57 protein-coding genes, 6 tRNA genes and 2 rRNA genes (2 of these 65 cut by a window edge) are annotated in these 57,671 nt (G+C 30.5%); 5 read left to right on the forward strand and 60 right to left on the reverse strand.

The genetic code is table 4. The features are described 5' to 3' along the window. The 12 genes from AACK87_RS02605 to rdgB all read right to left on the reverse strand — a co-directional run. Positions 1–863 (reverse strand): 23S ribosomal RNA (locus tag AACK87_RS02605) (it extends 2,051 nt beyond the left edge of the window). Positions 864–1,135: 272 nt separating this feature from the next. Then, a 16S ribosomal RNA gene (locus tag AACK87_RS02610) occupies positions 1,136–2,656 on the reverse strand. The 16S and 23S rRNA genes sit together here, the layout of an rRNA operon. A 281-nt stretch (positions 2,657–2,937) precedes the next feature. Then, a complete protein-coding gene (locus AACK87_RS02615; RefSeq protein ID WP_338971212.1) occupies positions 2,938–5,130 on the reverse strand; it encodes a cation-translocating P-type ATPase in 2,193 nt (730 codons plus the stop codon). Continuing rightward, complete coding sequence (locus AACK87_RS02620; protein ID WP_338971214.1) at positions 5,120–5,338, reverse strand: cation transporter; 219 nt, start codon at positions 5,336–5,338, stop codon at positions 5,120–5,122. Before AACK87_RS02620 ends, AACK87_RS02615 begins: the two co-directional genes overlap by 11 nt. Before the next feature lie 9 nt (positions 5,339–5,347). Next, a complete protein-coding gene (locus AACK87_RS02625) occupies positions 5,348–5,623 on the reverse strand; it encodes a metal-sensing transcriptional repressor (RefSeq protein ID WP_338971217.1) in 276 nt (91 codons plus the stop codon). Between the two features lie 135 nt (positions 5,624–5,758). After that, a complete protein-coding gene (locus tag AACK87_RS02630; protein ID WP_338971220.1) occupies positions 5,759–6,769 on the reverse strand; it encodes a hypothetical protein in 1,011 nt (336 codons plus the stop codon). Positions 6,770–6,792: 23 nt separating this feature from the next. After that, positions 6,793–7,413 carry a deoxynucleoside kinase gene (locus tag AACK87_RS02635; RefSeq protein ID WP_338971223.1) on the reverse strand — a complete coding sequence of 207 codons (621 nt, stop codon included), beginning with the start codon at positions 7,411–7,413 and terminating at the stop codon, positions 6,793–6,795. A 21-nt stretch (positions 7,414–7,434) separates the two neighbouring features. Beyond that, positions 7,435–8,097 (reverse strand): 5'-methylthioadenosine/S-adenosylhomocysteine nucleosidase, encoded by a 663-nt coding sequence (gene mtnN / locus AACK87_RS02640; protein ID WP_338971225.1) that lies wholly within the window; start codon positions 8,095–8,097, stop codon positions 7,435–7,437. Positions 8,098–8,100: 3 nt separating this feature from the next. Then, positions 8,101–9,204: a nicotinate-nucleotide adenylyltransferase gene (locus AACK87_RS02645; RefSeq protein ID WP_338971227.1), complete on the reverse strand. Its 1,104-nt coding sequence runs from the start codon at positions 9,202–9,204 to the stop codon at positions 8,101–8,103. A gap of 14 nt (positions 9,205–9,218) precedes the next feature. Further along, positions 9,219–9,740 (reverse strand): tRNA (cytidine(34)-2'-O)-methyltransferase, encoded by a 522-nt coding sequence (locus AACK87_RS02650; protein ID WP_338971229.1) that lies wholly within the window; start codon positions 9,738–9,740, stop codon positions 9,219–9,221. Positions 9,741–9,754: 14 nt separating this feature from the next. Next, positions 9,755–10,102: a hypothetical protein gene (locus AACK87_RS02655; protein ID WP_338971231.1), complete on the reverse strand. Its 348-nt coding sequence runs from the start codon at positions 10,100–10,102 to the stop codon at positions 9,755–9,757. An 11-nt stretch (positions 10,103–10,113) separates the two neighbouring features. Beyond that, positions 10,114–10,713 (reverse strand): RdgB/HAM1 family non-canonical purine NTP pyrophosphatase, encoded by a 600-nt coding sequence (gene rdgB, locus AACK87_RS02660; RefSeq protein WP_338971233.1) that lies wholly within the window; start codon positions 10,711–10,713, stop codon positions 10,114–10,116. A gap of 69 nt (positions 10,714–10,782) precedes the next feature. Between rdgB and AACK87_RS02665 the strand changes: the two genes are divergently transcribed. Next, complete coding sequence (locus AACK87_RS02665) at positions 10,783–11,577, forward strand: phosphotransferase (protein ID WP_338971235.1); 795 nt, start codon at positions 10,783–10,785, stop codon at positions 11,575–11,577. A 22-nt stretch (positions 11,578–11,599) separates the two neighbouring features. On the opposite strand, the gene AACK87_RS02670 is transcribed toward AACK87_RS02665, so the two are convergent. The 4 genes from AACK87_RS02670 to AACK87_RS02685 all read right to left on the reverse strand — a co-directional run bounded on the left by AACK87_RS02670 (position 11,600) and on the right by AACK87_RS02685 (position 14,095). Further along, positions 11,600–12,319, reverse strand: coding sequence for a DxFTY motif-containing membrane protein (locus AACK87_RS02670; RefSeq protein ID WP_338971237.1), 720 nt, complete (start codon positions 12,317–12,319; stop codon positions 11,600–11,602). 78 nt (positions 12,320–12,397) lie between these two features. Beyond that, a tRNA-Gly gene (locus tag AACK87_RS02675) sits at positions 12,398–12,471 on the reverse strand. A gap of 77 nt (positions 12,472–12,548) precedes the next feature. Continuing rightward, positions 12,549–13,493, reverse strand: coding sequence for a tRNA (adenosine(37)-N6)-dimethylallyltransferase MiaA (gene miaA, locus AACK87_RS02680; protein ID WP_338971239.1), 945 nt, complete (start codon positions 13,491–13,493; stop codon positions 12,549–12,551). Positions 13,494–13,741: 248 nt separating this feature from the next. Next, positions 13,742–14,095 (reverse strand): hypothetical protein, encoded by a 354-nt coding sequence (locus AACK87_RS02685; RefSeq protein WP_338971241.1) that lies wholly within the window; start codon positions 14,093–14,095, stop codon positions 13,742–13,744. Between the two features lie 202 nt (positions 14,096–14,297). Here AACK87_RS02685 and AACK87_RS02690 point away from each other — a divergent pair, with 202 nt between their 5' ends. Next, a complete protein-coding gene (locus AACK87_RS02690) occupies positions 14,298–15,056 on the forward strand; it encodes a hypothetical protein (RefSeq protein ID WP_338971242.1) in 759 nt (252 codons plus the stop codon). Between the two features lie 70 nt (positions 15,057–15,126). Here AACK87_RS02690 and AACK87_RS02695 read toward each other — a convergent pair whose 3' ends face one another. The 5 genes from AACK87_RS02695 to truB form a co-directional block, all read right to left on the reverse strand. Next, positions 15,127–15,396 (reverse strand): hypothetical protein, encoded by a 270-nt coding sequence (locus tag AACK87_RS02695; protein WP_338971243.1) that lies wholly within the window; start codon positions 15,394–15,396, stop codon positions 15,127–15,129. Positions 15,397–15,521: 125 nt separating this feature from the next. Further along, a complete protein-coding gene (locus AACK87_RS02700) occupies positions 15,522–16,046 on the reverse strand; it encodes a hypothetical protein (RefSeq protein WP_338971244.1) in 525 nt (174 codons plus the stop codon). 185 nt (positions 16,047–16,231) lie between these two features. Then, positions 16,232–16,498: a 30S ribosomal protein S15 gene (rpsO, locus tag AACK87_RS02705; protein WP_115558159.1), complete on the reverse strand. Its 267-nt coding sequence runs from the start codon at positions 16,496–16,498 to the stop codon at positions 16,232–16,234. Positions 16,499–16,609: 111 nt separating this feature from the next. Next, positions 16,610–17,365 carry a hypothetical protein gene (locus AACK87_RS02710; protein WP_338971245.1) on the reverse strand — a complete coding sequence of 252 codons (756 nt, stop codon included), beginning with the start codon at positions 17,363–17,365 and terminating at the stop codon, positions 16,610–16,612. After that, positions 17,365–18,285 carry a tRNA pseudouridine(55) synthase TruB gene (gene truB / locus AACK87_RS02715; protein ID WP_338971247.1) on the reverse strand — a complete coding sequence of 307 codons (921 nt, stop codon included), beginning with the start codon at positions 18,283–18,285 and terminating at the stop codon, positions 17,365–17,367. Before truB ends, AACK87_RS02710 begins: the two co-directional genes overlap by 1 nt. Positions 18,286–18,729: 444 nt before the next feature. On the opposite strand from truB, the gene AACK87_RS02720 reads away from it, so the two are divergent. Beyond that, entirely contained in the window at positions 18,730–19,269 is a 540-nt protein-coding gene (locus tag AACK87_RS02720) for a hypothetical protein (RefSeq protein ID WP_338971249.1), read from the forward strand. A gap of 57 nt (positions 19,270–19,326) precedes the next feature. Here AACK87_RS02720 and AACK87_RS02725 read toward each other — a convergent pair whose 3' ends face one another. The 18 genes from AACK87_RS02725 to rpmG form a co-directional block, all read right to left on the reverse strand. Then, positions 19,327–20,196: an ABC transporter permease gene (locus AACK87_RS02725; protein WP_338971251.1), complete on the reverse strand. Its 870-nt coding sequence runs from the start codon at positions 20,194–20,196 to the stop codon at positions 19,327–19,329. After that, complete coding sequence (locus AACK87_RS02730) at positions 20,186–20,899, reverse strand: ABC transporter ATP-binding protein (RefSeq protein WP_338971252.1); 714 nt, start codon at positions 20,897–20,899, stop codon at positions 20,186–20,188. Before AACK87_RS02730 ends, AACK87_RS02725 begins: the two co-directional genes overlap by 11 nt. 16 nt (positions 20,900–20,915) lie before the next feature. Next, positions 20,916–22,286: a hypothetical protein gene (locus tag AACK87_RS02735; protein WP_338971254.1), complete on the reverse strand. Its 1,371-nt coding sequence runs from the start codon at positions 22,284–22,286 to the stop codon at positions 20,916–20,918. Between the two features lie 10 nt (positions 22,287–22,296). After that, entirely contained in the window at positions 22,297–23,442 is a 1,146-nt protein-coding gene (locus AACK87_RS02740; protein ID WP_338971257.1) for a hypothetical protein, read from the reverse strand. A 15-nt stretch (positions 23,443–23,457) separates the two neighbouring features. Next, positions 23,458–24,177, reverse strand: a complete 720-nt coding sequence (locus AACK87_RS02745; protein WP_338971260.1) for an RsmE family RNA methyltransferase — start codon at positions 24,175–24,177, stop codon at positions 23,458–23,460. Between the two features lie 57 nt (positions 24,178–24,234). Next, a complete protein-coding gene (gene rbfA, locus AACK87_RS02750; protein WP_338971262.1) occupies positions 24,235–24,585 on the reverse strand; it encodes a 30S ribosome-binding factor RbfA in 351 nt (116 codons plus the stop codon). A 1-nt stretch (position 24,586) separates the two neighbouring features. Next, entirely contained in the window at positions 24,587–26,479 is a 1,893-nt protein-coding gene (gene infB / locus AACK87_RS02755) for a translation initiation factor IF-2 (protein ID WP_338971264.1), read from the reverse strand. 13 nt (positions 26,480–26,492) lie between these two features. Further along, positions 26,493–26,807, reverse strand: coding sequence for a L7Ae/L30e/S12e/Gadd45 family ribosomal protein (locus tag AACK87_RS02760; protein WP_338971267.1), 315 nt, complete (start codon positions 26,805–26,807; stop codon positions 26,493–26,495). Next, a complete protein-coding gene (gene rnpM / locus AACK87_RS02765) occupies positions 26,807–27,085 on the reverse strand; it encodes an RNase P modulator RnpM (protein ID WP_338971270.1) in 279 nt (92 codons plus the stop codon). Before rnpM ends, AACK87_RS02760 begins: the two co-directional genes overlap by 1 nt. An 8-nt stretch (positions 27,086–27,093) precedes the next feature. Continuing rightward, positions 27,094–28,482, reverse strand: coding sequence for a transcription termination factor NusA (nusA, locus tag AACK87_RS02770; protein WP_338971273.1), 1,389 nt, complete (start codon positions 28,480–28,482; stop codon positions 27,094–27,096). An 18-nt stretch (positions 28,483–28,500) separates the two neighbouring features. Further along, positions 28,501–28,995: a ribosome assembly cofactor RimP gene (locus AACK87_RS02775; RefSeq protein WP_338971276.1), complete on the reverse strand. Its 495-nt coding sequence runs from the start codon at positions 28,993–28,995 to the stop codon at positions 28,501–28,503. A gap of 121 nt (positions 28,996–29,116) precedes the next feature. Further along, positions 29,117–33,586: a PolC-type DNA polymerase III gene (locus AACK87_RS02780; protein ID WP_338971279.1), complete on the reverse strand. Its 4,470-nt coding sequence runs from the start codon at positions 33,584–33,586 to the stop codon at positions 29,117–29,119. A 14-nt stretch (positions 33,587–33,600) separates the two neighbouring features. Then, a complete protein-coding gene (locus AACK87_RS02785; RefSeq protein ID WP_338971282.1) occupies positions 33,601–34,971 on the reverse strand; it encodes a site-2 protease family protein in 1,371 nt (456 codons plus the stop codon). A 14-nt stretch (positions 34,972–34,985) separates the two neighbouring features. Beyond that, positions 34,986–36,119 carry a 1-deoxy-D-xylulose-5-phosphate reductoisomerase gene (dxr, locus tag AACK87_RS02790; protein WP_338971285.1) on the reverse strand — a complete coding sequence of 378 codons (1,134 nt, stop codon included), beginning with the start codon at positions 36,117–36,119 and terminating at the stop codon, positions 34,986–34,988. Position 36,120: 1 nt separating this feature from the next. Further along, positions 36,121–37,206 (reverse strand): phosphatidate cytidylyltransferase, encoded by a 1,086-nt coding sequence (locus AACK87_RS02795; RefSeq protein WP_338971286.1) that lies wholly within the window; start codon positions 37,204–37,206, stop codon positions 36,121–36,123. Further along, positions 37,199–37,912, reverse strand: a complete 714-nt coding sequence (uppS, locus tag AACK87_RS02800; protein ID WP_338971288.1) for a polyprenyl diphosphate synthase — start codon at positions 37,910–37,912, stop codon at positions 37,199–37,201. Before uppS ends, AACK87_RS02795 begins: the two co-directional genes overlap by 8 nt. A 14-nt stretch (positions 37,913–37,926) precedes the next feature. Next, positions 37,927–38,994 (reverse strand): M24 family metallopeptidase, encoded by a 1,068-nt coding sequence (locus AACK87_RS02805; protein ID WP_422397202.1) that lies wholly within the window; start codon positions 38,992–38,994, stop codon positions 37,927–37,929. Between the two features lie 56 nt (positions 38,995–39,050). Next, positions 39,051–39,194 (reverse strand): 50S ribosomal protein L33, encoded by a 144-nt coding sequence (gene rpmG, locus AACK87_RS02810; protein WP_115558179.1) that lies wholly within the window; start codon positions 39,192–39,194, stop codon positions 39,051–39,053. 156 nt (positions 39,195–39,350) lie between these two features. On the opposite strand from rpmG, the gene AACK87_RS02815 reads away from it, so the two are divergent. Beyond that, entirely contained in the window at positions 39,351–40,199 is an 849-nt protein-coding gene (locus AACK87_RS02815) for a lipoprotein (RefSeq protein ID WP_338971298.1), read from the forward strand. Positions 40,200–40,285: 86 nt separating this feature from the next. Here AACK87_RS02815 and AACK87_RS02820 read toward each other — a convergent pair. The 11 genes from AACK87_RS02820 to AACK87_RS02870 form a co-directional block, all read right to left on the reverse strand. Continuing rightward, positions 40,286–40,374, reverse strand: a tRNA-Leu gene (locus AACK87_RS02820). Between the two features lie 31 nt (positions 40,375–40,405). Beyond that, positions 40,406–40,481, reverse strand: a tRNA-Lys gene (locus AACK87_RS02825). Between the two features lie 5 nt (positions 40,482–40,486). Then, positions 40,487–40,561: transfer RNA gene (locus tag AACK87_RS02830), tRNA-Gln, on the reverse strand. 4 nt (positions 40,562–40,565) lie between these two features. Then, positions 40,566–40,649 (reverse strand) — tRNA-Tyr (locus tag AACK87_RS02835). A gap of 8 nt (positions 40,650–40,657) precedes the next feature. Next, a tRNA-Thr gene (locus AACK87_RS02840) sits at positions 40,658–40,733 on the reverse strand. Between the two features lie 257 nt (positions 40,734–40,990). Continuing rightward, a complete protein-coding gene (locus AACK87_RS02845) occupies positions 40,991–42,304 on the reverse strand; it encodes a thymidine phosphorylase (protein WP_338971301.1) in 1,314 nt (437 codons plus the stop codon). A gap of 20 nt (positions 42,305–42,324) precedes the next feature. Then, positions 42,325–43,218, reverse strand: a complete 894-nt coding sequence (locus tag AACK87_RS02850) for a lysophospholipid acyltransferase family protein (RefSeq protein ID WP_338971304.1) — start codon at positions 43,216–43,218, stop codon at positions 42,325–42,327. A 1-nt stretch (position 43,219) separates the two neighbouring features. Then, positions 43,220–43,696, reverse strand: a complete 477-nt coding sequence (locus AACK87_RS02855; RefSeq protein ID WP_338971307.1) for a dihydrofolate reductase — start codon at positions 43,694–43,696, stop codon at positions 43,220–43,222. Continuing rightward, positions 43,696–44,565 carry a thymidylate synthase gene (locus AACK87_RS02860; RefSeq protein ID WP_338971310.1) on the reverse strand — a complete coding sequence of 290 codons (870 nt, stop codon included), beginning with the start codon at positions 44,563–44,565 and terminating at the stop codon, positions 43,696–43,698. Before AACK87_RS02860 ends, AACK87_RS02855 begins: the two co-directional genes overlap by 1 nt. Positions 44,566–44,626: 61 nt before the next feature. Next, on the reverse strand, positions 44,627–44,953 hold the full coding sequence (locus AACK87_RS02865) for a holo-ACP synthase (RefSeq protein ID WP_422397203.1): 327 nt from the start codon (positions 44,951–44,953) through the stop codon (positions 44,627–44,629). Between the two features lie 6 nt (positions 44,954–44,959). Continuing rightward, positions 44,960–46,426 (reverse strand): hypothetical protein, encoded by a 1,467-nt coding sequence (locus AACK87_RS02870; RefSeq protein WP_338971316.1) that lies wholly within the window; start codon positions 46,424–46,426, stop codon positions 44,960–44,962. Between the two features lie 86 nt (positions 46,427–46,512). On the opposite strand from AACK87_RS02870, the gene rnhC reads away from it, so the two are divergent. Next, positions 46,513–47,175, forward strand: coding sequence for a ribonuclease HIII (rnhC, locus tag AACK87_RS02875; RefSeq protein ID WP_338971319.1), 663 nt, complete (start codon positions 46,513–46,515; stop codon positions 47,173–47,175). Here rnhC and AACK87_RS02880 read toward each other — a convergent pair whose 3' ends face one another. The 10 genes from AACK87_RS02880 to AACK87_RS02925 all read right to left on the reverse strand — a co-directional run. Further along, the gene (locus AACK87_RS02880; protein ID WP_338971321.1) at positions 47,176–47,655 is read right to left on the reverse strand and encodes a dCMP deaminase family protein; all 480 of its coding nucleotides are present in this window, start codon (positions 47,653–47,655) and stop codon (positions 47,176–47,178) included. It abuts the gene before it with no gap. Beyond that, positions 47,655–49,016 (reverse strand): rhomboid family intramembrane serine protease, encoded by a 1,362-nt coding sequence (locus tag AACK87_RS02885; protein ID WP_338971323.1) that lies wholly within the window; start codon positions 49,014–49,016, stop codon positions 47,655–47,657. The genes AACK87_RS02880 and AACK87_RS02885 overlap by 1 nt, the downstream gene beginning before the upstream one ends. Before the next feature lie 9 nt (positions 49,017–49,025). Beyond that, complete coding sequence (locus tag AACK87_RS02890; protein ID WP_338971326.1) at positions 49,026–49,943, reverse strand: RluA family pseudouridine synthase; 918 nt, start codon at positions 49,941–49,943, stop codon at positions 49,026–49,028. A gap of 3 nt (positions 49,944–49,946) precedes the next feature. After that, complete coding sequence (locus AACK87_RS02895) at positions 49,947–50,639, reverse strand: signal peptidase II (RefSeq protein WP_338971329.1); 693 nt, start codon at positions 50,637–50,639, stop codon at positions 49,947–49,949. 21 nt (positions 50,640–50,660) lie between these two features. Further along, positions 50,661–53,384: an isoleucine--tRNA ligase gene (gene ileS, locus AACK87_RS02900; RefSeq protein ID WP_338971332.1), complete on the reverse strand. Its 2,724-nt coding sequence runs from the start codon at positions 53,382–53,384 to the stop codon at positions 50,661–50,663. A 226-nt stretch (positions 53,385–53,610) separates the two neighbouring features. Beyond that, a complete protein-coding gene (locus tag AACK87_RS02905) occupies positions 53,611–53,997 on the reverse strand; it encodes a hypothetical protein (RefSeq protein WP_338971335.1) in 387 nt (128 codons plus the stop codon). A gap of 10 nt (positions 53,998–54,007) precedes the next feature. Next, positions 54,008–55,033: a hypothetical protein gene (locus AACK87_RS02910; protein ID WP_338971337.1), complete on the reverse strand. Its 1,026-nt coding sequence runs from the start codon at positions 55,031–55,033 to the stop codon at positions 54,008–54,010. Then, complete coding sequence (locus AACK87_RS02915) at positions 55,033–56,010, reverse strand: hypothetical protein (protein ID WP_338971340.1); 978 nt, start codon at positions 56,008–56,010, stop codon at positions 55,033–55,035. Before AACK87_RS02915 ends, AACK87_RS02910 begins: the two co-directional genes overlap by 1 nt. 15 nt (positions 56,011–56,025) lie before the next feature. Further along, positions 56,026–57,306 (reverse strand): ATP-binding cassette domain-containing protein, encoded by a 1,281-nt coding sequence (locus AACK87_RS02920; protein WP_338971342.1) that lies wholly within the window; start codon positions 57,304–57,306, stop codon positions 56,026–56,028. A gap of 21 nt (positions 57,307–57,327) precedes the next feature. Further along, positions 57,328–57,671, reverse strand: partial view of an alpha/beta hydrolase gene (locus AACK87_RS02925; RefSeq protein ID WP_338971346.1) — the 3' end only. 613 nt of this gene lie beyond the right edge of the window; 344 of the gene's 957 nt are visible here — the last part of the coding sequence; its start codon lies beyond the right edge, outside the window; it ends in the stop codon at positions 57,328–57,330.

Consider the following 57,671-nt stretch of genomic DNA (forward strand, 5'->3'; position numbering starts at 1 on the left):
CTATATCGGGGAGAACTAGCTATCTCCGGGTTCGATTGGAATTTCACCGCTAGCCACAAGTCATCCACGGTCTTTTCAACGAACGTTGGTTCGGTCCTCCATTTGGTTTTACCCAAACTTCAACCTGCTCATGGCTAGATCACCCGGTTTCGTGTCTACGACATCGTACTAAACGCCCTATTAAGGCTCGCTTTCACTACGGCTCCACGGATTCCGCTTAACCTTGCACGATATCGTAACTCGCCGGCTCTTTCTACAAAAAGCACGCCATCACCCATTAACGGGCTCTGACTTCTTGTAAGCATATGGTTTCAGGAACTATTTCACTCCCCTCTCGGGGTACTTTTCACCTTTCCCTCACGGTACTGGTTCACTATCGGTAAAATGGTAGTATTTAGGCTTACCCAGTGGTCTGGGTAGATTCCGACAGGGTTTCACGTGCCCCGCCGTACTCAGGATACCTCTTCGAGATTAATGTATTTCGCATACGGGACTATCACCCTCTGCGGTGCTGCTTCCCAACAGCTTCTGCTATACATTAATTTTGTAACTCTAACTAAGGTCCTACAACCCCGGTCCGTAGACCGGTTTGGCCTGTTCCGCTTTCGCTCGCCGCTACTGACGGAATCTCATTCGATTTCTTTTCCTCTTGGTACTAAGATGTTTCAGTTCCCAAGGTTCCCTTCTCATGACCTATGAATTCAGTCATGGATAATACGAGATGAATCGTATTGGGTTTCCCCATTCGGATATCACCGGATCAAAGCTCACTTCCAGCTCCCCGATGCTTTTCGCAGGTAGTCACGTCCTTCTTCGGCTCCATTTTCCAAGGCATTCACCATATGCCCTTACTATACTTTTTAGAGAAAAACCTATTGCAAATTTATGATTTCAATTTTAGTTTTTTTAATAACAATTGATGTCTAATTTTTTATTTATATAAAACAAATAAGAAAATTGTATTTTTTCATCTAATATTCAGTTTTCAAAGAACAATTCTTTTTTCAAAGATTATCAATAATTTGTTGCCAAATTATTCAAATAATCTCTGAAAACTAAATAGAACATAAAGGATAGTCGAAGCTGTTAATACACTTAGTCACTTTCAGCTTCATTTACTTAATTCTCTCCATAGAAAGGAGGTGATCCATCCGCACGTTCCCGTACGGATACCTTGTTACGACTTCACCCTAATCGCTAATCCTACCTTGGTAGGCTCCCTCCTTACGGTTAGGACACCTGCTTCTGGTATTACCAACTCTCATGGTGTGACGGGCGGTGTGTACAAGACCCGAGAACGTATTCACCGCGGCGTTGCTGATCCGCGATTACTAGTGATTCCGGCTTCATGAAGTCGAGTTGCAGACTTCAATCCGAACTGAGATCGGCTTTTTGAGATTAGCTCCCCCTCGCGAGATTGCGACTCTTTGTACCGACCATTGTAGCACGTGTGTAGCCCAGGACATAAGGGGCATGATGATTTGACGTCATCCCCACCTTCCTCTAGCTTACACTAGCAGTCTCATTAGAGTCCTCAACTGAATGTTAGTAACTAATAATAGGGGTTGCGTTCGTTGCGGGACTTAACCCAACACCTCACGGCACGAACTGACGACAACCATGCACCACCTGTCTCAATGTTAACCTCCACTACATCTCTGTAGTTTTGCACTGGATGTCAAGCCCTGGTAAGGTTCTTCGCGTTGCTTCGAATTAAACCACATGCTCCACCACTTGTGCGGGTCCCCGTCAATTCCTTTGAGTTTCACTCTTGCGAGCATACTACTCAGGCGGAGTACTTAATGCGTTAGCTGCAGCACCGACATATTGCCGACACTTAGTACTCAACGTTTACGGCGTGGACTACTAGGGTATCTAATCCTATTTGCTCCCCACGCTTTCGTGCCTCAGCGTCAATAACAGGCCAGTAGATCGCCTACGCCACTGGTGTTCCTCCAAATATCTACGCATTTCACCGCTACACTTGGAATTCCATCTACCTCTCCTGTATTCTAGCAAAGCAGTTTTCAAGGCGAACCGGAGTTGAGCTCCGGGCTTTAACCTCAAACTTACTAAGCCGCCTACGCACCCTATACGCCCAATAAATCCGGATAACGCTTGCCACCTATGTATTACCGCGGCTGCTGGCACATAGTTAGCCGTGGCTTTCTGGTAGGGTACCGTCAGACTAAGAGCATTTCCTCTCCTAGTTGTTCTTCTCCTACAACAGAGCTTTACGATCCGAAAACCTTCATCACTCACGCGGCATTGCTTCATCAGACTTTCGTCCATTGTGAAAAATTCCCTACTGCTGCCTCCCGTAGGAGTCTGGGCCGTATCTCAGTCCCAATGTGGCCGATCAACCTCTCAGTTCGGCTACGTATCATCGTCTAGGTGAGCCATTACCTCACCTACTAACTAATACGCCGCATCCTCATCTTTTAGCGGTCCAAACGGACCTTTCAACACCTTCTGATGCCATAGTGGTGTCATATGCGGTATTAGCAGTCGTTTCCAACTGTTATCCCCCTCTAAAAGGTAGATTAGACACGTGTTACTCACCCGTTCGCCACTGGGTGCAAGCACCCCGTTCGACTTGCATGTATTAGGCATGCCGCCAGCGTTCATCCTGAGCCAGGATCAAACTCTCATTTAAAAAAATGTGACTATATTTGATTCTGACTATCCTTTATTTTATTAAACTCAAACAAATTGATACAAGTTAAATTGTACAATTAATGATTGTTGTAAATTGTTCTATTTAGTTTTCAAAGATCATTTGTCGCATATTGCGCCACAAATGAATATATAATATTCCTGATTAAAATACAACCTTTTTTGCAAAAAAAATTAATTTTTTTTGCTTTTTATTTCGAAATCATTTTAAATAATTTAAGATTATATAAATATTAAAAAAACCGAATTAATCGGCTTTTTTTATTTAATTTTTAAGAATAGTGAATTAATAATAACTGAAATTGAAGATAGCACCATCACCAAAGCTCCTAGTTCTGGAAAAATCAGACCAAAGGCAGCTAAAGGGATTGCTAAAACATTATATAAAAAAGCTCAAAATAAATTAGTCTTAATCTTTTTATAAGTTTTCCTAGCAATTATAATGGATCTAAAAACATTCATAACATCATCTTGAAGTATTAAAACATCACTAGAACTAATAGCTATATCTGTGGCATTGGCAAAAGTAATTCCAATATCAGCTTGATTTAAAGCAACCGCATCATTAATCCCATCACCAACCATAGCCACATTTTTATACAAACTTTGTTTTTTTTCAACTTCCAATGATTTTTCAAATATCTTGACCTCGCTGATGATTTCTGGAATTTTTAAGATTTTTCCAATTGCTTGTGCAGTTTGGCGACCATCCCCTGTTAACATCGCTGAGGGTATCTTAATGTTGTTGAGTTTTTCAATCATATCAACTCCATTAGGTTTAACTTTATCACCAAGAGCTAAGTAAGCAATTAATTCATTATCAATGGCCAAGTAAATAATGGTATTTCCCAAATCCTGTCATTTTGAAATTTCACTAGCAAATTCTTTCAAATCAATTTTATTTTGATTCATAAGACTGTTGTTACCTAAATATAATTGTTTTTCATTTCATCTAGCTTGTAAACCAAGACTAGTCAAAGTTTGATAATCTTGAAATTCTCATGACACTTGATTTAAAAACTTGTCTGTCAAACTCTTGCTAATTCCATATCCAATCGGATGCTCTGATTGTTTTTCTAAATTATAAATCAATTGCTCAATTTGATCTTGAGGGTACTTTTGTGAAACTAATTTTAATTCCAAGATACTAATAGCTCCCTGGGTTAGAGTTCCGGTTTTATCAAAAATAATAAAATCGGTTTTGGCAAGTTTTTCTAAGCTATCTGCTGATTTGAAAATAATCCCTAATTTAGCAGCCTTACTAGTTCCCACTAAAATAGCAGTCGGAGTTGCTAGACCCAAAGCACAAGGACAAGCAATCACTAAAACTGTTATAGCTCTTAATAAACTCAGTTGGTTTCAACCTTGAAAATAAATAGTTCAACCAATTAAGGTAATTAAAGCTATGGTGAATATGATCGGAACAAAGTATCCCGAAATCCTATCAACCACTTTTTGAATTTGAGTTTTTTTAGTTTGAGCGGTTTTCACCATTTCAACTACTTGATAAAGCACTGATTGATTAACTAATTTTTCAACCTTAATAACCAAATACCCATTAAGGTTAATGGTTCCTGCGTTTACCAAGTCATCAACTTTTTTAAAAATTGGTCGACTTTCACCCGTTAGCATGCTCTCATCGATGCTGCCTTGACCAGAAATAATTTTGCCATCAAAAGGGATTGAAGATCCAGTTTTCACAACGATTTGATCATTAATTTTAATATAATCTAGGTTAGTTTCCACAACTTCATCACCCACAAGTAACAAAGCTTTTTGAGGTAACAGATTAACTAGTTGATTTAAAGCACTACTTGTTCTAGTTTTAGCACCCTCTTCTAGTAATTTACCTAAAAGTACAAAAGCTACAATCGTTGCACTTAATTCGAAATACAGAACTTCACCTTCCATGGTGGCTTGTCAATTATTAACTGTGGCATTATAAATACTTAAACCATACGCTGATAGAGTACCCACAACAATTAAGAATGCCATATTGGCTTGACGTGATTTTATTCCGTTATAAAATTCTTTATAAAATCGCACTCCTAAAATAAATTGTATAATTGAGGTTAAAATTAATTGAAAGATGGGATTGTGCAAAAATAAAGCAAAATCATTGTGAACCTTACTGATTGATAAAATCATCGCCAATCACATAGGCAGCGTTAACATTAAGGCCATAACTACTTTAGTAATGCTAAATACCATATTTTTATCCATTTTGGTTTCAAATTGATTATTATGAATTAACCTAGCTTTATAACCAGTTTTTTTGACAGTTTGTAAAATCAAGTTGTTGTCAACTGGGGTTTGAAAACTAATAGTCATGAGGTTTAAAGCAAGGTTAACATCGACAACTTCAACGTTCTCTAATTTTTCAACCGCTTTAGTGATTGAGATAACACAATTACTACATGTCATTCCTGAGATTTTGTAGTCGCTAGTTTTCAATCTTAATCTCCTGAATTTGATACCCTAATTCTTCAATTAAGATTTTAAGTTCTTCTAATTGCATTTGATCTTTGACCACACAATTTAAAGCCTCGGTTTCTAAGTCTAAAGCAATTTTTTTAATTTTCAAGGTCTTTTTCAAAGATTTAGTAATTTTATCAACACAATGTTGACAATTCATATTTTTAATTTTAGCTGTAATATTCATTTTGACTCCTTATTTAGCGATACGATCAATTAAATTATTAATCTCTTTAAATGCTGTTTCATGATTTTGATTGTCACCAACAATACACCCTTGAATATGTTCGTTAACCAGCTTCTTGCTAATCGAAAGTAAGGAACCTCTAATGGCGCTAATTTGGTTAATAATATCAACACAATATTCATTATTGGTAATTTGATTACCAATTCCTTCGATTTGTCCCTTAATTCGATTCAAATGCTGGTGATATGATTTTTGTAAAGCTTCATCGCGAATTGTTGTCTTCATAAATCCTCCCATATATACCCCTATGGGTATATATAGATATTAACACTATTTTGATAAAATAACAACTTAGTTTAAATAAAAAAAAACTTTGAAAACATAGTTTTCAAAGATTTTTAAAATATACAATAGTTGCTCTTATTTTTTAATAATTTTAAGTGTTACCTCAAACAATTCCTTCATTTTTAATAATTCAAAATCAATTTTGCTTGCTAATAAATTTTTAAAATTAGATTTTGAAACGTCTTTTTTAATATAATCAAGACACTGATGATTGAAGATTTCTTCATAGACTTTAAAGTTAAAACAAAAATAAATTTTATTCTCAAGAATTTGCAATGTGAGTTCACCAAATTCTTTCAAATTCAAGTCTCCTAATCATTTATCAAATTTCAAAATATCACAAATTTTTTGCACCTGTTGCGCTTCAAATTCGTTATCCTTATCAAAACCTGTTTGATTATACAAAAAATCTTCAATTTTATTATTTAAAAAAGCTATTTGCATATCTTCACTAATTTCAAGTAGCAATTCACTTTCAAACCAATTTGCTTGATCGGTTAATTCCAGACCAAAAAATTTTAAATATGTAAAGTCATTCTTATTATTTGGAAAATAAATATCTCCATATGAAATTAAATTTTTATCGTATTGAAAATTTAAGGCTCGGTGGGTTAAAAAATTTTCAGCTCCGATTAGCGAAACTATTTTTTGATTATCTTCAAAAATATAAATATGTTCATCAATATTTAATAATTTTAAATTGTTGTCAACAATTATTTTACTTCGCAATTCATAAAGAAATTCTCAATCTTCAAAATACTCAAAGCCGTTTTCCAATTCGCGACGCTTGAAAAAAGAAAATATAGCAAGAACAGCTCCAAGTGAAAATATCAAAAATGGTAAAATGTACCTACAAAAAATTCTTAAAGATTCCCCATTTTTAACATCTTTAAATGCTTTATCAAACTCTTGGTAAAAAATTGATGATATATAAAAATAAAAAAAACTAACGGCAATTAATGACATTCCATAGTAGATTAATTTCGTTGATCAGTTATTTTTTTTGAAATTAACTGTTTCAGAATAAAAACTATTTACAGAGTTTGCTAGGAGTTTTTGGTATTTTTGCTCATTTGTTAAATCCATGTCTATTCTCACCACCCTGGTAATTATTTTAGGTTATTAATTTTGCTAAAAAACATGTCTACTTTTTCATCGATGCTATCAATATTTCCATCAATAACTATGAATGGTATTTTATCAATTCATTCTAGATATCATTGTTCATATAAACTATTTAGCAACTCCCAAAAGTGCCTCTTAACTTTTAATTCATTTGGAATTGCTCTTTCATTAATTCTGTTAATTGAGGTTTCATTACTAACTCTTAGATATACAACAAGTTCATATGATTTAATATTTTCATTATTAAATATTGCAGGAATTATGTTAGTCTCAAAAAAAGTCCGATATGTATCTCAATCCCTTTTATCAAGATTACCCTCCTCATAATTTGCGTTGGCAAAAATCAAAGTATCCATAACTCCGCGGTCAAAAACAACATCTTTTAGATTTTGAGAATCTAAAAATTGTTTCATTCTTTCTGATAGCATAAATAATTCCATTTTATATGTATTGGAATTCTTATCTTGGAATTGTTCATAAAGTTGGTCAAAATAAGGATTTTTATTTAAAGGTTCTGCATAAACCTTGTAACCCATTTTTTCATTTAAAGCTTTAATGAAAGAAGTCTTCCCTGCTCCTACTGTTCCAAAAATTACTAACCTCATAAACTTGCTCCTTTTATTTAACTATTTTAATACAGGTTTTAGGATTTTGCTTATTTTTGTTGAAATTTCTTGCAGAAATTTGTCAAACTGAAATTCACTATTTTCCTTTAAAAGATTATCTGAAATGAACTTTATGATTATCATGGGTTTGTTAAATCTTTTGACTACATGAAATAGTGCTGCACCTTCCATATCAAAAACCTCAACACTTGAATCGGTTTTCTTAACAAAATTATCAAATTTACTTTGATCGTTGATAAAAATATCACTTGAACCTAAAGAACTAAATTTTGGTTCAAAATCTTTTAATATTTTTTGATATTTTTCAATCATACCTGAGTCTTGATAATATTCAAGTTCTTTAGGAATTTGACCATATTTATAGTTAAATCCTGTCAAATCAGCTGCTGAATAATATGTCTTTTGAATTAAAACTAAATCCTTGACATCCAAAATTTTAGAACAACTCCCAGCTGTTCCGATGTTAATGATTTCATTTATTTCATGATTCATTAAAAAAGCTGTTAAGTTGAAACTTGCATTGACCAAACCAATTCCTGTAATTAATAAATAACTATTTTCATTTTTATAGTAATGTAAGAATTTATGTTCAACCTTTGAATAATTTAAATTTGATATACTTTCTTGAGCTTCTTCTATCATTGCAAATACTATTAATTTCATAATTTACTCCTTTTGAACTCAATGATCATAACTAGCTTTTAGCATAGTACCAATATTTTCAACACCATTTTTGGCCAATGCAAATTCATATTGTTGCTTTAAAAGTGTTTTAAAACCAACAACTAAATCATTTTCAACTATCGCTCTAATTTCCTCGACTCCAGGATAATTTCTCTCTTCACTAATTTTATCAGCACAAAAAACCACCATATCCAATGGGCTCATTTCTAAGCTACCTACAGTATGATTAAATACAGCTTGCAAAATTTCAACATCTTTAATTTGTCAATCTTTTTGTAAATGTAAATATCCTGTAAAGCTGTGTCAAACTGGCTTTGGTTCTTTTAAAAGCGGAGGCAATCATTTTTTTAAATATGTTAAATGTTGCTCATTGGTTCACCTTTTAGTCACATCATGAAGAGTTCCAGAAATTAAGGCTTTTTGTTGATCTAAATTATGAATTTTGGCCAATCGTTTTGCCATCATTCCAACATTTAAACAGTGTTGAAATCTTTTTTCATCCATTTTACAAGCCAGACGATCATTTAAATATAAAAGATTATTATTGATATATTCGTTGACATCTTCATCTTGGAGATGAACATCAACTAAATTCCTAATTTTAGTTGAAGATAAATGATTATTATCAAATTCAAAAATCTGTAAATTATATTTATCCACAATTTCTTTATTATACTCAGGACTTCTTAAAAAAACCTTAAAATCAATTATTTTTATCAATTCTTCAAAATGATCTCATTTTTCAAAATCATCTAATTGGTCGCTGCCCATTACAAACGAAAATTGAAAACCTTGATATTCAGGTTGGGATTTTAAGTAGTTGATTGTTTCATACGTAAAACTTCGCGATTGCTTGCGAATTTCATACTCATTAATTCTTATAAAACTATATTTTTTTCGAACAATCTCGAGCATTTCTAATCGATCTTTTATTGAACTATTTATATGCTTTTTGAAAGGATTTAGATAATTTGGAATCAATCAAACTTCTTCAAAACCTAGAGCTTCAATACATGCTTTAGCAATATTGATATGGTCACTGTGAACTGGATCAAATGTTCCTCCAAACAAAGCTATTTTACGCATGACAAACCTCGGTTCTATTCTTTTGTTAAATAATCAGCACCTTTTTCAACTTCTACCTTGCTTAAATCTAAATAGTCTCATTGACGCAAAACTTCATAAGTTGATATTCCAACTGTGTTTGCTATATTTAAACTTCTACCAGTTGCAACCATCGGGATTCTAAAAACTGTTTGAATATTTTTTTGTAAAATTGATTTTGGGATTCCTGTTGATTCTTTACCAAATAACAAAAATACTTCTGAGTTAATTTTTGTAAAATCAAAATCACTAATTGGTTTTGAACCATATCGGCTTAAACAATAAAGAACAGCTTTAGGGTTTTTTTCACAAAAATCATCTCAGTTATCGTATTTAAAATAAGGAACCCCATCAAAAGTATTTGCGCTACTTCTAGCAAAATTGCGGCGGTCAAAAATAAAACCAAATGGCTCGATTAAGTGCAAAACTGAATTTGTTAAACTAGCAGTACGAAAAATAGCTCCAACATTATCGGCAATTTCTGGTTCAAACAAAACAATATTAATTTTTCTGCTCATTTTACAGCTCCCTTTTAGTTTATTTTTTTATTTACTCCCGTAAAGTTATTACGATAGTAATCGTATCATTGTTCTGGGGATTTATATTCATCTGGTGCATTTGTTACAAAATTAATGTCAAACATTGGGTCGTAACGATTTTGGTCTTCAAAATTTAAAGCTCTAAATAATAATTGTACATCTTCGATATTAATTTCGCCACGATTTTTTAAAAGTCCGTTACGATCTAACATTCCTGTATCTTTAAAAATTTTACGGTAGTCCGGAAAGTATTTAAATAGATTTTCTAAGTGTACATAAACATTAATAGAAATTATTTTGTATTTACTTTGCATTTGATAAAAGTATTGATTTTTTTTCATATTTCTCCTTGTTAATTTTTTTCTAAAAATTCTTTTAATTTTTGACAAGCAATTGCTCGATGTGAATATTGATTTTTTTCTTCTGTATTCATTTGAGCGAAGCTAATGCCCTTTTCACCTGGTGCAAAAATTGGGTCATATCCAAATCCTTGATCACCTGTTAGTTGATCTAATATCAAACCGCTGATTTCACCGCGAAAAACTTCGCAAATATTTTCTTGTTTGTTATAAATAGCTATAGCTGTAACAAAACTGGCTTGTCGTTGAGATCTGGTTGTTAAGTTTTTAGTTTTCATTTTCTCAAGCAACAATTGATTAATCTTGTTTCAATCTTTTTCTGGTTCAGCTCAGCGCGCTGATTTGACTCCAGGAAAATCATTTAAACCCTTAATACACAAACCCGAATCATCAGCAATCACTGTTTGATTAATTAAGGCATTAAGGGTTTGAGCTTTAAAAAGTGAATTTTCTTCAAACGTATTGAAATCTTCGGGTATATCTAAAACTTCATCAAAATCTAATAGCGATTTCACTTCATAATTTGGTAATAAGACTTTAAACTCTTCTACTTTATTAATGTTTGCAGTTGCCAATCAGATATTTTTTTTCATTACTACTCCTTTGAAATAATAGTATAATATAATAATAACATATTTAAAATGTATATTTTGAGGTGATTTATGAAAAATGTAACCTTTTTGGAATTAGGATTAAGTAATACAACTTATTTGGAAAATGGATTATTTTGTAAGAAAAGCAATTTTATAGTAGATGATTTTTTAATCCGTAAAAATGAGGCTCAGGTTTTAAAAGAGATTTCCCAAATCAGTAATGATTTTTTAATTAAACCTGTAAAATTTGGATTTAAAAATGGTTTGTTTATTAGTAGTTATGAGTACTTTCCTGAAAGTCCAACACTAGAAAACTTAATAATCAATAACGAAATAATTTCTCAAATTGCTATGGCCATTAAAAGCATTCATAGTATTAATATTGAAAATAGCAAGATTAAGAAATTTAATTTCAAAAAGATTTTAGATTTTTTTGAGACCCAAACCCAAGAAATTATTTTTGATTTGTCAGAATTTAGAGATAGAATTATCACTTTTTTACAAAACAACAAAATTCAAAACTATAGTTTATGTCACAATGATTTAGTACCAGGTAATTTCTTGTTCACTACCCTCGGGTTGAAAATCATTGATTATGACTTTATGCATTTAAATGATCCTTTGTTTGATTTGGCAAGTTTTGTTAGTGAAACTCTCAAAGAGGAACCGACTAATACACGTTTTTTTCTAAAGCAGTTTGATCTTAGAATTGAAGAATTTAAGAAAATAACTAACTATATTTTTTATCAAAATTACTTATGATGCTATTGGGGAATGTATATGTTTCAAAGAACTAAGTTGCAAATATACAAAAATATAGCTGAGGAAAAATTTCAGCAACTAAAAAACACCAAGTTTTTTTAAAAAAACTTGGTGTTTTTAAACGCTATTTTTTTGACTTAGAATTTTCATTCTTAGTGGTTGATTTATTCAATTCTGCTATCTTGCGTTTTTTAGCTTCTTTTTCTAAAAGTTCTTGACTAATTTTAGCTTGCAATTCTTTTTTGAAAGCCTCTAACTCTTCTTTAGTTTGTTGTTTTTGTTTTTGTTTTTCTTCATAACGACGCAGTTTTAAAATTTTATTTTCAGGGATTTGTTCATTATTTTTATACGCTTCATACATAACCGCTAAATTCTCTTGACGCTTATTGTCATAATTGCGCATTAAAGCTGTAATTAAAGCTCCTAAGATTCCTGAAGCAATTAAGATTAAAACCCCCATAAAGGCTTTTAAAACTACTCCTGATGGGGTGTTTCCCATTCATAAACCATTGTAAATAAACGATGTTAAAACCATTGAGGTAATAAAAGCAAAAGTAAAATTATCACTTTCATGTCATTTAAAACGAAATATTAGCATCGTGCTAAAAATACTTCAAGCCACTACTAATAAACAAGCTAACACAACTCATAATTCTTTTGGTTGTTTTAAATCGTTGAAGAAACTAAAACTGAAATCTTTACCCATCAATAACCAAACTAATAAAGCAGGAATAATTGCCTCGATTCACAATCACCCAAAACTAATTCAAAATGGTGTTCTTTGAGAGTTAAATTCATTTAATAATTTAGCTGGCTTTAATTTTTCTTCTTTTTCAGTCATCATTCTAAACCTCGTTAATGAAATTATACACTAATTAAAATATAAAAATCCAACCTAAGTTGGATCATTTGTTTTTTTAAATGGAGCGGGTGAAGGGAATCGAACCCTCACAGTCAGCTTGGAAGGCTGAAGTTCTACCATTAAACTACACCCGCATTAATAACCTTTGATATAATACAAGATTTTGAAATTAATGTCAATATTTTAATGAAAAATAATTTAAAAAATATGTTTAAAAGGTATTGTGAATGTATTTGATAATGGCTTGACAGGTTTTATCAAAATCAATTAAGTCATATTCAAATCATTGAACGTTTTCTAATTGATGTTTGAATCAAGTAATCTGTTTTCTAGCATATCGTCTGTTGGCTGTTTGCATGTCCAAAATTGCTTGTTCATAACTAATCTCCCCTTTTAAATATTTAACGATTTCTTTACCACCAATACATTTTAACGCTTGTGCTGCGTCATTATAATTATTGTCTTCATAAGCTTTTTGAATTTCTTCAAACAATCCTTTGGAAATTAAACGATTAACTCGGTTATTTAATGCTTCATGGAGGTTGGCTCGATTTGGGTTTAAACCAATAATAATCAACTTGTTCGGAAAGAAAGGCTCATGACCATTTTGGATTATCTCACTTTTAAGAAATTCCTTATTAAATATTAGCGAATTTGCTCTTAGCAATCTTTGGCGATTATTAACATGAATTTTTTTAGCCTCTATGGGATCAAATTCATTAATCATATTTCAAAGCTGTTGATTATTGTATTTATCCAATTCAGGGTTGTAAAGTTCACTCTTCTGCTCTTCTGGAAAATTGTATTTTTTGATTAGACCATTAATGTATAATCCAGTACCACCAACAATCACAGGGACTAAATTGTTGCTCAGTAATTTTGAAATAATATCTCTTCCTTGTTTTTGAAAGTCAGCTACAGAATAAGTTCCTGTCACAGGTATTGCTGATAACAAGTGATGCTTTACTCCTTGCATTTCCTTTTCTGTTATTTTGTTTGTGGCAATATCTGTACCTGAAAAAATCTGAGTCGAATCTGCATTAATACATTCACCGTTAAAAGTTTTTGCAACCTTAATTGATAAATCCGTTTTCCCCGAACCTGTTGGTCCGACTATTAAAATAATTGGCAGTTCGTTCATAATATTACCTTTCATTTTTCATTTTTAAAAAATCTAAAAATTAAATCGCTTAAAAATAAAAAATGCCCCCACCCGCTATAACCATGTATAAGATAAGAAGCATTAATTTATATAGCGGTTTTATAACACTTACACATACTTAAGAATAAACTTTGTATTCTTTGTGCTTTCGCACAATTAAATTATACTATAAATTAGGTTAAATCAAAAAAACAATCTAGAAGGATTGTTTTTTTGACTTTAATATTAATAAAAGCTAACTATTAATTTCAATATGATAATGGAGGTTTGATTGCTGTGATAATATTATTTGATGCTTGAGCAATAGTTCAAGCTGGTGCAAAAATTTGCATTCCTGGCAGCATTGTGTTTACAGCTCCGCCAATTTGCAAGAGATCCCCGATAAAATTTTTAGAATCTTGATTCACATTTTCTGAATCTTTATTGCCAAAAGTTATATCGTAATCTTGACCAATTTCTGATTTTAAAGAAAGAGTGTCATTCTGCTCTTTATTTTCAATATGAAGATTATTCAAACTTGTTAAGCTTTTGTCCTGAACTTCTGGACTACTTGCATTCAACATTACACTATTACATAAAACTAAAAAAATATTCATACATTTCCCCCTTCCTCTAATAATATGTGAAACTAAAATATGCGCCTGTATGTAATTAATACCATAGTTTCAAATTAATAATAACTCCTTTTTGAAAAAATGGAAGGGATAAATAAATTTAAAAATCTGCACTTTTTTCTATTTTGTAATAAAATAAACATGTAAAAATAGTAACATTAAAATTTATGGAGGGGGAAAAATTATGCAAATTTTTTACCAAAAATTATGCAATCCTATTTTGCTACTATTAACATTTGAGATCGTTTCCTTGTTTATCATAATAAGTATTAACACAAGTAGAACAATCAAGTCCAACGAATACTTCAAAAAACATTTGTCCAAATTTAATTTAGAATTAAAGTTTGTTGGAGGATTTAACTTATTTTCACACCTATTTTTATTTCTTATTTTACTAAACACTATTTTATTTGCGGAAACATTATTATTTTTACTTTTCTTATATTACGAATCTAGTGTAGACCCAAAAAAATGAATTATTCTAATATTTTGAGTTGCGCTATATATTTCAGTAATAAAAATTTATTTAAATCTTGATGAAATTTTTATTACTGAAGATAGGAAAAAAATATTAATATCTAGTATAAATTATTTGAATAACTTTCAGTATCATTTTTGTTTTAATAATAATTATGAATCAATTAAAGCCGTTAAAAATAAGTCAAAAATTTCTAAAAAACTATTAAAATACATAAACGACTTAAATGATTGCATTAATCAAGATGATAAAAACAAAAGCGAAAATTGTTTACAGTGCGAAAAGTATTATGACGACTTTATCAAGTTCTTACTTTGGAAGCAAAAAGATTTGATTAAGATAGAATATTTTTTCAATGTCAAAAACGAAAAGCAGATAAATCATTTTTTTGAAAGTGAAAAAATATCGAATATTAAAGAATCGATTTTAGAGGCAACGATAGAAAGATGATACTCAAAAAAATAATAGGATAAATTAAAAAATCACATACAAGGTGTGATTTTTCTGTATTTGAATATAATATTGATTTGATATTTTATTCTGCTTGTTGAATTTCTTCTTGTCCTTCTGAATAATTTTCTTTTTTGTTAGTTAAAATTAGTATTCCTGCAATTATTCCAAATAAAGCCATAAATAAAATTGAACAAACTCCTAAACCAGTTGCTTCACTATACTCAAATTGTAATTTTTTAGCTTTGCTGGTGATTGGGATTGATCAAATTAATGGAATTATAAAAAATGCGAAAAGAATAGTATGAATTAACAAAAGAATGTAAGCTGCTTTCATTGTGTTATTTTTTACCATCTTTATTACCTCCTTGTCTACGTTTAAATCATAAACTATTTTATCCAAAATATATAATAAAAATACATATTTTTATTATCTCTAAATTTAAAATAAAAAAACATGTTTCAAAACATGTTTTTTTATTATTTTTTGTTAGATTTTCTAATTTGTAAGTTGATGCGTTTTGGTTCAACTTTAGTATCTTGGAATAAAGTTGTTTTACGAACTTTTTGGATAACTTCTGCTGGGATTTTTACATCTCTTAATTCATTATATGTATCTTTTGTATCTCATGAACCAGTAACTGGTGCAATTCACATTTCATCTGGTTTACGTTTTACTTTTGCATTCATTCAGTGCATTGCAATGATGTTGTTTACTTCATCTGCATCTCCGTTTGGATCTGCTAAAGTTAATACTCAACCAAATTCTGATTCAAGATTTTTCTCTTGAACTTTAATAATCGCTCCACAAACGTCACGACGGTAAATAGATTGATTATGTCCTGAAACTGGTTCAGCTTTTTCTCAAATGAATTTTTCTTGAACTTCAGTTAGTTTAATACCTTCTACTACGATTTTTTTTGGTTTAGGATCACTTGCTTTTTTACGAGTTTCTAAGTGTTGGGGCTTAGATCCTTTAGATTTGTTTGTTGTTTTAGTAGCCATGTGCTCTACCCATCCTTTTCTTTTTTATTCGATTAGATTCTAGCAATAACTAATTTATAATTAATTACCAAAATACTTATATATTATATCAAAAAAATGGCTTTTTTAAAATACTATATAAAAAATTTAAAACATTATAAAAAAATTTATTTTTATAATTTTTTAAAACAAATATAGAATTTTAATTATTTTCTTAGATTTAATTTTGCGATAATTGCTTTGTAACGTTCAAAATCATTTTTGATTAAGAAGTTTAAGTGATGTTTTCTTTGAGAAACTTTTTTCAATAAACTTCTTCTTGAAGTGATATCTTTTTTATGTAACTGTAAATGTTCAGTTAAGTTTCTAATATCATCAGTTAAAAGTGCGATTTGAACTTCAGCACGTCCAGTGTCTTTGTCGTTTTGACCGAATTCTTTAATAATTTCAGCTTTTCTTGCTTTTAATACCATAATATTTTCCCCCTTGTTTTTTTCACTGGTTTTGTTTTGACAAAGTAGTAATTTTGGGATGAATTAAAACAATGACAAACTATACCTTTTGTTATTATAAATGAAAATATGCTATTTTCCTAAATATTTTAAAAATATTATTGATTTTGGTAAAATACCTTCTAAATCAATTTCATTAATTTTTAAACGATTGGCAACTACATGAAAGTAAATTTTTTTGTTCTCAATTAGCCCCAGATATTTACCATCCATTACTGTGATCGCATTATCCTCAAGTTCATATAAATTAGCCTTTATTTTTGAGATTTTAAGTTCCAATTTCTTCAGCATCATTTTATTAGCCTGAGCCACATGTCCTGTTGAAATAAGTTCTTTTAATTCACTAGAAGAAAATTCATTTACTCTGTGATAAATTACAACATTATCTGTACCAAATTTAGATAGTAAATCGTAGATATCACCTTGACCTCTGAAACCAAAGTTGACATCACTTCCGACCACGATTTTTTTAGCACATAACCTCTCCTTCATTCACTCAATAAAAATATCTTTATTGATTTTTATCATTTCCTCGTTTACCTGAATTTCGATAATATAGTCAATGTAGGTTAAATCATCAATTTCCTTGTATTTTATTTCATTATCAAGGATTTGTTCTGAATTACCAGATAAGTATGATTTAACTTTTCGTGAAAAGGTTACAACTACTGCTTTTAAATCATTTTTAGTTGCCATCTTAGCGGTTTTCTTTAGGATTTCTTGGTGAATTCGATGAATTCCATCAAAAAATCCGATTGTTACAACACTTGGTTCGTTAATTAATTGTTCGTTAATCTTTTCGCTAAGATCTATTTTAATAATTTCCATTAATAGCCCTCCATTTCGGCTTCTGTTTTTTTAATAGCTGGATCATCTTGCCAAAGTCCTCTTTGGCAAGTATAAATATGGTTAGCTACATGTTTGTAAATTCCAATTACCTCTTTTTTATCATTTACAATAAAGACAATCGGGAATGAAACTCTTGGTAGAATAATCGATTTTCCCTGACGAACATCTTGTTCAAAATGATATTGAATCAAAACTTGCTCTGATTTTGTTAAAGTGTCGTAGAGAGAAATTAAGTTATTTCAGCTTAAATCCTCAATATTTTTAGCATTACTCAATTTAAATAAGCCTGAAGCACTACGTTCTAATTTTGAAACAGTTGCAATAGTGTTTAAATCATTTGCAAAATCTGTGACAAAACTTCTCACATAAGTTCCCTTGCTAACCTTAAGTTTGAAGGAAATTTCGTGATCCTTTTTATTGTACTCAACTAGTTCACACTCTTGAATCGTGACAGTACGTGGTTTAATTTCCACTTCATCACCTTTATTCTCGCGAGCATATTCGTAAAGTTTTTTACCCTGCACTTTGATAGCCGAGTAGATCGGAGGATATTGTTCATAAATGTAACCATTGTATTTTTTGGCAACTTCTTTAATTGTTTTTTTGGCAATTTTTACAGGTTCCTCTTGGCTAATAACTTTTCCAGTAGTATCTTTAGTGTCTGTGTCGATGAACAATTTAGCGGTAACATTATATGATTTATTGGCAGAAAGTAAAAAGTCACTAACTTTGGTGGCTTGATTAACCAAAACCACCATCAATCCCGAAGCTAAGGGATCTAAAGTACCAGCATGTCCAATTTTCTTAATGTTAAGCTTTTTTTGAATTTTTTTAATCAAATCATTTGAAGTCATTCCCGATGGTTTGTTGACTAAAAAAATGCCAGATTTTTGTAACATTAATTTCACTCCTAAGTCCAATAAATTTATTTTACCTTATTTATGGTACTAAAAATTTATTTTTTTCATTAAGATATTTATTGAGTTTACGAAATTATCAAATTTAAATAAATATATATAAAAAGCACTAATTTAAGGAAATTATTGCATAAATGAAATATTACTATTAAATTTTTATCAATTATTTCATAATGCATTCTATTGAAACAACGAACATGATTTGTAATTTTTTCTTTACCACCAACTGCTTCTATAAAAAAGATTAATCTTGATAATTTATACTTTTTTTCATAAAAACTTTTACCTCAAATGCAATTATATTTAACATATCGAAACTATTCATATATATAATTATAGGTTAAACTAAGTTAAATTATATTTTATATATTTAATAAATTTAATAAATTATGTGGTATAATTATTTAAATGAAAGGTTGTGTCTAAATGATTTATAAATCAAAATTGTTTGATGAAATTGAGCAAGAATTTGAGAAAATTTCTAAAAAGGAATATTCGACTTCTGGAAACCCTTTAAGTAATCTCAAGACAAGCATTTTTTATCTTAAAAAACACCACTTCTCAAGTAAAGAAGAATTTGAGAAAACGGTAGTTAAGAGAATTGCTGATACTATTAAAACAATTGAGAAAGATATTGTAACTAAGTCAGTTGCCTTTCAGGAAATAGCGTATCAAAATTATAATCAATTGATTGATCCTGAAAAATGAGTAAATTTTAGTAAAAAAGAAGCGACAGAGCTAAGCTATAACGAATATGGTGAAGATGAGATAAAATTCCTAAGACACCTTTATATTTTGTGATTAACCTGAGTTTACTGTGATGAAGAATTAAAGAAACTGAGAATAAAAAGTAGTAAAGAACAATATAAGAATCTAGGTAAGTCTCAAAGAGAGTATATCACCAAGAGAAATGATATTTTAAAGCAACGCGTTAAAGCTTGACATGTCGAAGAAGTAGAAGAATAAAAATTTACGAAATTAAAAAAACTCTCATTTGAGAGTTTTTTTAATGTTATTTTTGGGCTATTTTTTAGCACTTCATTTAAAAGTAAATACTGTTATCAAAAACAAAGCTGCTATAATTAAAGTTGCTCCAAGAATTGGTTGTCATGTGGCTGTGAAATCTTTTCCACCAAATGCTACATGGTTATTAAAACTTGAATCTCAACCTGAATTAATTGATCCTTGAGTCGCATATAAGAATAAAAAGACTGAGTATTTATGAGGAATGAAGTACGTGAATATCATCATCCCTTTTGAAGTTTCTACAACCGAAGGATCTATCATAATTCCAGAAAAGAAGATTGAGAAAAAATATACCATCATCACAATTCCTTGCATTGCCCCTTCTGAATTGAAAAGTCCCCCAAATAATGTTGCTAAACCAATTGAGGTTAGTGAAACTAAAATTGTTGCTAAAATAAGTCATCCTCAATTTATTTGTGACAAGGTGCTCGCAAATGATTTGGTCCCTTCTGGTGATTTAATAATTTCCCCAATTATTAAGGCAACGATAAACATCACAACTAAGGCAACTAAAGAAACCAATAAGTAAAATAGTCATAATGCTCCTAGAAACATTCCCTTTTTAACACCAGTAGTATCAATTCTTTTTAAAAATACTGAGTTTTTTCACTCCACGATTGCTGGAGCAAGTGATGTTAAAATTGTTAGTGATGGTAGAAGTAAATATGGATAAAGTGATTGACCCCCCGATGATTTGTTTCCGATTACACTAAAGAACATAATCATGAAAAATATCGGAACAATAAACATAAATAAAGGTCCGCGAGCATTTCTAAAGAAAGACTTAGATATTAACAAGAAAAGATTTTTAAAAACATTTAAGCTGCGTTTTAAACCAAATTCTGATTTTTCTAAATTAGTTGTCATATTTTAAACTCCCTTCAAAATGTTTATCCATAATATTTCTAACGCTTTTAAACTCTTTAATAGCATCAGTTATTTTTCTGTCAAAACAAACTTTTCCATCATTGATAATAATCATTCGCGTACACAACAATTCTACTTCTTCGGGACTATGTGATACTAATAATAAAGTTTTGTTATCTTTTTTTAGTTTTTCTTTAAAGAATGTAATAATTGAGAATTGCAATTGCATATCCAAACCAGTTGTTAGTTCATCTAAAATTACTAATTCTGGGTCATTCATCATTGAAATCATTGCATTAAAACGTTGCTTTTGACCTCCAGATAATTTTTTGATTGGACGTTTACGAAACTCTTCAATATCAAAAACTTTATTTAATTGTTCTTCTCATTGCAAAGTAAATCTAGGATAAATTGATCGATAAAATTTCAACATGTCATCAGCACAAATTCCTGCAGGTCATTCTCCTTGTTGAAATTGTATCCCAATTTCTTTTTTTAAATCCCCTTCTAAATCAAAATGAATTGATCCAGATGTTGGTTTTGAAGTTTGAGCAATCATTTCCACTAAAGTAGTTTTACCACAACCATTAGATCCTAAAATTGCTAAACGTTCTCCTTTTTTAATATTTAAATTTAAGCCTTTTAAAACCTTTTTTTTACCAAATTCCTTTGATAAATCTTTTATCGTAATAAAATCGTTCATGTTTCTCCTTTTGTTCTTAGTTATCAAAACCTATTAAAAATTGCTGTTCAGAAATTCCATCAATTGTTTGCATCATCGTGATCAAAAGATCATCAAAGTTTTTAATTAGTTGAATTGGGTATTTTGAATCAAAATACGGTTTTGAGTATGTTATTTTAGCTCGATATGAAGATAATCAGCTATGAGCTAAAAGATTTAGAGCCTCCATCGCCTCGCGTTGTTTTAGAGACTTTATCTCTGCAATAATTTCACGCGGCAGTTTATCATATAGTTCCTTAGATTTTTTAATTAGAGCTTTTTGATATATTACTAAATTAGCAATTCCAGTCTTCATTACTGGGCTAACAACATATCTGCGGTCTGATGCCCTTGCTTGATCAAATGCAACCTTCGAATAACCATTGCTTTCACTCAATCCCGACTGAAGTTCATATTGAGACTCATAATTTTTTAAATCAAATATTTTAAAGTCTTCAAAGTAGTCGCTGGGAAGTTGAAAATTTGAATTAGTAAATACTGAGTAACGCGAAATTGAATCAAACAACTCTTCTTCAATAAAGTTGAAGTTGTTGAAGAAATAAGTATTGGTTTGAAACATTCTTTCCAAAATGTATGTAAACATCTCCTTGAAATTAATATTTTTTAAAAATCAATTTCTAATATTTTTAATTTTTAAGAAATTGTTAATATCAAAATTTTTGTACTCATCGTCATTTTTTTTAAATGTCACTTTTAAAATATATTTATCAACCTTTTTACAAAGATATTCATAGAACCAGCGCAAAATTAAAATATCAACATTATAGTTGTAATCAAAATCATCTTTTAGAGTATACTTAATTATTAATTTTAATGATACTAAATTACCTCTGGTAATTTTATTTGCTTTTTGAAAACTATCAGTTACATTAACCATTAAATCCTCTTGAACAAACTGGTTTCTTAATATGAAGTTAGTAGACTTATTCTTTGCATTTTTAAATCTAATGATCGGTTGTAAATAAAAATTAATATTCACATCTTTTGAAGATAAATTAATTTTTATGTACTCATCGTTTTTTATTTTGGTGACACTTAACTGATGACTAAGATTTTCAATTACTTGATTAATCTTTTTTTGAAGTTTTGAAAATGAAGCTTTATTAGGCTTAATTTTGGAATACGTAATTAATCCTACATCAAGATTAACCTCCTGAGAAAACTCAGTTAAGGAATTATAATCAAAATCACCAAGTTTTTTAAAATGAATTTGTGCATCTTGAAAACTTGCTTTTAAATGCGAAGTGGTCTTAGAGATTAGCTCGCGAACCTCTTTTGATATGTTGATATGTTTTTTTACAGACTGATTAAACTTACTAGAATCACTTTGAACACCTTTTTTCTTCATCCAATTTCTCCTAGTCTATTTCTACTTTATAAAATATTGAAAATAATACGAAAGTTCCAATTTCCTTGTTATCAGGATATATGTATTTTTTCAATAATTTTAAATTAGATTCTTCGTTTAAACGCTGCCAATTTCTAATCAAAACATTTTTATTTAAACCCTTACTGGTTAAATACGGGTTAAATTCATATAAAAGATAGAGCGAATCTGAATCATTAAAGTCCTTCTTATTATACTTTTCAATAAATTTTTTTGCAAATTGGGTGTAATTTTCTAAAAAATCACCAACACTAGGGTAAGTCATGTTAAAAACATAGTTTAGTCTTCTTAATTTAAAGGAATTAAAAATTTGATAAAATATCTTTGAACTTTTAAAATAGAAATCCTGAGTTTTAAATAAACTATCAACATAAACTTCATTTCTTAAAAATTTCTTAAAAACTAAACTAACCCATTCCCTCATAAACTCATTTTTATTAAGTTGTATTTGCAGATCACTTATAATAGCCAATTTTAGAATTGGAATGTTGGCTTGTTTTATTTTAAAATCCTCATTCGAGATAAGTGAGATAATTAAGTAATCCAACTTATTCAATAAAAGTTTATTCATGATTTTATATTCTTTTCGAAAATGAATGCTAAAGTCTAGGGCAAATTTCTTATTTTTTTCTGTAATCTGGTAAATCTGTTTTGAATCAATTGCAAAAGCCAAATTCATTTTGATTTTTATTCCTCTAATCTCCCAAGCCAAAACTAAGCTATTTTCACTTTTACTAAAACTAATAATTTCAATTTTTATACGTTTTAGCTCTGGGGTAATTTTTTTGTACACTAAAGTTTTAAAATCTGTTAAGATTTTTGATTCATCATCAGCTTTTAAATTTTGCTCCACTAACTTTTCATACTTTTGAAATTCTTTAAAACTCACAAATTTTAAAACCATAGCTTCAATATTCAAGTTTTTTTTATCAAAATACAGGTCATTTTTAATATCAGATGTAATGTGCATTTTGCCAAAATTTGATATTAACTGTGAAATTTGATCCAGAGTTCTTTTTAATTCAACCAAAATATTTCTTGGAGTTTTTTGAAGACTTAGTAAGTCGTTAACAAATTCATATTCTCTGGTTACATCTTTGTAACTTCTATCTTTCAAACTAAAACCTCCGTTTTATAACTCATATTCAAAGATTATGTTACTTAAAAACATTAACGGTGCTGTTTCGGCACGCAGAATTCTTTTACCAAGAGTTACAATATTATAATCATTTTCTTTAAATCAATTTATTTCTTTTTCCTCAAAGCCGCCTTCTGGTCCAACAACTAAAGTAATTTCTTTCAAGTCTTTTGATAAATACTTCTTAAAGCTTTCATCTTTTTCAGATTCATAAGCAACTAGTTTAATTTTTGAATTCACAAAATTTTTTAGATTTTCAATTTTGTCAATAATTGGTCTAATTTTTGGGGTTGAGATTTGATGAGATTGCTCTGCTGCATCTTCACAAATTCTCTTTCAGCGTTCAATTTTATTGTCTATTTTCTTAGCATCAATCTTAACAACACTGCGTTTAAACATAACAGGAATAATTTCATCAACACCAAGTTCGGTCGCTTTTTGTAAAACAAAGTCTCATTTTTGTTCGCGAATCAATCCTAAAACCAAAGTAACTCTAACATTGGATTGCTTGGCTTCTTGTTTTTTTGAAATAATTTTGGTATCAACTAAATTATCAGTTAAACCTAAAACTTCTACTAAATATTCAACTTTATCATGAACGATCATGATTTGCTCACTTGTCTTAATTTTGACTACATTCTTAAAATGGTGTAGATTTTGGGTGCTGAAGACAAAAGAGTTGTTAATCTTTTCTTCAACAAAATAACGATGCATGAATCTTCCTCCTTTGTATGAAAGGAAAACAACTGAAAAATTCAGTTGTTTTAAAATCTATTTATTTTTAATATTTTTTAAAATTTCTTCAATTTTATTGGCATTGCTTAAAGATTCATCGTAAATGAATTCCAACTCTGGAACAAATTTCATTTCAACTTTCCCTGCAAGCTTATGTCTAACCTCTTTGCTCTTAGCTTTCAATTCTTCTATCACATCTTCTTTTGAAATTGAATCTATTAAATGTGAGTAAAAAACTTTTGCGTGGCTTAAATCATTAGTTAAACGTACCTCTTTTACTGAAATTGATCTCATGATTTCATTATCATGAAATTCCTTTGAAAAAATTAAACTCAATTCTCTTAAAATACTTGAATTTAAACGTTCTACTTTAATATCGTGTCCCATACTATTTCACCTCTTCAACTTTATATACTTCTATAATATCATTTTCTTTAATATCATTAAAGTTTTTTATAGTTAATCCACAATCTTGGTCTTTTTTAGCTTCTTTGATTTCTTCTTTAACATGTTTTAGTGAAGAAAGTTCACCAGTATAAATAATTATACCTTCTCTTAAAATTCTTAATTTTGAACCTCGAGGAATAACCCCATCAATAACGTGACATCCAGCAATTGTCCCCACTTGAGAATGCTTAAAGATTTGTCTAACTTCAGCTTGACCTAAAACTTTTTCTTCCATAATTGGATCTAGCATTCCTTTAGCAGCTTCTTCTAATTCTTCAATAACTTTATAAATAATTGTGTGTAATCTAATTTCCACACCATCTTCATCAGCTTTTTGACGAACTTGAGCTGTTGGACGAACATTAAATCCATAAACAATAGCATTACTTGCTAAACCTAAGGTAATATCTGAGTTTGAAATTGCCCCAACTGTTGCTCTAATAACATCTAGTTTTACTCCAGGAATTGTTATTTTTTGCAACGAGTTACGAACCGCTTCAACCGAACCTTGAGTATCTGCTTTTAAAATTACGTTTACAGATTTCAAATTCCCTTGATCGATTTGATTTTTAATTGAATCTAAAGTGAAAGATTGAGCTTTATTTCTGCTTTCTTGAATTTGACGTTCAAGTTGAGCTTCTGCTATTTCACGAGCCATTTTTTCTTCACTTACTACCATAAACTTGTCACCAGCTCTTGGAACATCATTTAGTCCCACAAGAACAACTGGTTGAGATGGCAGTGCTGATTTAATTTTGGCACCATTTTCATTTTCCATATCTTTGATTAAACCATATGTAGCTCCAGCAACAACTAAATTTCTCATATTAAGAGTCCCTTGTTGAACCAGTACTGTAGCCATTGGTCCTCGCGACTTACTTAAGTGACCTTCGATAACTGTTCCAATTGCGAATTTTTCAGGGTTAGCTTTTAATTCTTTTAATTCTGATACTAATATTATTGTTTCAAGCAAATTATCTAAACCTTGGCGATTTTTAGCTGAACCTTCAATGAAAGGAACATCTCCACCAAATTCTTCTGCAACTATATTAAAACGCATTAACTCAGTTTTTACACGATTTGAATCTGCCCCTGGTTTATCAATTTTGTTAACAAAAACAACAATTGGTACTCCTGCAGCTTTGGCATGATCAATTGCTTCTTCAGTTTGAGGCATAACCCCATCATCTGCGGCAACAACTAAAATAACTATATCAGTAACATCAGCTCCTCTGGCACGCATTTCTGTAAAAGCCTCATGACCCGGAGTATCAATAAACGTAATTTTTTGATTTTTATCAGTCTTAATTTGATACGCTCCAATATGTTGAGTAATTCCACCAAATTCTCCATCAGTAACATTGATATTGGCGTTTCGAATTGAATCTAAAAGCGTTGTCTTTCCGTGGTCGACATGACCCATAATTGTCACAACCGCTGGACGAGCTTTTAAATCTGACTCTTTGTCGTCAACTTGAAGAGTTTCAAAGATGTTTGATTTGGTTACTTCAACCTCTTTTTTAAAGTCAAAGCCAAATTCTAATGCTAATTCTCCAATTTGTTCTTCTGTAAGAGTCGTGTTTGGTGTAACCATACCCCCACTCTTAAAGAAATACTTGACTATTTCTGCCACATTTTTATTTATTTTTTTACCAAATTCTGAAATAGTAATTGGTCCGGTAAAAATAAATACTCCATCAATCAATCCTGTAGCTTTTGTTTCCTTCAATTGACTTTTTAAAGTATTTGAGTGAGCCTTAAGTTTATTCTTGTCTGGATTTTGTTTTGATTTGACAGGATTTTGTTTATTAGATTTCACATTTTTTGTAGCCATATTTGATTCCTCCTTATTTTTCAATTATACTTCTTAATCATTTTGCATTGCTAAAATTTTTAATTCCAACCGCTCTAACATTGTCTCTGCCGATTGCTTTGGAAAGTTCACTACTTGTTATTAAATCCTTATAATAATCAATTTTATAAAAAGCGCATTTGTCTGTAATCTTTTTCTTTTGACTTAAGCCCATATCTGAGCTAATTATTACCAATTTTATTTTACTTGTTTTGATTGCGTCAAATAACATTGTTCCACTAGTTAGAGAACGGCTGGCTTGAAGCATCCCAAGCGTTTGAAGCAATTGCTTTGTGTTTTTGAATTCCATTAATCTCAATTCTCATTAATTTCTTTTGAAAGTAATTCCCAAAAATCATCATTCAATTTTATTTTTAAAACTCTTTCGATGATATTAGACTTTTTAACTTTTTCAAGAGAAGAAATTTGCGGACTTATATAAATGCCACGACCGTTAGCTTTTCTACTTTGATCTATAAAGACGTCTCCATCTTTATTTTTAACAATTCTAATCATTTCTTGCTTTGGCAACATCTGATTAGTAGCCACATCTTTGCGAGTAACAACTCACTTATTGTTTTCTGACACTTACAGACCTACTTGTCATAATATTGATCATAGTCATCAATTTCTTCGTCTTCTTCTTCAACAACTTCTTCTTTTGCTAAGATATCAAAAGCTTCTAGATTAGCTTGAATGTCATCTAAACTGGCAGCTTCCACTTCGATCTCAGGTTCTTCAATATAACCATCTCATTCTTCAACTTCATGGTCATAATTTGTCTTCTCATTTTGGAAGTTTCTTTCAACATTGTTACGTCTTTTGAAAATGTTGTTAATGAAATCTGGGTCATTCATTTCTGATTCAGTAATATTCCCATTTCAACTAATTTCAATTCCCTTTTCCAAAGCGCTATCATATGATAAAATGTTTATTTTCATTTTTACCAAATTAGCAACTAATCTAGCCGCCATTCCTGATTTACCAATTGCTAATGAAAGTTGGTTATTTGGAACAACAACATCACATTCTCTGTGAGCGTCTTCTAGATTTCCCTCTTCATCGAAGAATTCTTCTTCATCAACAGCAATATTGATAACTCTAACTGGTGCTAAGGCATTCATAATGAATTTTTCAGAATTTTCATCTCATTTTACAATATCGATTTTTTCACCCTTAAGTTCATTTGTAACGTTCTTAATTCGACTACCCCCAGAACCAACACAAGCTCCAATTGGATCAATATTTTCATCATGAGAGTAAACTGCAACCTTGGCTCTACGACCTGGCTCACGAGAAACTGATTTAACTTCAATAATTCCCTCGGCAATTTCAGGCACTTCAATTTCAAGTAATTTTGCTAAAAAATCGGGGTGAACTCTAGTGGTAGAAACTTGGGAATGTTTGTTTTCTTTGGAAACATCTTCTACATAGAAAGTAATTCTATCACCGATATTGATTTTTTCTTGATTAATAGTTTTTTTATTTCAAAGTGAAACTACTGTTCCATCAACATCAATTAAATAAGAATTTTCAGTTAAATCAACAACTCTTCCTGTTTGAACTTCATGTAGTTTTGGTAAAAAATAATCGTAAACTTTATTTTTTTCACCTTCTCTAATTTTTTGTTTAATAATTTGTCCAACTTGAAAAATTGCTAAACGAGAGTACTCTTCGTCAAATTTAATTGGCTCATTAATAATATCCCCAATTGTACAATTTTCTGAATATTTTTGTTTAGCCTGAGAAAGACCAATTTCAAGTCATTCATCTTCAACTTTTTGAACTACTGTTAACCTTTTTGTAACATTTATCATTCCTGTCACTTCATCAACATTAACATCGATTACAGCTTCTGGATCAAAAAACTTTTCATAAGCTTTTTGAAAACCTTCACGAATTCCTTCAAAAATAATATCATCAGGAATTTGTTTTTCTTGTGAAATTGATTTAATTGCATTAAGCAATTCTGCTCCGTTTACCATAAAATTATTTATCTCCTTTTAAAATTTTACTGCTAATCTTACAAATTTAATATCTTCTCATTTGATATAAGAGTTCTTTTTTTTACCTTTTAAGAAAAAGAATACTTTAAATTCATCTTTTGATGAATCATACTCAATTAAATCGGCATTAAATTCATCAACATATTCTATTTTGTGATTAATTTGGAAAAATAGGTATTTTCCTACATTTTCAATTAACTCTTCTTTTGTAAATATCGTTCTTTCAATTCCTGCAGAAGCAACTTCTAAAATATACGCTTCGTTTAATTCCTTGATTTGGTCTAAGGCAATAGAAAGTTTTTCATTGGCCCCAACCAGGTTATCAAAATCAACAGTAAGCACAGATTTATCTTTATTGGTTACTAATACTTGCAAAACTGTGGTGTCAAAATCAAAAATTTGGTTTAATTCATATAAATTTAAATCAAATTCCTTTAGTATTGGCTCAATAACTTCGATCAAGCCTTTTTTTAATTCGCTAAAATTATTCATTCACTATTCCTTTCAATAATAAAGGAAGGCTTCCGCCTTCCTTTAAATTTATTGACCTGACTTTTAAATTATATGACTTTTATTTTTAAAAATCAAGTATTTGCTATAAATTATCGAAAAATTAGAAATCAAATTTTAATTGTTCATCATTCTCAAGTGAATTGGTAATTTGCAGTTCTTCAAAAATTTTCATTTGTGTTTTAGTAATTTGAGTACGATTTTTCAAGTCCGTGATTGAGGTAAATTGACGTTCATCACGAGCTGCCACAATTGATTGTGCCACAGCTTCACCTAGAGAATCAATCACATTAAATGGTGGAATAATAAATTTTTCACCCGTTTTTGGTTCTACAAAGATTTTAAAATTTGAAGCATCACTATTTTTAAAGTCTATGTTTCTGATTTTTACTCCACGAGCCATCATTTCTAGAACTATTTCATAAATCGTAATTAAGCCTCGTTCTTTTGGAGAAATTGGTTCATTTCTAGCGATTTGGGTTTCTAACTCAGTTAATTTATCTTGAACTGCCACATGTCCAGCTAATACTGTTGGTAAATCAAAGGCATCAGCTCGAGTTGAGAAATATGTGGCATAGTATTCATCTGGGTAATAAATTTTATATCAAGCCACTCTGTATGCCATTAAAACATAAGCTGTCGCATGGGCTTTAGGGAACATATATTTGATTTTTAAACAAGAATCAATATATCATTGTGGCACACCATGAGCTAGCATTGCATCAATTCATTCGGTTTTAGGAATTCCGTTTCCTTTTCGAACACTTTCCATGATACTAAAGGCCATTGAAGGCTCTAGGTTCTTTTCTAAAAGATAAACCATAATGTCATCACGACAACCAATCACAGTAGAAATATTGGCAACATTTTCCCTAATTAGTTCTTGAGCATTATTAACCCAAACATCAGTTCCGTGACTTAATCCTGAAATTTGTACTAAGTCAGCAAAAGTTTTAGGTTGGGTTTCTCTTAACATCGATCTAACAAATTGGGTTCCAAACTCTGGTATCCCAATAGCTCCAGTGGTCTCTCCATTAATCGAACTTGGTTTAATACCCAAACTATCTAAACCCGAAAATAATTGATAAACTTTTACATCATTGGTAGGAACTTCAATGGGATCGACTCCAGTTAAATCTTTTAACATTTTTAAAGCGGTTGGGTCGACATGACCTAAAATATCCATTTTCAACAAGTTATCATGAATTGAATGGAAATCAAAGTGTGTTGTAAGTCAAGTAGAGTTTGTGTCATCTGCGGGATAATTTACCGGAGTGAAATCCTCGATTTCAAACTCTGCAGGTAAAATTACAATTCCCCCAGGATGTTGTCCTGTTGTACGTTTAACTCCTGTAGCTAAATCAGCGATTCTTTCAACTTCAACCCTTCTTTGATTGTTATCAACTCCATAAACTTTCTCAAAATATGCTTTTACATAACCATAGGCTGTTTTATCAGCGACTGTGGCAATTGTTCCTGCTCGAAAAACATTGTTTTCTCCAAACATTTCCTTAGTGAAATTATGAGCTCGAGCTTGATATTCACCCGAGAAATTTAAATCAATATCAGGAACCTTATCCCCATCAAAACCTAAAAAAGTTTCAAAAGGAATATCATGGCCATCTCCTACTAAAGTTTCTTTACAATTTGGACAAGATTTTGTTGGCAAATCATATCCACATTTAATTTCAATAGGAGTTTTAAAATCTGAGTACTTACATTTAACACAACGATAATGAGCTTTTAGGGGGTTAACTTCTGTAATTAAACTTGTGGTTGCCACAAAACTAGAACCAACCGAACCTCTAGAACCAACTAAATAACCATCATCTAGACTTCTAGCAACAAGCTTATGAGAAATTCAATAAACAACAGCAAAACCGTGTTTAATAATACTGCTTAACTCTTTTTCCAAACGTAGTGAAACTATCTCTGGTAGAACTTCACCATATAATTCTTTGGCATTTTTGTAGCAAAGGTCTGTCAATAATTTATCAACGTTATCAATTTTTGGAGGATAACTTCCTGATTTTAATGGTGAAATTTTAGCATCAATTTGATCTGCTATTAAATTAGTGTTAACCACCACTATTTCATTAACCAAATTTTTGTCATTTAAAAAATTAAACTCATCAATCATTTCATCAGTTGTGCGAAGATGTTGGTCAGGATAATCACTTACCCTTTGTTTGAAATCATACAGTGGATGATTAGAACCTCCAAGTCCCTTAGAATTTATAAATACTTCACGAATAGGTTTTAACTGTGGATTAACATAGTGAGCATCACTTGTTGCAACAACTATTTTTTGCATTGTCTGAGCCAAATTTATTATTTTTCTAACAATAATTTCTAGACCCTCTAAAGTTAAGTCATTGGTTTGAAGAAGATTTTTATAAACACTAAGTGGTTGAATCTCAATATAATCATAGATTTTTATAGCTTTAATTAAATCTGATTCCAGACCAGTTCGAGCTAATTCAAAAATTTCTCCGTTTACACATCCCGATCCAATCAAGATGTTATTATTTTTTTTCACTTCTAAAATTTTGCTTTTAAAGATTTTTGGAGAACCAAAAAAATTCTTTGTGTGGGAATGAGAAATTAACTTATATAATTCCTTGAGACCCGCTTGGTTTTTGGCCAAGACATTAATATGAAATCCTCTTGATTTAATGTAGTTGGCATTTTCTTTATCTTCTTGAGGAATCAATTTATTTCAATCACAATCAAAATTTAATTCATAACTTTTTTTAACCTCGATGACAATACGATCATAAACTGCTTTTAGTACCTCAGCATCATAATCACCACGGTGAGCCACTCTTTCATCATACAAAACTCCCACTGCTTTGGCAATTGTACCTAACCGATGGTTTTTCATTTTTGGATAAAAACTACGAGCAATTGTTAAAGTATCAATGGCTGTATTTTCGATTGGACCATAACCTAATTTTTTCGACCAAGCCTTTAAGAAGTTGATATCAAAATTTGCGTTATGTGCAACCAGAATTCTATTTTCAATAATTGAATAAATCTTTTCAAACACTTCTTCAATTGAAGGTTTATTTTCTAACATCTCATCGGTTATTCCTGTTAATTCAGTTGTAAATGCGCTTAAAGGTCTAGATGGTTTAATCAAAATATCAATTTTGGTACTTACCCCTGTTTTAGGAACATAAACTACCGCTCCAAATTCAATTATTTCATCGTACTCAGGAGAAAGTCCTGTAGTTTCTAAGTCGAAAAACACAAACTCATGTTCGTTTAATTTTTTATTTGAATCATTTTTTACAAGTCAATAGTCATCGTTGAGCATTGTCATTTCAACACCATAAATCATTTTTATCTGTTTATCTTGATCACGAGACTTATTAATTTTTTGTAAAGCCATTGCAGCTTCAGGAAAGGCTTGTACATTTAAATGGTCTGTCAGGGCAATTGCTTTATGATCTCACTTGCTAGCATAATCTAAATAATCTGAAATTGAACTAACCCCATCCATTACTGACATTTTTGAATGAGTGTGTAACTCAACTCTTTTTAGAGGTGCTAAATCTTTTCTTGAATTTTCAACACGGTCAATTTTTTTAAACTCATCTATATAAAAAACATTATCTTTGCTGTAATCATTTCATCTGATTGAACCACTCATTCCAATTCAGTCACCAATTTTGACATACTTTTCAAAATCTACACAATCTTTTTCTGGTTCATCAAAAAAATTACCAACCCCACTAGATCTTTGAAAGAAATTGGCCATTAAAGAGGAGGTGTCATCTGTAATAATTAAGGTGTAAATATTTCTACCACTTTTTGGGGAGAACTTGATGGTCTTTTTAAGAACACGAGCATGAATAACAACATTTTGGGCTCCCTCTTCGGTATCCATTAGGCTTTTATAAGTTGGGGCATCTAAATCTGATTTCGGTTTACGATAAAAACTTTTCTTTTCATTTGTGTTTTCTGCTACGCTTTGATTAATATTTTTTTCTAAATTAACATTGGCCTGCTCGCGAATTTTTTTAACCTGTTGATTAGCTTCTTGATAAGATTCGTTTGCTTGTTCAATAAAGTTTATTGAACTTGGTTTTATTTTTAAATCAAAGTCTAAATTATCAAATCCATAATCTTTAAATTTTTTCAAGTAATATTTAAAGTGACCATCTCAAATATCTTTTTGAGTTTCATCATCTACAATAAACTTGATTGTTCTGTTTTCGAAACTAAAATTCTCTCTAGTTAAGTTTTCAACAAAACCATTTTTAAAATCAGCTTTATATTTGATAAAAAATTGTAAGTAGTTCCAAATAATTTCTTGATCGAAATTTTTATTTAAAACCTGAAAAACCAGTTTGGTATTTCAAACTGGGTTGTTAATAATTTGGTTTTCAATATCAATAATAGTTTTAGTCGGTAAAAATTTTTCAACTTTTATTTTAACTGTCACACGATTTTTTTTAACATCAAAAACTGGTTTTCCAATAATCTTTGAATTTTTAAAGTGTTCTTCATGTTCATCGTCTAGATTAACATTTATTTTATCAAAGAATTTTTTTAGAGTTGTGTCCATTTATACCTCCTAATTTATATAAAGTCTTTTAGTATTACTACCAAGAAAATTGATAAGAATAACATTACTCCGATTAGAGTAATAAAAATTTTGAATTTTTCATTTAATTCCCTGCGAATACATAGTTCGATTAAGTTTTCTAAAAATCTATAACCATCTAGTGGTGGCACGGGAATTAAGTTTAAAACAAATAAATTGGCAGAAATAAAGGCGATATACAAGAAGAAACTATCAGCACCCGATGAAAATGTTAAAAGTGACTGATTGGCAGTTTGAAATGGAGAAGCTACTCCCGAGAAATCAAATGTCAACATTTTTCCGAAAGCTTTCATTATTTGTCAAGATTGAACAAATGTATCTCCTCAACCAAAAGCATATCCCTGCGATGAGTTTTTAAAATAACGATTTGGTGCAGCTATTCCAACTGAATTACCAGGAGCGAAATTAATTTTTGAATCAAAATTTGTTAAGTCTTTTGGATCATAACCTTGAGATCAATTTGTTAAAAATAAATTATTGTCATTTTTCAAATCTGAATTTTGCAAAACAGTTCCATCATAACGACCAACTTTTTTAAAAGCAAATCTAATAAAAGTTGTTTTATCTTCTTCAGCATTTTTAAATTTTAAGTTATTAATAAAATTGTAAACGGTTTTTTCATAAGTTGCTGCTTGATTTGAATCATAGTTATTGATTAATAATTTCTTTTCAACTTTGGGAGCATCTGTTAGAAATTGATCAGGTTTTTCAAAACCCTCGCTTTGAATATTATTAAATAAAAAAATGGTTTTATTCAAAGCATCTGGAGAGGTTTGAGCTTGATTATATTCTTGTTGAATAACTTGTCAACCCCAAATAACATATTCTTGATTGGGTGTTAAAATTTCTGAATTTCCATTAGAGTTCAAACTTTCTTTTAACAAATTATATGTTATTTGATTTGAATCGTATTGAGCCCCATAAAACTGCATATCATTTTTTTTAACTCCAGTGGCGGCATAAATTGTTGTAATCAAGAAAAGCGCTAACGAAAGGTTAAAAGCAATTCCCCCGATTATAATAAAAAACTTTTTCCATCTGGCAATATAATCCATTTTACGGCTATCTGGGATATTTAATTCGTCCTGTTCTCGTCCCTTTGGAGGATCAGCCTTGTCTGAGGCGATTGAACAATAACCACCAAAAGGAATCACCCTTAGAGTAAATCATGTTTCTTTAGTTTTGATGGTAAAGATTTTAGGCCCTAATCCAACTGAAAATTCATAAACATAAGCTTTACAAATCTTGGCGATAACAAAGTGTCCAAATTCATGAATTGTAATCACGACTTGTAAAACCAAAAGTCCCAGAATTAGTCCCAAGATAATTTCAAATCAGGCTGGCAAAATAATACCCCTCTCTATTTTTTAATTAATTTTTGAGTTTTACTCCTAATTAATAAATCATATTCTTTTATACTATTATAATCGTTTAACTCACAATTTTGAGAATTAATGAATATTTTTTCAACGATATCAGTAATCTGTCAAAACTCGATTTCATCATTTAAAAAGGCCTCAACTAGAACTTCATTGGCAGCATTCAAGCAAATCGCCTTAGAATTAAAACTATTTAAGCATTCATAAGCTCAAGCTATTGGTTTAAATCTTTTTTGATCAATTGTTTTAAGTTCTAATTTCTGTCAGTTTTTGAAATTAAGTTTTTGAAATTCAGGATGTTTTAGTCTTTTAGGAAAATTTAATCCATAGTTAATAACTTGGCTCATATCAGGTACACTTAGTTGGGCTTTAACCGAGAAATCTTCAAACTCTACCATTGAATGAACAATTGATTGAGGATGCAATAAAACCTCGATTTTCTTAGTTCGAAATAAGTGATAAGCTTCGATAATTTCAAAAGCCTTATTCATCATTGTAGCTGAATCAACTGTTATCTTAGCGCCCATTTTTCAGTTTGGGTGATTTAAAACCTGTTCTTTCGTGGTTTTTTTTGTTTCCTCAAGACTTAAATCTCGTAAACTTCCCCCAGATGCAGTTAAGTAAATTTTCTCAATCTGATTGCCCTCTTCTAAGCATTGAAGAATTGCTGAGTGTTCTGAATCAATTGAAATTATTTTTGAATTTAAAGATTTTTTTAATTCTTGATTAATTAGTTTTCCAGCAACTACCAAAGATTCTTTATTTGCTAGTAAAATTGTTAAATTTTTTTGAATCGCCTTAAGAGTTACTTGCAATCCATAAAATCCTGACAAGGCATTGACGATGACATCACCATTACCCAAAAAATTAAAAAGTTCACCAATTTGTGAATCTGAAAAGAAATTAATTTTAGGAAACTTGCTAACCAATTTTGGATCAAATTTAGTTGTATAGACATATTTTATCGAATCAAATTCCAGTAAAATACTCTCAAGCTTTTCTAAATTTTTACCAACTGAAACGGCTAATAAATTATACTTATTATTGTTTTTGATAACTTTCAAAGCTTGGATTCCCACGCTACCCGAAGCTCCAAATACAATTATATTTTTCATATTAGCGAATAAATAAAGTTATTATGAATACTACAAAAAATGCGAAGGTGAAAGAATCTAAACGATCTAAAACTCCACCATGACCAGGAATTATACGTGAGTAATCCTTGATATCCACTTTTCTCTTAATTCAAGAGAAAATCAAGTCTCCGAATTGACCAATAATTGAAAATATCGCAGAAAGACCAATGTATGAAAAGACTACGTAAATAGTGCTATTATTTTGTTGCATTGTCATTGTTAGTGGCGCAAAATCTCTAGTTGGTTTTAGAAAGAAAAACATTGATGCATATAGTGAACCAACTATAAATGCTACCAAAAACCCAATCGAAGCTCCCTCTCATGTTTTTTTAGGACTAATTGCTGGAGCTAATTTGGTTTTACCAAAACGCATTCCCCCAAGATAAGCAAATGTGTCAGTCAAAATAATAATCATTCAGATTCAAATTACTGTATTAAAACTGTAGAATGCTTTAAATTCACCCTTACCAGTTTCTGTCACTGATAAACATAAAATGGTGAAACCTTTGTAGGCTAAAATGATTAAAATAGTCATCGAGAAAGCTAATAAGCTTTTGATTAAAGTTGACTTTTTATTTAAATAACCATATGTTAAGTAAATCATTAATAAGATCGCTCCAATAGTTCAAAAAATTCAGGGTTTTAATCATTCGAAATGCAAATCTTCTAAAAACTTCAATGATGATTGACTTGTTACAACTAAGAATTCCTCAGATCTAACTGGGGTCACAAAAATAATTAATGAAAATATTATTGTTATTAAATGAATTCATCAATGCTTCAATCCTAAGGCACGATTCATTTCTCAAATACTAATAGAAATTAAAAAAACACTTCCCAATAAAGAAATAATGACAAAGTAAGGCGCACCGTCTCAATCATTAATAAGAGATGTATAGATGGCACCAGAAACTACATAAATTAGTAGTAATGTTAAAAGTACAATGGTTGACAAGATTCTAGCTTCTAAATTAGAAATCTCTTTTTTTCCTGTTTTAAATTCTTGTGAATTTTTTAGGTTCGAATCCTTAGATGAATTAGCCACTAAGTTTTTATTGTTATTCATCTGCTATGCCCCCAAATCTTCTATTAACTTTATTATAATATGAAATTGCCTTTTTTAAATCTTTTTGAGAAAAATCTGGCCACATTTTTTTATTAAAATAAATTTCTGCATAACTGCATTGCAACATCATAAAATTACTTAACCGAGTTTCTCCACCTGTTCTAATAACCAGATCAACATTTGGGATATCTTTTGTATAAAGATTATTCTTGATTAAAACATCATCAATAATGTCTAAATTTTCTTTTAATTTAGGCTGTTTTAAAACTATCTGTTTAAAACAGTGGGTTAACTCTTCTCAAGAACCATAATCAAAAGCAATTGTTAAAACTAGACCATTATTATTTTTAGTTTTTTCCTTGGCGTCCAAAATGGCTTTTAAAGTACTGGCTGGAATTTTACTCTCACGACCAATTCAATTGATTTTTATATTATTTTCCATAAAAAAATCAATTTTCCCATCGCTAAATATTTTGTTTGGAACCTCCATTAAAAAATCTACTTCTTTTTGAGGTCGATTTCAATTTTCAGTAGAAAAAGTAAAAACAGTTAAAAACTTAATTTCATGTTTATGAGCATAAATGCAAAAGTCCTTGATTTTTTCCATCCCTACTTGATGTCCATAGGTTCTGGCTTGGTTAATTTTTTTAGCTCATCTTCCATTTCCATCAAGAATTAAAGCCAAATGTTCTAGTTTCTCTTTCATTTTGCTCCTTCAAATTATTTTACAAAAATTAACTCTCTTCGAGCTGTTGTTATTTTTTTATAACCAGCTTGAGTGACCAAAAGATCATCTTCAATTCTAACTCCACCAAGACCTGGAATATAAATTCCTGGTTCTACAGTAATTACGTGTCCTGGTGCCAGAGTTTTATTACCCCCAACAGATTGATACGGTTCTTCGTGAATTTCTATCCCTAGACCATGACCAGTTCCGTGGGTAAAATATTTCCCATATCCTTTTTTGTCAATATAGTCAAAACAAATTTCATGAATTTTTTTAGCTTCAACCCCAGATTTAACAGCATCAATTCCCGCTTGTTGAGCATCAAATACGATTTGAAAAATTTCAAGCAACTTTGGATCTAGTTTATCCCCTAATGCAAAAGTTCTGGTTTGGTCTGAGGCATATCCGTTATAGAAGCATCCCATATCCAAAGTTACCAGTTCCCCGTTTTGAAGTTTTTTATCGCTTGGAACTGCATGAGGCATTGATCCGTTAACTCCAGAAGCCACTATTGTGTCAAAACTTAATTTCTCCGCTCCAAATTTTAAAAATGAGTCTGATACAAAACGAGCTAATTCTTTTTCGCTCATTCCCGGTTTAACATTTTTTAGTACGTCTTCAAATACTTGATTTGTTATATCACATGCTTTTTGAATTTGTTCAACTTCTCAATCATCTTTGGTAATTCTTAGGTTTTCAGTATTTATACTTATTAATTCTGCTTTTATTTTTTGGGTCATTATTTCACTATCTTTTACATAAACTCAGTCACTTTCAAAACCAACTTTAGATATTTTTTCCTCTAATAATTTCGAATTGATTAAATCAAAAACAGGACCAAATCCAATTATTTCATCTATATTTTGCAAGTCAGCTTTTTGTTGTGCGGCTGTTAAATAACGTCCATCAACAAATAAATAAGTTTTAGTTTTAGTTATTAAAATATAGCCCAGTGATGAATTAAATCGGCTAAATCAATAACGGTTTTGGGGTGAGTACAATAACATTGCTTCTACATTTTTTTCTTCCATAATTTTATGAACGATTGCTTTTTTATCTATTTTCATTTTAAACCTCTTCTTCATTAAAATTTTACAATAAAAAAATAGGAAAATACCTATTTTTTTTGCTTATGTATTTGATGGCTATTACATTTAAAACAATGTTTTTTAACTTCAATTTTTTCCTTTTTTTTGTCGTTTTTAGCTATATAGTTTTCTTCTTTACAGCTTGAACAACGAAGAATGACACCTTCACGCATTTTTTAAAGCCCCCTTTTAGTTTCTTAAATTTCCCAAATAAAATTTATTGGCAAATAAATAATAACACATTTTTTAATTATTTTTAAAAAATGTGATATTTTAATCATATTTCCTCATTTTTTGATAAAATAATAAAAATGAAAGCGAGTGTAATTATGAGAAAGTTATTAGCTATTTTAGCATCAACAAGCCTAATAAGTGCTGCTGGGGTAACAGTTGTTTCTTGTACAAATGAGTTGTCAAATTACAACACATTTAAAAAGTGAATTAAAAAGAGAGAGACATTTATTTTATATATTGGGGCTGAAGACTGTCCTTATTGTCAGAATTTTGTTAAATCAGCAACAGGTAAACCAGATGGAAATTTAGATGAATTTGAAAATCAGGTTAACAATGGTGATAATAAACGTTTTAACGATTTGACAGAAACTTATAACAATACCCTTTCAGACTTAAAGGATAAAAATAATCAAACTGAGATTGAAGATGAATTTAGAAATGGTTTTGGAGCCAAAGTTGATAAAGTTCAATTCCACCACTTTACAGAAGAGAAGAAAGAAACTGTTCAATCTAAAAAATGATTAACTAAGATCAAAGAATGAATTTTGGATGAATATAAAGAGCAATACAAGATTCACAACGTTCCTGAAACAGACCCTAACTATGTAACTAAGGACTTAACAATTGATGACTTAAAGATTAATTCAATTCCGGTTTATTTGATAATTCGTGATGGTAAATTGGTTAATATTGTTTCTGGATTTGACTCATTGGAAAACGGAGTTGGTCCCGAACAAGCCATGGACAATTTATTTAATGAATTTACAAGCTACTTTACAGATCCAGGTTCATTCTTCCAACCAACATCAACTGGTGGAGAAACTGGTGGTGAAGACGGAGATGGAGATGGTGGTGAAGGCATTGATGAGACTCAAACTTTATCTCCAAGCGCTGGAACCATACCTTTTGAAGATAAAATTTATGACTATCGTTTTCAAAAATAGAACTCCGTGAGTTCTATTTTTTTTATTCAATTTTGATCAAAAGATAAAAAACGAACAATAAATCGTTCGTTTTTTAATATTTAAAATGGTCCCCAGGGCCGGACTTGAACCGGCACGGGCGACAAAGCCCGCTGGATTTTAAGTCCAGTGCGTCTACCGATTCCGCCACCTGGGGATAAAAAATCCAAAAAATAATTAATATAAAATGGTGTCCCGTGCAAGATTCGAACTTGCGACCCACTGGTTAAAAGCCAGTTGCTCTACCGGCTGAGCTAACGAGACGAAAATGGCTGGGCTAGCAGGATTCGAACCGGCGCATGAAGGAGTCAAAGTCCTTTGCCTTACCGCTTGGCTATAGCCCAATAATGGTGGAGGGAGGCGGATTCGAACCGCCGAACCTTTCGGAACTGGGTTACAGCCAGCCGCGTTTAGCCACTTCGCTATCCCTCCGTTAATAATGGTGCTGACTAAAGGATTTGAACCCTCGACCTATTGATTACTAGTCAATTGCTCTACCAACTGAGCTAAGTCAGCGTAATTCTAAAATTTAGAACCTAAAACATTATACAAAAAATATATTACTCTTGTCAAGAAAAAGAGCTAAAAAATTTCATAAAAAAAGTACTCGGGCGGAGCACTTATTCGTCATTTTTGAATAAAGAAAATTTAAAAATTAAAAATTTGATAGGGCTAAACAAATCATTATAATTTTTTTCTTCAAAAAGACATAATTATTATACGACTTTTAGTAAATTTAAACAATATAAAAAACTATTTTTTAGTCCAATTAATTACTTAATATCAAGATCGCTAATGACTTTTATTATTACTGGTTCATTGAAAGCTTTTTTACTAATTTCAAAGGTTAGTAGAGCCTGTTTGGTAAATTCCTCACTCACGGCTCTATTTGTTTTCAAGGTCATTACAACCTCACCTGCACTAACTTTTTCACCAGAGACCTTATTTAGGGTGATTCCGGCGGCGAAATCAATTTTCTCTTCCTTAGTAGCACGACCAGCACCGATCTGCATTGCTAAATAACCCAATTTATTTGTATCAGTATAGCGGATAAAACCTGAATCTTTGGCTTTTATTTCAATGATATTTTTAACTTTAAAACTTTTTTCATAGTTTTCAATAACACTAAAATCTCCACCTTGAGCTTCAACAAAAGCCTTCAAGATTGGGGCCCCAACTTTATCTTTGATTTTCTCTTGGACAGCCTTTTTAGCATCACTTAATTTGTTAAAAATCCCTGCTTGTAGCAAAGTAATACCAACTGCTTCCTGGGTTAACTCATTTAAGTCATCTGGTCCATTACCAAGCAAGGTTTGATAAGCTTCGTAAACTTCATTTGCATTACCAATTTCGCGACCTAAAGGTTTATCCATGTCAGTAATCATAGCAGCAATATTGCGATTATGTTTTTTACCGATTTCAACCATAGCTTGTGCTAATTTTGTTGCTGAATCGATATTGTCCATAAAAGCACCACTACCCATTTTAACGTCCAAAATAATCCCGTTTCCCGCGATAGCTAGTTTTTTTGACATTATACTTGAAGCGATTAAAGGAATTGAATCTACAGTACCCGTTACATCTCTTAGAGCATACATTTTCTTGTCTGCAGGAACAATGTCTTGAGATTGAGAAATAATACTCATTCCTACTTTATTAACAATTTCTTCAAATTTGCTTTCAGAAATCTCCCCAGTTCAACCGGGACAAGATTCTAACTTATCAATAGTTCCCCCAGTTTGACCTAAACCACGTCCTGAAAGTTTGGCAACTTTAATACCAAAACTAGCAACTAAAGGAGCGTAAATTAGCGAGGTTTTATCCCCAACTCCCCCAGTTGAGTGCTTATCAGCTTTAAAGCCAGTAACCCCTTTTAAATCATAGGTTTTACCACTCTTGATCATGGCTCCTGTTAGAAATGAGGTTTCAGTGGCATCCATTCCTTGAAAGTATATTGCCATTGCCATTGCACTCATTTGATAATCTTTAATTTCATTTGAAATAAATCCTTTTATTAAGTATTCAATTTCTGCTTGAGTTAAACTTAAGCCCTTTTTCTTTTTAGTAATTAATTCTGCAAAATTCATATCTTACCTCTACGAAAAAACTATTTTTTTTCTTTTTTCTTTTTCTTGGTTTCTACTTTTTCAAAATCTTTATATTTTTCCATGTTTTTAACCACTTCTTTACGAACGTTATTGGTTAAAATATCAGTTTTAATCGAAATAAACTTCTCTGGTAGTAATGGCTTTCCAAAAACCACTTTTATAACCACTTTTTTAGGTCTCTTTTTGGCGAAAACATAATGTGAGTCAATAATGGTTACTGGTACAATCGGCACATAAGCTGATTGAGCTATTTTCATACTTGCTCCTTGAAATTCACCAATTTCTTGATTACCACTTCTAGTGCCTTCTGGGAAAATTACTAAGCTTCTATGATATTGATTTAGTAATTCTTTCCCCTCTTTATAAGCATTTAAAGCACTTCTTGGGTTTTGACGGTCCAATGGGATTGCATCAATTAATTTGATAAATCTTCCAAAAGTTTTATCCTCTCATAACTCTTTTTTTGCAATAAAAGCAATTGGTTGTTGACGAGAGAAATCATTTAATGCAATCAAGGCCACTGAATCAAAGTTTGATTGATGGTTTGGAGCTAAAATAACTCCTCGATCTAATCAGTTCTCAATATCAATAACTTGAATTTTAACATCTAAAAGTCACATCATTCTTCGAGAAAACTTTTTGATTCAATAGTAACGATATTCTTCACTATATGAATTTGGATCTTTTTTAATACGACGTGCCATTTTTTTGGCTTTTTTCATATTCATTCAAACGATGAATCAAATTAAAAACAACTTTCATTTATTGAAGTTTTTACTTCCCCGGTCTTTTTCCTTGACCTCTTTTTTATTTTGTTCCAAATTTTCTTCAATGTTTGATTCTTCTTCAGGAAGTAAAATTTCGTTTTTTTCTAATTCTTTTTTATCTTTCATTTTAATATTTCCTTTCATATTTTTTTACAACAAATTTTTCCCTGTCAATTTCGCTATATAATTTAAAATCATTTCAATTGATTTCAGGAAATTTAGTATCTCCGTCATATTCCTCTTTAATAAAGCTAACTATAAGTTCGTCAGCATATGGTAAAAACATTTGATAAATTTGCGAGCCTCCAATTACAATTAATTCGTTGGCTTTTTTTTGATATTGTTCAATCAAATCATTGATATCACTTATTATTTTAATCTCATTATCTTGAAATTTCAAATTTTCTTGTCTTGATATAACTAAATTCTCACGATTAGGAAGCGGCTTTGAACCAATTGCCTCAAAAGTCTTGCGACCCATGACAATAGTTTTGTTAGTTGTGTATTCCTTAAAAAATTTCATCTCTTCGGGTATTTTTCACGGCAGTTGGTTATTTTTACCAATTATTCCGGCTTGAGTTTGAGCTCACACCAACTTTATCATTAAACCGCCACCAGCCCTTTTATTCTAGGATGAAATTCATAATCTACCAAAACAATGTCTTCTGGGGTTAAGTTGAAAATTGATTTAATACCATCTTTAATTTTTATTTTTGGCAGTTTTTTTGGTTCTCTTGTTAATTGCTCTTTCACTTGCTCAATATGATTTAAATATATATGAGCATCCCCGATTGTATGAACAAATTCTCCCGCTTCAAGTCCAACTTCTTTTGAAATCAAGATTAATAAAAGTGCATAACTGGCAATATTAAATGGGACACCAAGAAAAATATCACCACTTCTTTGATAAAGTTGCAAGTTAAGTTTTCTATCACCGCTCACATAAAACTGAAACATTGTATGACACGGAGGTAAAGCCATATCCTCAACTTCACTTGGGTTTCAAGCAGAGATAATATGTCTTCTTGAATCGGGATCGTTTTTTAAATTATTGATTAAGGTTTTCAACTGATCTTTACCATTAAAATTTCGTCACTGTTTACCATAAACGGGTCCTAAATTCGCATGTAAATCTGCAAATTGATAATCTGTGCGAATCTTCTCAACAAATGTGGATAAATCCTCACCTTGATATTCCTTTGATTTTTTATATATTTCAAATGGTCATTCATTTCAAATATTTACATTATTATCAACTAAATATTTAATGTTAGTGTTCCCAGAAATAAATCATAGTAGTTCAACAACCACAGCATGAAAATAGATTTTTTTGGTTGTCACCAATGGGAAACCCTGAGCTAAATTATAGCGATTTTGAGTCCCAAATAAAGAGATTGTCCCAGTTTTAGTTCGGTCGGCTTTTTCAACCCCGTTTTTTAAGACATTTTTAACTAATTTTAAATATTCTTGCATTTTATCACCACAATTATTATAAACCAAAGTTAATATAAAAAAGATTCCATTAAGGAATTTTTTAATCTTTTTTAATAGCCATTCCCACTGCAAAGCGTTTTTCGTGACTCAAAGAAATTAGAGTTTTCTCAAAACCAAAACTAGTAATAAATGGTTTCTCATTTTCATAAGAAATGTTGATTTGATTCATTGGCACCGGTTTTTCTAAAGTTTTTAAAACAGCTTCTTTAACCGCTCATCGACCCGCTAAAAACTCTCTTTTATTTTTAAGAGATTTTTTTTGATTTAATATTTTAATTTCGTCAAGGTGAAGTACTAAATTAATAAATCTGGTTTTTAATTTTATTCTTTTCACTGAAACAATGTCAATTCCAATTTTTTCCATTAAATTCACCTACGCATAATCTACAATATTAGCTCAATCTTTAAAGGAGTATTTCTGATTCGTGTGGTAATCCAAACCAGTAAAGGCATTTATAACATTACCTGAACTTACAACTTCTAAACCAGCAATTAAACCAAGACTTGAATAAAATGATGGCAAAAAACTACCGTTTCCATATTCTTCGTTCATCATATTGACAATATAAAGGTTTTTAAAGAAATTATAGGTTCTACGACCGTTCCTTAAAACATCGATGACACTATTACTTCGTCCTGGAGTTTTGGAAATATCATTTTCTAGCGAATCTGCCACTTTTATAAATTCATTATTTGTAGCAGTAGTATTTTTAGTAAAAAATTTAACAAAGTCTTTTTCACCCATTTGTGCTATTTTTTCTTGTTTCATAAAAGTTTCTAGCTGATTTTTTAAAATAGTAAAGCTTCCATACGAGAAGTTGAACTGAGTTTTTTCTTCAAAACTTGAAGATAAGTTATCAGAATTAACATAAGATTCATATAGAGCTGCTGTCATTAATGAAGATTCAGTGACGATTCTAAATAAACTTTGAGCTTCTCTTGGCATTGATAAACTACAATTGCGGACATCAGTTTTTAAGTAATTATTGGTTGAGTAGTTTTCAACAAACATATTATTAATAAAATCAGAAATCTCCCAAGTATTCTCAATCCCGTTATCATTAAAGTGATTTGCTGTGGTAATAACCGGGATTACAACAAATTTTGAGATACAATCAGCATTGTAATAGAAACCAAATTTTGGGATTCAACGGTAGATATTACCTGAAACTGATTTTCTAAAGTACTCATTCCCAGATCTATAAACTTTTTGAACATTTTCAAATGATAAATCTCCATCAGCAATACTTTGCTCTGTTAAAGCCTGATTAGAGGTTTTAAAAAGCGGATTGGAAGCAGCACTAAAGATTGCAAAGGCTGCTAAAAGTCCCAATGAAAGACCTACGATGGCCCCCAGTAAAGCATTAACATGAGAGTTTATTTTAATTGCGATTAAATGTCTTTTAGCGAAAGTAAAGTATACAATAATAGCTACTAAGTTGATTGCTACAAAAAATATTATTTGAAAAACCATATTTAAAACGACTGCAACGATGGCATTAATAAAATCAACAACAAATTGTTGAGTATTAACGCTGATCCCCTCACCCTCAGATCCAAAGAGTTTAATTATTTCATTGAACACTGTTTGAAAAATTCGGTCAAAATCACCAAAGGCGTCAATCAAACCTTGCAAATTTAGAAGCGGACTTATTTTGGCTACTGATGAAGTTGTCAGCATAGGAACTAAAAATATTATTAAAATCGCGACTAGAACATTAACTGTTCCAAAATACACCATAACTCAGGTCCCACGTTTTATTCCCCAAAGGGTAAAAAACAAAATTACCATAAATATTATTAAATCGTAAAGCCATCATGGGCCAATATTTATTAACATTTGTGTTCCTCCTTAGGATGTGTGCAATATTATAATTATACATTTTTTTAAGATTTGTTTATAATAAATAGAAGAGGTATTTTAAAATGACTGATTTTAGCAAAGAACAAAATAACAATTGTTTTATTGGCACTGACGAAGTTGGGGTTGGTGATTTTTTTGGACCACTTGTCGTGGTTGCTTGTTTTGTAAGCAAAGAAAATATAAATAACTTTGACATTTTTGAAAAGATCAAAGATAGCAAGCAAATTACTAATGAAAATATTTTCAAGATTTATGAGAAAATTAAGAACATTGTTAAATATAGTGTTGTTGTAATTGATAATGAAAAATATAACAGTATTTATGACAAAGTTAATAATAGTCACGTTCTAAAAGCACTGGGTCACAATCGAGCGCTTTTTGATTTAATCAAGAATAACCCAGAATTAAGCGATGCCCAAATCATTATAGACGAATTTGTGAATAAAAGTAAATATTTTGAATATTTAAAAATGTGAGAGAAAAATATTGTCACTGAAAATGTTTGCTTAGTTCAAAAAGCTGAAAATAAGTATTTGGCAGTAGCTTGCGCAAGTATTATTGCGCGAGCTTACTTTTTGATGGCAATTAAGGATTTAGAGAAAAAAACAAATTTGAAACTTCCCCTGGGTGCTAGTTCGCAGGTTAAAGAATTAGTTAGAAAATACAAAAAAGAGCACCCTGATAAAGTTAAGACTTTTATCAAAATGCACTTCAAAGATATTTAATTATTTTAAAATTTTAAGTTTAATAATCGGTTTGCTAGAGTAAGTTATTTTAACTTCATCTAGCATTTTTTTAGCGGCAATATTATCTTCGCTATTTTCATACTTGTTAGATCCATAATAGACATGTTTAATGCCTGCTTGAATGATAACTTTAACACATTGATGGCATGGAAATAATGTAGTATAAATTATGCACCCAGATAAATCCCCTCTAGCAGAAACAATAGCATTCATTTCTGAGTGGACTACATATGGGTACTTATTATCAAATTGATTTTCTTGATTGCGATCCCATGGAAAGCTGTCGTTGGAAATCCCTCGAGGAAAACCATTATAACCTGAACTTATAATTTGATTGAGGTTATTAACAACCACACAGCCAACTTGAGTTTCAGGGTCTTTGCTGCGCATTGCATTCAATTCGGCGATTGCCATAAAATATTCATCTCAAGAAATATAGTTTGTTCGTGATTTTACCATTAGATAGACACTAAAACTAAATTATCACCGTCAATGATAAATTGAGATTTTCAACCGATTTTACCAATAATTTCATTAGCCATTTCAACTTTTAAAAAGCCTCTTTGGATATACATTCCCAGTGAATTAATTGTTGAATTGTGCATTGCTGGAATGTATGTTGGTACTAATAGCATAATTAATGGTAGGAATAAAAATGTAGCTACAATGAAGTATCCCGAAAATAAACGACCACTAAATCCATCTTTGTAATTAGAATTTAAAATAATCGATAATCCCATTCCTACACAGAATCCTGCTGAAATTACTCAATAAGTTGATTCGTTTAGTTCGAATAAAGGAAACATGAATATGAAAAACCCTGGGTAAATCATTTCTTTTTTAGTTAATATAGAAATAACATCATGCTTACCTGATACTTTAATCAATAAAGCCCCAAATAAAATAGCAGAAATTACAATTGGTCCTCCAAATACTTTTGAAGGTATTAAAATTGAAAAAATTAAACCACAAATAATGTAACCCACAAAGATGATTACCATCATTTTAAGGGCCCCAATAAGGTTTTCAGTATAAGATGATAATTTCTTTAATGCGTAAAAGTTGATTCCAATAATAATAAAGTCAGTAATTAAAGAACCTGTTGCTCCTGAAAATCCGTATGTAAACACTCTTCAGAATTGACCACCCAAAATTGTTAAATTAAAGTTAGTTCCCCCAGCAAATAATTTAATTGAATCGGGATCAAAACCAACGACTCCTCCAGAAAAAAATGTTAAATAAAGGAATATTAAAATTGGGACGAATGAAAAAAGCGCAGTTGCAATTCAAGTTCCAATTAGTTGTCCACCTTGAATTTTATTATGGAACTCTTGAAACTTTTTACTTACATCACTATTTTTATCGTCTAGATCCTCAATTAATTTCTTAACTTGTTCTTGATCTTTTAAATCAACGATTATTTCATCATCTGCTTTTTTATCTGAAAACTTCAACTTATCAATATTTGCAAAAAAAGGTTTTAGTTTGGTAACTAAATTATTTTTATCCCCAAATATTTTAATGTCTGATTCAACAGTTTCATCCTTGATGTTTGTTGAATTGTCTAAGTAAATTCATAATATCTCGATTTTCTCACGACTTGCGTTTTTTGATTTTTTAGCAATGTCATCAATAATTGCATCATTTCTAAAATCGCCATCTCCGGAAGTGGCTTTAATTCTAATTATTTTTATCTTGGCATTACTGTTGTATAAATATGAAATTTCATCGTTATTTTGTGTTTTTTGTGGTTTGTACCCCTCTTTTTTAATAAAGTAATTCACTAAAGTAAGGCGGTTATTTGTAATCTCTGATTTCATAGCATTTTCCTAACTTGACTTTCTTAACATATTTATTTTATCATTAAATCACTCCGGTGGGTCAATTTCGAAAAACATTTTTTCACCTGTTATCGGATGTAAGAATGATAATTTTCAAGCATGCAAGTATTGACCATATTCTGATTTTTTATCGCTCAAATGACCATAAACTTGATCACCATAAATTGGGTGTTTAATAAAGTTGAAGTGGACTCGAATTTGATGAGTTCTTCCTGTCTCAATAACACAACTAACTAGAGTATGACTTTCAAATCTCTCCAAAACTTTGAAATTAGTCTTGGCATACTTACTATTTTTTTCAGTAACAGCCATTTTCTTGCGATCACCTGGGTGTCTACCAATTGGGGCATCAATTATTCCTTCATTTTCAAGAATAATCCCATGAACGATTCCTAAATATTCTTTATGAATTTCTTTATCTTTAAGCATTTCAGTTAGCTTTTTATGAGCCTTATCGTTTTTGGCCACAACAAGCAAACCGGTTGTTTGTTTATCTAGACGATGAACGATTCCTGGGCGATTAACTCCACCAATGGTTGATAAATCTTTAATGTGGTACATCAAAGCATTAACTAAGGTTTGTGAATAATTTCCAATGGCTGGGTGTACCACCATATCATTGGGTTTGTTAACAACGATTATATCATTATCTTGATAAACTATTTCAATATCAATATTTTCTGGTAGTATCTCTGAGGATTGAGCTTCAGGAATAATAACTTCAACTAAATCTCCAGCCTTTATTTTAAAGCGCGCTGGCTTGACTTCCCCATTTACTAAAACTAAATCATCGTTAATCAATTTTTGAATGTACGAACGCGAAAATTCATATTCTTCTTGACAACTATTAAAAATAAATTTGTCTAGTCGATCTTGTTCTGAAACTGTAAAATTTATTTTATTCATAAACTATTCCTCTTTTTTCTTATCGGTTTTTTTATCTTCGATTTTTTTCTTAGTATTTTTGACTTCGGGTTCAAGTGCTTCGCTGTCTACTTGAGATTTTTGTGAATTTATCATTTCCTCTTCTAGACGTTTATTTTCTTTTGACTCCTTGATAAATCCTGCAATTGTTGCAGGGAAAGCCACCACAACAAAGTAAACCACAGCAACATTAACTCATAAATCAGCAATATTGAAAATATAACCATCACTTCCTAGAAAGCTAAAATCTCAGACTAGAAAATCAACAACTCCACCTTTAATACCACTACCTGGTACTGCTGGGGCTCATGCTCGAGCTAGTAAATTAGCTCAGCTACCTGCTAACAAAATTGTAATTCCTATTAATCAAAAACGATCATTTACAAAAACAAAAATTAATGACATTATCAGGGTTACCAGCGTGGCTATTGTAATCGCCAAACCGACATTATCAGAGTTCATTCCATAAGCTGCACCCGGGTTTATTATGTAGTGAAGTTTTAAAAATCCAGGGATTAAACTACCTTGTTCATTATATGACATTTTGGCCACGACTATTCCTTTTGTAATTCAGTCGATGGCAACCAAAGAAGCAAAAATTGGTAAACAAACTATTAGTTTAAATTTTCATTCATAGTTATGCTTAACTAAATATGTTTTAAAATTTTGAAAAAACAAACTCAATACCTCCTTGAAAATTTATTTCTTAATTACTAAGAAGCAACGTTCACACAAGTCTTCAGTTTTTAATGTTGAAAAAATTCCTCAACATCTCTCACATTTAAGACCTTCGCGAAGTTTTATGCTTACTTTACCTATTTTACCTATAAAATTTGGATTTGCTACTTTTTTAAATTCAACTTGACTAACAATCAATATTTGACTTAAGTCAATTATTTTACTCATTTCCTCAAATTCTTTACTAATTTCTATTTCCACTTGAGCTTCAAATGATTTTTTAATGATTTTTTCATTACGCGCTAACTCTAAGGCTTTATTAATCTCATCACGGAATTGCATGAATAAATCTCATTTTTTAACAAACGCTTCTTTGTTAATAAAGTCCTGTTTTTTAATATCTAATAAGTGAACTGATTCTTCTTTTTTAATAAATTTAATGTTATCATAAATTTCTTCACTAGTGTGAATTAAGATCGGTCTTATTGTATCAATTAAAACTCATAATTGCTCGTATAAAATTGTTTGAACTTGACGGCGACGTAAATTATCACTTTTCTCAATATACAAGATATCCTTAATAAAGTCTAGGTAAAATGCTGATAAGTCATTATTTACATAGTTATTTAATAATTGGTAAACCAAGTTAAATTGATAACTATCATAGGCTTGAATAATTTTTTGCTTAAATACTGATAATTTATGCAAGCTATATTCATCTACTTGAGTTAGTTCTTTTTGATAATTTTTACTTGGATCAAAGTCCTCTAAATTAGTTAAAATAAAGCGAATTGTGTTTCTGATTTTTCTATAAGATTCACCAACTTGTTTTAATATTTCTGGTCCAATTTTTTGATCATCAGTGTAATCTGTTGATGCAACTCAAAGTCTTAGAATATCCGCTCCCATTTCATTAGCAATTCCAATTGGGTCAATTGTGTTACCAATTGATTTTGACATTTTTTTACCCTTTTCATCATTGGTCATTCCGTGAGTGATTAATTCCTTGTATGGAGCTTGACCATCTCAAATAACTGAGTTAACTAAACTAGAGTTAAATCAACCACGATATTGGTCGTTTCCTTCTAAATAAACATCAAATGGTCGTTTAAATTCTGGGAATCTTTCTTGTAAAGCTAAATTTGAACATCCCGAGTCAAATCAAACATCTAATATGTCTGTTTCCTTAGTTAGATTTTTATTTTGTCAATTTTTTGGTAAGAAGTGATCGGCTGGTTTAGTGAATCAAACGTTTGTTCCCTCTTTGGCTAAAATATCGATTGCATAATTTACTACCTCAGAGTTTAAAACTAATTTTTCATTGCTGTCATAAAATCCAATGATAGGCACTCCTCAAAGTCTTTGACGAGAAATGGTTCATTCCTCGCGACCTTCAATTAATGATCTTAATCGGTTTTGACTTCATTCTGGTTTTGTTTTTACATTATCAATTTGCTTCACGATTTGGGGGATTACTTGTTTTAATCCTACAAATCATTGTGCAGTAGCTCTTCAAATAACTGGTTTTTTAGTTCTTCAATCATGAGGGTACGAGTGGGTAATTCATTTCATTTTCAACAGATTTTGGTTGGCTGTTAATTTTGAACCCACAATCTTATTTGCATCATCATAGAAAATCCCGATTAAATCTTTATCCTCAATAGTTTTATCAAAATAACCAGCATTATCAATTGGAGCGAATGCCTGCATTTTCTCGCGCTTAACAAGTAAATAGTCATCCTCACCAAATCCCCCAGCTGTATGAACTAAACCAGTTCCAGATTCACTTGTAACATGATCTCCTAAAACTACCTTTGACAATTTTGTCTCATAAAGTGGGTGTTGGTAAGTTGAATTTTCTAAAACTTTTCCTGTAAATGTTTCTAAAATTTTAACATCTTCTCAACCGATTGTTTCTGTAACTGTTTTCAATAAATCTGTGGAAACAACAAAACGACGTTTATCATTTTTAACTTTCACCAATGAATATTCAATTTCACTTCCCGCCGCAATTAATTGATTGGCTGGAATAGTTCAAGGAGTTGTTGTTCAGATTACGAAGTAATCTTTTGCGCTATTTTTTCAAGCCTTAGTAGTAACAACTTTAGCTGCAATATACATACTTGGTGACTTAACATCTTGGTACTCAATTTCAGCTTCTGCTAATGCCGTTTCACTTGAAGGTGATCAAAAGATCGGCTTCAAATCTTTGTAAACTAGGTTTTTTTCAACTAATTTAGCAAATAGCTTTAATTGACTAATTTCAAAACTTGGGTCTAAAGTACGATAAATAACGTTTTCGTCTGTAAAAATCCCTAAACGTTTGAAACCTTTTTTTTGATTTTCGATTTGTTCAATTGCATAATTTTTACACAAGTCTCTAAAAACCTCAGGACTCACCTTTTTTCTGTCTACTCCAGTTTTGGCGATGGCTGTTTCAATTGGTAGTCCATGAGTGTCTCATCCCATAATATATGGAGATTTATATCCACTACTATTTTTTCAACGAACGATAAAATCCTTTAAACTTTTGTTCAAAGCATGTCCAACATGGATATCTCCATTTGCATATGGCGGCCCATCATGGAGAATAAATAACGGTTTTTCGTTGTTTAATTGTAATTTCTTATTGTAAATATTTAACTTTTCTCAGCGTTCTTGAATTTTGGGTTCTTTTTCTTTCAATCCCGCTCTCATGTCAAAATCTGTATTTTGTATTAAAAGTGTTTCTTTGTAATTTGCCATTTTTGTCTCCTTATAAAATAAAAATTCACCCCATTAAGGAGCGAATTAGCGCGGTACCATCCTTGTTTGCATTAAAAATGCCTCAATTTAAAATTAGTGAATAAAAAAATCAAGTGATAGGTTTTAAAAATAAATACTAGTTCGCACCAACCACCAGTTCTCTGAAAATTATTATTTTAAAACCCTTGTCTTAACTAACTATATTATAACTAAAAAAATAATTTTGTTACATATTTTCTAATAATTCTTCTTTAATTATATGAGCAACTTTTGCGATATCGTTTTTCTCAAAATTAAATATCTTTTCATTTCTAACTAAGAAATTATCAATAACTTGCAAAAAGCTTTGTTCATCGTCTTTAAAATCTCTTAGGTTAATTAATAATTTTGTTATTGCTTGTTTAACATTATATGAGAAATCCAAAGATCTCATAATTATCTTTTCAGCATTGTGATTTGCTACATCAAAAACCTCTTTGGTTTTTGCAACCCCTTCGTCCAAATATTGGTGTTTTGCACGCAAAACTTCTAATTCTTGTCGGAGGTGCAAATTTTCATCTTGAAGAAATTTTAATTTAGCAAAATATTCATTATTTTCATTCGATGAACTCATAATAACACTCCTATTCTTTTTTATTATTCCTACTTTTATCATTTTTGTCAATATCAAATTTAACTTTATAATTAATTGAGCGCATTTTTACACGATAAACTCTGATTTCGAGTTCACGAGTTTTATTAATAGCCTCTAAAGTTTGCAAATCAGAAATTCCTTTAATTTCATCGATGTATTTCAATCCGCGAGCTTTAAACGATCTAAAGCCAGTTGCTTCAATTTGATGAAAACGATTCGTTCAAATAAAATTAATCAGAATTATCAAGGTAAAAACTATAATCATTATGATTGTTACTAAATATGGGATTCATAATTGCCCATTAAAACCAAAATCCACAGATCATTTCAGCTCTGAACCACTATAAAAATCATATTTCATATTGGGAGCGTTAACTCATGCTGCTTGAAGGACATTAATCATATATCGATGTGGTATGAAATATAACAAGATCTTTAATCACTCATATTGAATAATTAGGTGATATGGGAAACCCAAACCTAAAAGATAAGTAATAAAGAAATAAAGCAAGGTTGCTATTGCCAATATCACTTGTTGAGATTTAAAGGCAATATAAATAACATAGCTCAATAAGATTGAAATAAGTCAAATTAAAAATAAACCTGTTAATAGCATTGCTCAATTAATTTGAGATAAGTACTCTCTTTGTTCGACAAAAAATATTTGTCCAATTCCAAAAACCAACAAAGTTACAAACATACAGTTAAATAGATTAAATGAAAATATCGCAAAGAACTTAATCGAATTAGGAATTGGTGAGTTATCTAAACGTGTGCTAAATCCCTTAATTCTTCAATCCGAAATGGTTCTCAAAAATGTGCTAATAGAGTTTCTAGCAATTCCAACAGCCACAGCGGAAATCAATAAGAACGGATCATCTTGTTTAAAAGATAGCCAAATAATCAGGGTCAGAATTGTTACTCCAATTCCTAGAGAGATATTAACATAACCTTTTAGTCAGTTTTTTCATTGGAGTCGATAAAGAATTAAAATTGTTATAAAATTGTTTCTCATTATCTTGGACCCCCTTTGAATGGCTTGGGAGGTTCGCCAATTTTCTCAGCCGTTTTTCTACCTGAATCAATATTTTCAATTTCTTGAATGCTTCTAGCTTCTTTAAAACGATAAATACGGTTTAGATGTTTGTGAATTCCCGGATAACCTTTAAATCTTTTGGCATTATACGAAAACCTTTTATAAAAAATTATTGAAATTCAAATTCCTGAGATTAATATTAACAATCCAGTAACTAAGTATGGGATTCAGATTTGATTCAAATATCCAAAACCATTTTTAGCAAATGTTCCATCCCCCATTGGATAGGACATCGTGGTGTCTCCGATTCATCCCGCTTGCATTAAATTTAGAACATATCGGTGCGGGAAAAAGTAGGTTATGATATTTAAAGTGTCATTTGAGTTAATTAAATAATAAGGAACTCCTAATCCTAACATGTACATTGGAATGAAGTAAAATCAGACAAATATTGAAATTATCACTTCGTTATTTTTAAAACTAAAAGCCACAATAATTGCAATCAAATTTGATAATATAATCATTAGAAATAATGAGCTAATAAAAATTAATCAATTAACATTTTTTAACAACAAACGTTGCTCAGGAAATAACATCCCGATTCCAAATAGTAAAAAAATTACCATAAAGTTCATTACAAAATTAAAACTCAAAAGCGAAAATACTAAAACCCTTTTTGAAATTGGTGTTAGCAAGAAGGCTTTTACTAGATGTTTGTTGTTGAAATCATTTATCGTACGTCCAAAATTATACAGCGAGTTTCTAATTACAGCAATCCCGATGGCTGATGCTAGTAAAAATCTATCAGTTTCCACACCTTTATTTTTAAACATCAATCAGCAAATTAGGGTAAAAGTCGTTAAAACAACTCCCAAAACAATATTTGTAATATCTGTTCAATAATTATGAAATTGAATTTTTCAAAGTTTTTTAAAAATTATTCAATTTTTCTTCATAAAAATTCCCTCTAACTATTTTAAATTACGTTTAAACTTCTTGTAATTTCGTCTTTCAATTTTGATGGTTTTTAATTCTTTGCGAATATATTTTTGTTTCATTTTTTCCAATTCGCTTTGTTGTACATTAATATTTAAAAGTTGTTTCTTTTTGCCTCCAAAAATAATTTCATTATTTCTAAAGATTGATTTAATATTGTTATTTAAGTATTCTAAGAATTGTTTAATTTCTTTTTCAATTTTTTTTAGTTTCTGGAACTGTGAATTTCGCTTAGCAAATTTCTTAATTTTTTTTAGCTCAACTTTTGCTTTCTTATTATTTAATTTAATGAGTCTTCTAACTGCAATTACATTTTCTTTTTCCAAACTCTCATTTGACAACTCCACGATTTTATTATTTATCTCGTCGAAGTAAAATAAAGTATTCTCCACAAAAATTTCATAAGAACTCTCTTTAACAAATGGATATTTCTCAAAGATTTTTTCAATTTGTTTTTTCAAGCTAACTATTTTATTATTATAATCTTTTAAAATTGGTTTAAAGAATGGATCTGGTTTAGGCTTGATAATTTTAGAACTAATTTCATTGCTAATTTTTTTAATGTAGTTGGCAGCTGATAAGTAATTTTGCTCCAAGTCAAAGATGCTACGGTCATCAATTATGTGTCCATCATTTAGAAAAATAACTCTTGAGGCATACTGATCAATGAAATCATGGTCTGGTGAAACTATAATCAAGGTTCCGTTATAATTTTTTACAAAACTTTCAAAAAATTCAAAAATTCTTGTTCTAAAATTATAACCAATCGATGAGGAAATTTCATCCACCACTACCAATTCTGGTTTGTGAAAAAAGGCTAAAAATAAACTAAACATTTGCAAGTTAACAACGCTTAATTTAGACAAGGCTTTATTTAAAAAAGCATTGATTTCAAAAACCTCAATCAAAGTTTGAACTCAAACTTCATCTTCAATTGCGAAAATATTTCTATACAAATCAATAATATCTTTAGTGATGAAACCACTTGGTCAATTTTGATCGCGAAATTGAATTCCTACAGATTCAAAAACTGAATCTTGAGTGAAATAATAATCAATAAATCCCGCACTCTGAACCAGATTATTGGCAATAATGCTTGCCAAAACACTTTTACCACTACCATTAGCTCCCAAAAAAGCAACGATTTCATTTTGATAAATTTTTAGATTAATTTTTTTTAAGGCCCAAGCACCCTTCTTAAAAATTTTAGAGACGTTGTTTAATTCTACTAAAATGCTTTTTTCGTTTTCTTTCATTAATAAAGCTCCTTAAATTATTTATTGATTATTAATAATGAATTGATTTGAGACCTTCATATATTCATCATAGTTTTTTACAATAGCTTTTGTATGTCCCCCAGATTCAAATAATTTGATTTCATTACCAGGATTTTTTTCAGCTTTATTTTTTGCTTCATATATTTTAACACTATCTTGGTAGTGAGTAACATTATCATCGATTGTGTGAATTAACAAAATCGGAAAACTCTTCAAGTTTTTGGGGATCAACTTTAAATAGTCTAAATTTTCTAAATTAACATTTTTTTCCTCACGATAAATATCAATGATATCTTTTTTAATGACTGACAAATAATTACCAAAGATAGTTGGGGCTTGATGGC

It is taken from the genome of Spiroplasma endosymbiont of Panorpa germanica (assembly GCF_964019765.1).
Classification (GTDB): Bacteria; Bacillota_I; Bacilli_A; order Mycoplasmatales; family Mycoplasmataceae; genus Spiroplasma_B.